The 57,671-nt window shown below is 36.5% G+C and carries 58 protein-coding genes, 1 pseudogene and 1 riboswitch (2 of these 60 running past the window's edge); of the genes and pseudogenes, 34 read left to right on the forward strand and 25 right to left on the reverse strand.

The window, feature by feature from the left end; genetic code table 11:
* The 3 genes from F7984_RS03905 to F7984_RS03915 all read right to left on the reverse strand — a co-directional run.
* Nucleotides 1-293, reverse strand: the 5' end (the start) of a protein-coding gene (locus F7984_RS03905) for a tetratricopeptide repeat protein (RefSeq protein WP_140461125.1). 310 nt of this gene lie to the left of the window's left edge; only the first 293 of its 603 coding nucleotides appear in the window; the start codon lies at nucleotides 291-293; its stop codon lies off the left edge, out of view.
* Nucleotides 294-841: 548 nt separating this feature from the next.
* Nucleotides 842-1,630, reverse strand: coding sequence for a TIGR00266 family protein (locus F7984_RS03910; protein ID WP_066101999.1), 789 nt, complete (start codon nucleotides 1,628-1,630; stop codon nucleotides 842-844).
* 80 nt (nucleotides 1,631-1,710) lie between these two features.
* Nucleotides 1,711-3,858 (reverse strand): MMPL family transporter, encoded by a 2,148-nt coding sequence (locus F7984_RS03915; RefSeq protein WP_066101996.1) that lies wholly within the window; start codon nucleotides 3,856-3,858, stop codon nucleotides 1,711-1,713.
* A 232-nt stretch (nucleotides 3,859-4,090) separates the two neighbouring features.
* On the opposite strand from F7984_RS03915, the gene F7984_RS03920 reads away from it, so the two are divergent.
* From F7984_RS03920 to F7984_RS03930, 4 genes are all read left to right on the forward strand, one after another.
* Nucleotides 4,091-4,615, forward strand: a complete 525-nt coding sequence (locus F7984_RS03920; protein ID WP_066101994.1) for a YusW family protein — start codon at nucleotides 4,091-4,093, stop codon at nucleotides 4,613-4,615.
* Between the two features lie 294 nt (nucleotides 4,616-4,909).
* Nucleotides 4,910-5,032 carry a hypothetical protein gene (locus F7984_RS19475; RefSeq protein ID WP_258187980.1) on the forward strand — a complete coding sequence of 41 codons (123 nt, stop codon included), beginning with the start codon at nucleotides 4,910-4,912 and terminating at the stop codon, nucleotides 5,030-5,032.
* 18 nt (nucleotides 5,033-5,050) lie between these two features.
* A complete protein-coding gene (locus F7984_RS03925; RefSeq protein ID WP_066101990.1) occupies nucleotides 5,051-5,989 on the forward strand; it encodes a magnesium transporter CorA family protein in 939 nt (312 codons plus the stop codon).
* 200 nt (nucleotides 5,990-6,189) lie between these two features.
* Entirely contained in the window at nucleotides 6,190-7,083 is an 894-nt protein-coding gene (locus F7984_RS03930; RefSeq protein ID WP_225983708.1) for a cation diffusion facilitator family transporter, read from the forward strand.
* 138 nt (nucleotides 7,084-7,221) lie between these two features.
* On the opposite strand, the gene F7984_RS03935 is transcribed toward F7984_RS03930, so the two are convergent.
* On the reverse strand, nucleotides 7,222-8,511 hold the full coding sequence (locus F7984_RS03935) for an NCS2 family permease (protein ID WP_066101987.1): 1,290 nt from the start codon (nucleotides 8,509-8,511) through the stop codon (nucleotides 7,222-7,224).
* A gap of 122 nt (nucleotides 8,512-8,633) precedes the next feature.
* On the opposite strand from F7984_RS03935, the gene F7984_RS03940 reads away from it, so the two are divergent.
* Together F7984_RS03940 and F7984_RS03945 are read left to right on the forward strand one after the other, a co-directional pair.
* Nucleotides 8,634-9,551, forward strand: coding sequence for a LysR family transcriptional regulator (locus F7984_RS03940; RefSeq protein ID WP_066101984.1), 918 nt, complete (start codon nucleotides 8,634-8,636; stop codon nucleotides 9,549-9,551).
* Between the two features lie 118 nt (nucleotides 9,552-9,669).
* On the forward strand, nucleotides 9,670-10,893 hold the full coding sequence (locus F7984_RS03945) for an aminopeptidase (RefSeq protein WP_066101980.1): 1,224 nt from the start codon (nucleotides 9,670-9,672) through the stop codon (nucleotides 10,891-10,893).
* A gap of 162 nt (nucleotides 10,894-11,055) precedes the next feature.
* Here the strand turns inward: F7984_RS03945 and F7984_RS03950 are convergent, their stop codons facing one another.
* The 3 genes and pseudogenes from F7984_RS03950 to F7984_RS03955 all read right to left on the reverse strand — a co-directional run bounded on the left by F7984_RS03950 (nucleotide 11,056) and on the right by F7984_RS03955 (nucleotide 11,845).
* Nucleotides 11,056-11,295 (reverse strand): hypothetical protein, encoded by a 240-nt coding sequence (locus F7984_RS03950; RefSeq protein ID WP_066101977.1) that lies wholly within the window; start codon nucleotides 11,293-11,295, stop codon nucleotides 11,056-11,058.
* A gap of 80 nt (nucleotides 11,296-11,375) precedes the next feature.
* A pseudogene (locus F7984_RS19270) lies at nucleotides 11,376-11,591 on the reverse strand (hypothetical protein); the annotation flags it as partial.
* A gap of 47 nt (nucleotides 11,592-11,638) precedes the next feature.
* Nucleotides 11,639-11,845 carry a hypothetical protein gene (locus F7984_RS03955; protein WP_066101973.1) on the reverse strand — a complete coding sequence of 69 codons (207 nt, stop codon included), beginning with the start codon at nucleotides 11,843-11,845 and terminating at the stop codon, nucleotides 11,639-11,641.
* A gap of 167 nt (nucleotides 11,846-12,012) precedes the next feature.
* On the opposite strand from F7984_RS03955, the gene F7984_RS03960 reads away from it, so the two are divergent.
* Nucleotides 12,013-13,110, forward strand: coding sequence for an AI-2E family transporter (locus tag F7984_RS03960; protein WP_066101969.1), 1,098 nt, complete (start codon nucleotides 12,013-12,015; stop codon nucleotides 13,108-13,110).
* 186 nt (nucleotides 13,111-13,296) lie between these two features.
* Here F7984_RS03960 and F7984_RS03965 read toward each other — a convergent pair whose 3' ends face one another.
* The gene (locus F7984_RS03965; RefSeq protein ID WP_077247972.1) at nucleotides 13,297-14,658 is read right to left on the reverse strand and encodes a hemolysin family protein; all 1,362 of its coding nucleotides are present in this window, start codon (nucleotides 14,656-14,658) and stop codon (nucleotides 13,297-13,299) included.
* A gap of 474 nt (nucleotides 14,659-15,132) precedes the next feature.
* On the opposite strand from F7984_RS03965, the gene F7984_RS18890 reads away from it, so the two are divergent.
* From F7984_RS18890 to F7984_RS03980, 4 genes are all read left to right on the forward strand, one after another.
* The gene (locus tag F7984_RS18890) at nucleotides 15,133-15,303 is read left to right on the forward strand and encodes a hypothetical protein (protein ID WP_175354230.1); all 171 of its coding nucleotides are present in this window, start codon (nucleotides 15,133-15,135) and stop codon (nucleotides 15,301-15,303) included.
* A gap of 349 nt (nucleotides 15,304-15,652) precedes the next feature.
* Nucleotides 15,653-16,912: a dicarboxylate/amino acid:cation symporter gene (locus F7984_RS03970; protein WP_066101967.1), complete on the forward strand. Its 1,260-nt coding sequence runs from the start codon at nucleotides 15,653-15,655 to the stop codon at nucleotides 16,910-16,912.
* A gap of 64 nt (nucleotides 16,913-16,976) precedes the next feature.
* A riboswitch (TPP riboswitch) is annotated at nucleotides 16,977-17,077 on the forward strand.
* Between the two features lie 113 nt (nucleotides 17,078-17,190).
* A complete protein-coding gene (thiT, locus tag F7984_RS03975) occupies nucleotides 17,191-17,781 on the forward strand; it encodes an energy-coupled thiamine transporter ThiT (protein WP_066101964.1) in 591 nt (196 codons plus the stop codon).
* Between the two features lie 301 nt (nucleotides 17,782-18,082).
* Entirely contained in the window at nucleotides 18,083-18,544 is a 462-nt protein-coding gene (locus F7984_RS03980; RefSeq protein ID WP_066101963.1) for a helix-turn-helix domain-containing protein, read from the forward strand.
* A 152-nt stretch (nucleotides 18,545-18,696) separates the two neighbouring features.
* Here F7984_RS03980 and F7984_RS03985 read toward each other — a convergent pair whose 3' ends face one another.
* On the reverse strand, nucleotides 18,697-19,215 hold the full coding sequence (locus tag F7984_RS03985) for a universal stress protein (protein ID WP_077247971.1): 519 nt from the start codon (nucleotides 19,213-19,215) through the stop codon (nucleotides 18,697-18,699).
* Nucleotides 19,216-19,497: 282 nt separating this feature from the next.
* On the opposite strand from F7984_RS03985, the gene F7984_RS18895 reads away from it, so the two are divergent.
* The gene (locus F7984_RS18895) at nucleotides 19,498-19,662 is read left to right on the forward strand and encodes a hypothetical protein (RefSeq protein ID WP_175354229.1); all 165 of its coding nucleotides are present in this window, start codon (nucleotides 19,498-19,500) and stop codon (nucleotides 19,660-19,662) included.
* 111 nt (nucleotides 19,663-19,773) lie between these two features.
* Nucleotides 19,774-21,771 carry a transglycosylase domain-containing protein gene (locus tag F7984_RS03990; RefSeq protein WP_066101956.1) on the forward strand — a complete coding sequence of 666 codons (1,998 nt, stop codon included), beginning with the start codon at nucleotides 19,774-19,776 and terminating at the stop codon, nucleotides 21,769-21,771.
* 100 nt (nucleotides 21,772-21,871) lie between these two features.
* Here F7984_RS03990 and F7984_RS03995 read toward each other — a convergent pair whose 3' ends face one another.
* Entirely contained in the window at nucleotides 21,872-22,168 is a 297-nt protein-coding gene (locus F7984_RS03995) for an HPr family phosphocarrier protein (RefSeq protein ID WP_066101953.1), read from the reverse strand.
* A 427-nt stretch (nucleotides 22,169-22,595) separates the two neighbouring features.
* On the opposite strand from F7984_RS03995, the gene fumC reads away from it, so the two are divergent.
* Entirely contained in the window at nucleotides 22,596-23,984 is a 1,389-nt protein-coding gene (gene fumC, locus F7984_RS04000; RefSeq protein ID WP_066101949.1) for a class II fumarate hydratase, read from the forward strand.
* A 67-nt stretch (nucleotides 23,985-24,051) separates the two neighbouring features.
* On the opposite strand, the gene F7984_RS04005 is transcribed toward fumC, so the two are convergent.
* The 4 genes from F7984_RS04005 to F7984_RS04025 all read right to left on the reverse strand — a co-directional run bounded on the left by F7984_RS04005 (nucleotide 24,052) and on the right by F7984_RS04025 (nucleotide 27,301).
* Nucleotides 24,052-24,267 carry an alpha/beta-type small acid-soluble spore protein gene (locus F7984_RS04005; protein ID WP_066101945.1) on the reverse strand — a complete coding sequence of 72 codons (216 nt, stop codon included), beginning with the start codon at nucleotides 24,265-24,267 and terminating at the stop codon, nucleotides 24,052-24,054.
* A 651-nt stretch (nucleotides 24,268-24,918) separates the two neighbouring features.
* Nucleotides 24,919-26,019, reverse strand: coding sequence for an ABC transporter ATP-binding protein (locus tag F7984_RS04015; RefSeq protein WP_066101941.1), 1,101 nt, complete (start codon nucleotides 26,017-26,019; stop codon nucleotides 24,919-24,921).
* 135 nt (nucleotides 26,020-26,154) lie between these two features.
* Entirely contained in the window at nucleotides 26,155-27,054 is a 900-nt protein-coding gene (locus tag F7984_RS04020) for a PucR family transcriptional regulator (RefSeq protein ID WP_066101938.1), read from the reverse strand.
* 31 nt (nucleotides 27,055-27,085) lie between these two features.
* Nucleotides 27,086-27,301, reverse strand: a complete 216-nt coding sequence (locus tag F7984_RS04025; protein ID WP_066101936.1) for a YheE family protein — start codon at nucleotides 27,299-27,301, stop codon at nucleotides 27,086-27,088.
* A 199-nt stretch (nucleotides 27,302-27,500) separates the two neighbouring features.
* On the opposite strand from F7984_RS04025, the gene F7984_RS04030 reads away from it, so the two are divergent.
* The 5 genes from F7984_RS04030 to F7984_RS04050 all read left to right on the forward strand — a co-directional run bounded on the left by F7984_RS04030 (nucleotide 27,501) and on the right by F7984_RS04050 (nucleotide 33,230).
* Nucleotides 27,501-28,637, forward strand: a complete 1,137-nt coding sequence (locus F7984_RS04030) for a DUF445 domain-containing protein (RefSeq protein WP_066101932.1) — start codon at nucleotides 27,501-27,503, stop codon at nucleotides 28,635-28,637.
* A gap of 93 nt (nucleotides 28,638-28,730) precedes the next feature.
* A complete protein-coding gene (locus F7984_RS04035; protein ID WP_066101929.1) occupies nucleotides 28,731-29,081 on the forward strand; it encodes a YlbF/YmcA family competence regulator in 351 nt (116 codons plus the stop codon).
* A gap of 141 nt (nucleotides 29,082-29,222) precedes the next feature.
* Nucleotides 29,223-30,122: an HAD hydrolase family protein gene (locus F7984_RS04040; protein ID WP_192796830.1), complete on the forward strand. Its 900-nt coding sequence runs from the start codon at nucleotides 29,223-29,225 to the stop codon at nucleotides 30,120-30,122.
* A 662-nt stretch (nucleotides 30,123-30,784) separates the two neighbouring features.
* Nucleotides 30,785-32,287 carry a coproporphyrinogen III oxidase gene (locus F7984_RS04045; protein ID WP_066101923.1) on the forward strand — a complete coding sequence of 501 codons (1,503 nt, stop codon included), beginning with the start codon at nucleotides 30,785-30,787 and terminating at the stop codon, nucleotides 32,285-32,287.
* 151 nt (nucleotides 32,288-32,438) lie between these two features.
* The gene (locus tag F7984_RS04050) at nucleotides 32,439-33,230 is read left to right on the forward strand and encodes an enoyl-CoA hydratase (RefSeq protein ID WP_066101920.1); all 792 of its coding nucleotides are present in this window, start codon (nucleotides 32,439-32,441) and stop codon (nucleotides 33,228-33,230) included.
* A gap of 46 nt (nucleotides 33,231-33,276) precedes the next feature.
* Here the strand turns inward: F7984_RS04050 and F7984_RS04055 are convergent, their stop codons facing one another.
* Complete coding sequence (locus F7984_RS04055; RefSeq protein WP_066101916.1) at nucleotides 33,277-33,462, reverse strand: YhzD family protein; 186 nt, start codon at nucleotides 33,460-33,462, stop codon at nucleotides 33,277-33,279.
* Nucleotides 33,463-33,615: 153 nt separating this feature from the next.
* On the opposite strand from F7984_RS04055, the gene F7984_RS04060 reads away from it, so the two are divergent.
* The 6 genes from F7984_RS04060 (at nucleotide 33,616) to F7984_RS04085 (ending at nucleotide 41,467) form a co-directional block, all read left to right on the forward strand.
* On the forward strand, nucleotides 33,616-34,515 hold the full coding sequence (locus F7984_RS04060; protein WP_066101915.1) for an ABC transporter ATP-binding protein: 900 nt from the start codon (nucleotides 33,616-33,618) through the stop codon (nucleotides 34,513-34,515).
* Nucleotides 34,508-35,746, forward strand: coding sequence for an ABC transporter permease (locus F7984_RS04065; protein WP_066101908.1), 1,239 nt, complete (start codon nucleotides 34,508-34,510; stop codon nucleotides 35,744-35,746). The genes F7984_RS04060 and F7984_RS04065 overlap by 8 nt, the downstream gene beginning before the upstream one ends.
* Nucleotides 35,747-35,938: 192 nt before the next feature.
* Entirely contained in the window at nucleotides 35,939-37,186 is a 1,248-nt protein-coding gene (locus F7984_RS04070; protein ID WP_140461126.1) for a metallophosphoesterase family protein, read from the forward strand.
* A gap of 18 nt (nucleotides 37,187-37,204) precedes the next feature.
* Nucleotides 37,205-40,183 (forward strand): ATP-binding protein, encoded by a 2,979-nt coding sequence (locus F7984_RS04075; protein ID WP_140461127.1) that lies wholly within the window; start codon nucleotides 37,205-37,207, stop codon nucleotides 40,181-40,183.
* A 65-nt stretch (nucleotides 40,184-40,248) separates the two neighbouring features.
* On the forward strand, nucleotides 40,249-41,187 hold the full coding sequence (gene yhaM / locus F7984_RS04080; RefSeq protein WP_066101894.1) for a 3'-5' exoribonuclease YhaM: 939 nt from the start codon (nucleotides 40,249-40,251) through the stop codon (nucleotides 41,185-41,187).
* Between the two features lie 109 nt (nucleotides 41,188-41,296).
* Nucleotides 41,297-41,467 carry a sporulation YhaL family protein gene (locus F7984_RS04085; protein WP_066101891.1) on the forward strand — a complete coding sequence of 57 codons (171 nt, stop codon included), beginning with the start codon at nucleotides 41,297-41,299 and terminating at the stop codon, nucleotides 41,465-41,467.
* Between the two features lie 38 nt (nucleotides 41,468-41,505).
* Here F7984_RS04085 and F7984_RS04090 read toward each other — a convergent pair whose 3' ends face one another.
* A complete protein-coding gene (locus tag F7984_RS04090; RefSeq protein ID WP_066101888.1) occupies nucleotides 41,506-42,354 on the reverse strand; it encodes a peptidylprolyl isomerase in 849 nt (282 codons plus the stop codon).
* A 282-nt stretch (nucleotides 42,355-42,636) separates the two neighbouring features.
* Here F7984_RS04090 and F7984_RS04095 point away from each other — a divergent pair, with 282 nt between their 5' ends.
* Together F7984_RS04095 and F7984_RS04100 are read left to right on the forward strand one after the other, a co-directional pair.
* The gene (locus tag F7984_RS04095) at nucleotides 42,637-42,723 is read left to right on the forward strand and encodes a YjcZ family sporulation protein (RefSeq protein ID WP_066101885.1); all 87 of its coding nucleotides are present in this window, start codon (nucleotides 42,637-42,639) and stop codon (nucleotides 42,721-42,723) included.
* Between the two features lie 34 nt (nucleotides 42,724-42,757).
* Nucleotides 42,758-42,844 (forward strand): YjcZ family sporulation protein, encoded by an 87-nt coding sequence (locus F7984_RS04100; RefSeq protein WP_066101882.1) that lies wholly within the window; start codon nucleotides 42,758-42,760, stop codon nucleotides 42,842-42,844.
* A gap of 81 nt (nucleotides 42,845-42,925) precedes the next feature.
* Here F7984_RS04100 and F7984_RS04105 read toward each other — a convergent pair whose 3' ends face one another.
* The 5 genes from F7984_RS04105 to serC form a co-directional block, all read right to left on the reverse strand.
* A complete protein-coding gene (locus F7984_RS04105; protein ID WP_066101879.1) occupies nucleotides 42,926-43,114 on the reverse strand; it encodes a hypothetical protein in 189 nt (62 codons plus the stop codon).
* A gap of 209 nt (nucleotides 43,115-43,323) precedes the next feature.
* Nucleotides 43,324-43,899, reverse strand: coding sequence for an HTH-type transcriptional regulator Hpr (locus tag F7984_RS04110; protein ID WP_066101876.1), 576 nt, complete (start codon nucleotides 43,897-43,899; stop codon nucleotides 43,324-43,326).
* 123 nt (nucleotides 43,900-44,022) lie between these two features.
* Nucleotides 44,023-44,388 (reverse strand): YtxH domain-containing protein, encoded by a 366-nt coding sequence (locus F7984_RS04115; protein WP_139891499.1) that lies wholly within the window; start codon nucleotides 44,386-44,388, stop codon nucleotides 44,023-44,025.
* A gap of 504 nt (nucleotides 44,389-44,892) precedes the next feature.
* Nucleotides 44,893-45,408, reverse strand: coding sequence for a tryptophan transporter (locus F7984_RS04120; protein ID WP_066101867.1), 516 nt, complete (start codon nucleotides 45,406-45,408; stop codon nucleotides 44,893-44,895).
* Between the two features lie 114 nt (nucleotides 45,409-45,522).
* Nucleotides 45,523-46,602 (reverse strand): 3-phosphoserine/phosphohydroxythreonine transaminase, encoded by a 1,080-nt coding sequence (gene serC / locus F7984_RS04125; RefSeq protein WP_066101865.1) that lies wholly within the window; start codon nucleotides 46,600-46,602, stop codon nucleotides 45,523-45,525.
* Between the two features lie 349 nt (nucleotides 46,603-46,951).
* Here serC and F7984_RS04130 point away from each other — a divergent pair, with 349 nt between their 5' ends.
* Nucleotides 46,952-47,938 (forward strand): alpha/beta fold hydrolase, encoded by a 987-nt coding sequence (locus tag F7984_RS04130; protein ID WP_225983654.1) that lies wholly within the window; start codon nucleotides 46,952-46,954, stop codon nucleotides 47,936-47,938.
* 279 nt (nucleotides 47,939-48,217) lie between these two features.
* Here F7984_RS04130 and F7984_RS04135 read toward each other — a convergent pair whose 3' ends face one another.
* Nucleotides 48,218-49,084 (reverse strand): glycosyltransferase family 8 protein, encoded by an 867-nt coding sequence (locus F7984_RS04135; protein WP_139891498.1) that lies wholly within the window; start codon nucleotides 49,082-49,084, stop codon nucleotides 48,218-48,220.
* 327 nt (nucleotides 49,085-49,411) lie between these two features.
* Entirely contained in the window at nucleotides 49,412-49,834 is a 423-nt protein-coding gene (locus tag F7984_RS04140; RefSeq protein ID WP_066101859.1) for an HIT family protein, read from the reverse strand.
* Between the two features lie 520 nt (nucleotides 49,835-50,354).
* Here F7984_RS04140 and F7984_RS04145 point away from each other — a divergent pair.
* The 3 genes from F7984_RS04145 to F7984_RS04155 are packed head-to-tail and all read left to right on the forward strand — an operon-like array spanning nucleotide 50,355 to nucleotide 53,032.
* Nucleotides 50,355-51,095, forward strand: a complete 741-nt coding sequence (locus F7984_RS04145; RefSeq protein ID WP_066101856.1) for an ABC transporter ATP-binding protein — start codon at nucleotides 50,355-50,357, stop codon at nucleotides 51,093-51,095.
* Nucleotides 51,088-52,287, forward strand: coding sequence for an ABC transporter permease (locus F7984_RS04150; protein ID WP_066101853.1), 1,200 nt, complete (start codon nucleotides 51,088-51,090; stop codon nucleotides 52,285-52,287). The genes F7984_RS04145 and F7984_RS04150 overlap by 8 nt, the downstream gene beginning before the upstream one ends.
* A gap of 19 nt (nucleotides 52,288-52,306) precedes the next feature.
* The gene (locus F7984_RS04155; protein ID WP_066101850.1) at nucleotides 52,307-53,032 is read left to right on the forward strand and encodes an EcsC family protein; all 726 of its coding nucleotides are present in this window, start codon (nucleotides 52,307-52,309) and stop codon (nucleotides 53,030-53,032) included.
* A gap of 109 nt (nucleotides 53,033-53,141) precedes the next feature.
* Here the strand turns inward: F7984_RS04155 and F7984_RS04160 are convergent, their stop codons facing one another.
* Together F7984_RS04160 and F7984_RS04165 are read right to left on the reverse strand one after the other, a co-directional pair.
* Nucleotides 53,142-54,326, reverse strand: a complete 1,185-nt coding sequence (locus F7984_RS04160) for a M20 metallopeptidase family protein (protein ID WP_139891496.1) — start codon at nucleotides 54,324-54,326, stop codon at nucleotides 53,142-53,144.
* Nucleotides 54,327-54,531: 205 nt separating this feature from the next.
* Complete coding sequence (locus F7984_RS04165; protein WP_066101844.1) at nucleotides 54,532-55,026, reverse strand: hypothetical protein; 495 nt, start codon at nucleotides 55,024-55,026, stop codon at nucleotides 54,532-54,534.
* Between the two features lie 287 nt (nucleotides 55,027-55,313).
* Between F7984_RS04165 and hemE the strand changes: the two genes are divergently transcribed.
* The 3 genes in view from hemE to hemY are tightly spaced (at most 29 nt apart) and all read left to right on the forward strand, a layout consistent with a single transcriptional unit that may run on beyond the window.
* Nucleotides 55,314-56,375, forward strand: a complete 1,062-nt coding sequence (hemE, locus tag F7984_RS04170; protein WP_066101841.1) for a uroporphyrinogen decarboxylase — start codon at nucleotides 55,314-55,316, stop codon at nucleotides 56,373-56,375.
* Nucleotides 56,375-57,313: a ferrochelatase gene (hemH, locus tag F7984_RS04175; protein ID WP_140461128.1), complete on the forward strand. Its 939-nt coding sequence runs from the start codon at nucleotides 56,375-56,377 to the stop codon at nucleotides 57,311-57,313. Before hemE ends, hemH begins: the two co-directional genes overlap by 1 nt.
* A gap of 29 nt (nucleotides 57,314-57,342) precedes the next feature.
* On the forward strand, nucleotides 57,343-57,671 hold the beginning of the coding sequence (hemY, locus tag F7984_RS04180; RefSeq protein WP_140461129.1) for a protoporphyrinogen oxidase. Its footprint extends 1,105 nt past the window's final position; 329 of the gene's 1,434 nt are visible here — the first part of the coding sequence; it begins with the start codon at nucleotides 57,343-57,345; the stop codon falls past the right edge of the window.

Raw genomic sequence — 57,671 nt, forward strand, 5'->3', positions numbered from 1 at the left:
GATTCATGAACACGCATTTTATCCATGTCTGTTTTACCCAGTGATAAGGCTGCTTCATATGTATCTCTAGCTTTTTGCAGGTTATTCACTTTTACATATTGATCAGCCAAAAGGATTGTAGCAGGAAACACCATTTTACTGACCCTCTTTGGCATTTTACCCGAGATGGATTGCAGGGCGGTTTCTAAAAGCTTAATAATTGTATCCGTTTCTGTGTTTTCATCAGCATTAAGTGCTTTATATAAAAGTTCTTCAGTTGGGTTGGTATGGTGAAACTTATTCAAGATACTCATATAGCATCACCTTTCAGAAAATTTATTATATTAATATAATTATAACATGTTATTCCTGTTTTCATCTTTCCTAATTTAATTAAAAATGCGAACTTCATTGTGCTGGAATGTAAGAAACACGATTTTAAAATAGCTATACTTAGAGCCATATGAATCGTTTCACAGCCAAACCGACAAGCAGGATAAGTTAGACACGATTCAATCTATTAACAAGGATACTGAAAAAAGAAAGGATACTGATAAAGAGTAAGGAATTAATGGAGATTACTCTACCCATTGCTATAGAACGGGTTTGCTCAAGAATTATGACAGGTAAAATTACAGAAGTTATAACACCTCCTATGTGGGAGAGGAGTTGTCCCGAAAATAAGGACTTAAAAACGTGATTGTAAAGGGATTGAAGTGCGTATTTTTTGGAAGCAATTTATGGATTAGAGACTATGAAAATATTCCCTTTACTTTAAATTACCATATAATTCAAATGAATAGGGGATAAAACAAAAAAAGCCCAATAGACTTTTCTATTGGGCTACTAATTTGCTATTCTTCTATTTTCCACCAAACATATCGAAAAGACCTTTGGCTACACTGCCTTCATCGCTTGACCCGCCTCTAGACGGCATAGCGGAAAACACTCTGCTTGCAAGGCGGCTGAAGGGGAGTGATTGAACCCAGACTGTTCCAGGACCCTGCAATGTAGCAAAAAACAGACCCTCTCCGCCAAATAACGCGGTTTTAATACCTTTGGCAAATTCAATATCGTAATCGACATTTCTGGTCATTGCAACGATACAGCCGGTATCTACTCGTATTTTTTCTCCTGGAGCTAATACTTTTTGATGTAATGTCCCTCCGGCATGCACGAAAGCCATCCCATCACCCTCGAGTTTTTGCATGATAAATCCCTCACCGCCAAAAAAGCCAGCCCCAATTTTTTTCTGGAATTCTATACCTACTGATACACCCTTCGCAGCTGCTAAAAAGGAGTCCTTCTGGCAGATTACCTTTCCATCCAATTCACTTAAATCCAAAGGAACGATCTTTCCCGGATATGGAGAAGCAAAAGATACATGCTTTTTTTGAGTTCCTTCATTTGTAAAGGTGGTCATAAATAAACTTTCTCCAGTCAGGACTCTTTTTCCGGCACTGAATAATTTGCCCATCATTCCAGATTGGGAAGAAGAACCGTCACCGAAAATGGTTTCCATTTGAATCTGCTCATCCATCATCATTAAGCTTCCGGCCTCGGCCACGACTGTTTCTTTCGGATCTAATTCCACTTCTACAAATTGCATATCGTCTCCGTATATCTTGTAATCAATTTCATGGTTGTTCATTGCCAAACACCTCCAAATTGATAAATCTCTTCAGTTAAAGTGTAATCCAAAACAATTGAGGATGCGAGTTTGGTATACAATCAATTATTGCTTTTTTTCGCCCTTTTTTGTCCAGGGAACCACCAATTCCATTTGCCCAGCAATTTCATTAGAGAAGGAACAAGGACCATACGGACAAGGGTGGCATCTATAAAAATAGCTAAGGCCACACCAACCCCGATTTGCTTTACCGGTACAATATCTGTAAAAGCAAAGGCACCTGTAACAGCAATCATTATGGCGGCTGCCGAGGTGATAATTTTGCTTGTTGTAGTTAAGCCTTCAAGGGTAGCTTTATCGTTATCTCCAGTTTCGAGATAAATCTCTTGGATACGGGAGATTAAGAAAACTTCATAATCCATACTTAATCCAAAAACAATTGCAAAGGTTAAGATAGGTATCATTAGTGCAATTGGGTTAGGATCAACTCCTAAATTCCCGTGCTGGAAAATCCATACAATGATACCAAAGGCAGCTCCAAGGGAAAGGATATTCATCAGAATAGCTTTCACCGGAATGAGTACAGACCGGAATGCAACTAATAAAATCAAATAAGTAGCCCCGATAATCAGTAATAAACCTTTTGGGACCTGCTCCAGGATTTCATCAAAAATTTCTTGTGTGAATTTTGCCTGACCGCCAATAGTGTGAGTCAGCTCTGGATGTATGTCTTGATTCTCAGCCTCTCGAACCCAATCTTTTGCTTTCGCGGTTTTGTATGCTGCATCGAGTTTAACCGTTATGTGGGTTGTATCTTCGTTCACTAGCTTTTCGAGGACAGGAGCCATTTTTTCTCTAGCCGCATCAGATTGTAAGGTTTGATATAACTCTTCAGCGGAGTTTGTGTTTGTATACGTAAATATTGAATCAACTTGATCGACAAGCTCATCTTCCTTAAGCTCATTTATAAATGCTTCTATGTTCTCAAGGGATTCCTTTGATAATATGTCCTCTTGATTTTTTGTTTCTAAAACAATCGGTACGTTTGACTGATTGCTTGGAAGGAAAGAGTCTTCAAATTTTTCATATGCAATTCTTGTTTGACTGTCAGCCGGCAAAGAATCAGCATTAGGTATTTCTAAATCAATATTGCGAATAGGGGTGGCTGCAATCATTAAAATGAGTAAAGCGGCTAAGGCCATAATTATAGGGCGTTTCATTACGAAGTTTGCGAAACTTCTCCATTTACTGTCCGAGTTTTCTTTAGTTTTTAGAATCATAGCTTTGTTAATGTTTTTACCGATAATGCCTAATAAGGCCGGCAGGAAGGTAAGGGCAGAAATGACAGAAATGAAAACAGCGACTATACCGCCGACAGCTATACTTCGGAATATATCAATATTAATGAAAAACATCCCTGCAAGACCAAGAACAACACAGGTTCCAGAAAAAGCAATTGCTTTCCCGGCAGTTTTGTTTGTAATGCTCACGGCTTTACTGACTTCATGATGCTGCAGTTCTTCTCTGAATCGATGGATGTAGAGAAGGGCAAAATCAATGCTGACTGCTAACCCAATCATGGGAACAACATTTAAAACAAACACGGAAAGATTAATACTCTGACCAATAAAATAAATAATCCCCATCGAGGATACAACGGCTACAATCCCGGTCATCAGGGGAATGGAAGCAGCAACCAATCCTCCAAAAGCTAATAACAATACAATCATGGCGATTGGAATCCCAATCATTTCGGCATTTTTTAAATCAGTTTGAGATGCTTTGCTCATATCTTCTTCAATGACATGGCTACCAGTCAGAGAAGCGGATATATCCTGGCCAGCAATCTCTTGGTTTAAAGCTTTAATATAATCTGCAGGTTCTTGTGTGTCTTCGTCAAAAGAGATAGAGGCATAGGCAATCTCCTTTTTATATTGTGAATCATTTTCTAAGGGGGATTCTACTGAGCTAAACCCGTCGATTTTTTTCACATCATTCAATACTGAGTTTATCTTTTGTTTAAAATCCTTTTCCTCTAAATTATCCTTATTTTCAAATAAAATGATATAAGGTGAGGCTGATTGGCCGAACCGATCCTCTAATAGCTCATTTGTTTTATCATAGGAGGACTCTTCCATCTCAAAGCCGCTGCCTTGCAGAATACCAGGCATTTTTAGAGCGAAGAATCCCATTACCAATGTGAAAATAATCCAAATCACTAAGATTATTTTACGATATGTATACATCATTCAATAAACCTCCTCTTTTAGCTCTATGTGCCACAATTCTCTATACCCATGTATACAAGATATATCCTCCCGCTATATAACATTTTAAACTTTAAAAGCAGTTTATCATAGGTTTTACCCGGTAAGTATAATGAAATAATTATCACTATAAATATGAAAAGATAGTGTATTTAGAAGCTAAGTGGGGAAATACTAAAACAACAGTTACATAACAAACTTAGGAGGAGACATTATGAAGAAATTATCATTAATCATGTGTATGTGCGTTTTAACAGTATTTGCAGCAGGGTGCAATAATAATGATGATGCACAAAAAGATAATCAAGCAAATGACAATCAAACAACAGAAAATAACAATGCGAATGATACAGCGACAGACAATAACAACGCAAACAATCAAGCAACAGACAATAATACGGGTACTAATACAAATGATTCAGCTTATTCTTTTAGAGATTTTGATCTTGAAGTGAAATACGAAAATAATAAGGATTATGAGGTTAGCTACGAAAATGATAACGATGGAGTAGAAGCTTCGATTGAAGATGATCGAAATAATGAGCGAGTAAATGGTAATGATGCAGTTGACCGCTTAAATCCTATATTTAAAAAATTAGATATTGATTCTAATACATCACAGGATGATGTTATATCCAAAGTTATTTCAGCATTTGAATTAGATGATAATTATCAGGCGATTGATATAGATATTTCATTTAATGACGGAACAGAAAAAGAATATAGAAATAATAAGTAATTGATATACGCAATCAGAGCATCCCTTAAGATTAAAAGGGGATGCTTTGTTTTTATGTAGATTTTATTTTTTATTATTTAGGGTGTAAGAAATGCTTTTTCCAATCAGTTGGGATAAGTAAGGGGGTTAATTGTCTTTTTAGAGAACGAAAGAGCAAAGGCTATTATAAAAAAAGGGAGTATGACAGTCAGACTAAGGTAATCTTTTTATGAATAGTTAATTTCCCATTGCACAGCTTTGAATGTTAGGTATAAGATGTAAGAGGCAAAACTATCTTCAAAGGAGTTGAAATTATTGAGTAACTACGATTCGAGTGACCCAGACACGAGCTTGCCTGAGGAAACCAACAGTGCTTTTTATAAAAGGTGGGGAAAGATAATTGTCATTCCATTAAAAAGAGTTGTTGCTTCCTCATAATGAGAGGAGGTTAAATCAATGTTAGAATATTATATCTCAGATACAGATAGTAAATTACAGAAAATTGATGAACTGAAAAAAGGGTGCTGGGTCAATATGGTTGCGCCAAGTGAAGCTGAAATCAAGTTAATTTCGGATCGTTTGGATATACCGGAAGATTTCATTAAAGACCCATTGGATGATGAAGAAAGGTCTCGGCTTGAAAGAGAAGATAATCATATATTAATCATTGTAGACTTTCCATACATTACGTATGATGATGGGGGATTCCCGCTTTATGAAACTCTCCCAATTGGTCTGATTGTAACGGACGAATGCTTTATTACAATCTCACTCATTGAAAATCCCATTATTACTGATTTTGTGAGTAAGAAAATGAAGGGATTTTTTACGTATAAAAAGACAAGATTTGCTCTTCAAATACTGTTTAATATCTCTAGCTATTACTTAAGATATTTAAAACAAATCAATCGTAAAACAGATGACATCGAAAAAGAATTACACCAATCTATGAAAAATGAAGAGCTCTATGCATTCCTTTCATTAGAAAAGAGTTTGGTGTATTTTACGACATCGCTAAAATCCAATAAAATCGTATTGCAAAAACTTTTGCGGTTGAATCATTTGAAAATGTATGAAGAGGATAAGGATCTTTTAGAAGATGTCATTATTGAAAACACCCAGGCGATTGAGATGGCTGAGACGTATCATTCCATTTTAACGAGTATGATGAACACATTTGCTTCAGTTATTTCTAATAACCTGAATATCGTAATGAAATTTTTAACTTCCATTACAATTATTTTATCATTCCCGACCATTGTAGCAAGTATATATGGGATGAACGTTAATTTACCATTTCAAAATAACCCGTATGCGTTTATAGGTGTTATTTGTGTTGCCCTATTGTTATCATCCATTACAACTATAATATTTTGGAAAAAGAGATACTTTTGAAGATAGCAAAAGCTATCTCTTTTTTTGGGGTAAGCTAAATATGTTGAGTCTCTTTCGTGAAAAAGATAAAATATTGTTTTGTGTTCATAATTGATTTGTTTGGTAACATGTTCTGTACAGTTCGATAAAAAAGTGATATAACATTTTTCTGCACTAATGTATGGACTATTTCATAAAGGTGTAAAAGTATGGGGTGAATTATTTTGGAACTTAGAGAGTCAATGGCAAAAAGGGTAGCCTGGATTAGTATTTGGAGCAATATAATTCTTACGGTTGGAAAAATCGTAATCGGAATAATCGCAAGCAGTGATGCCTTATTCGCGGATGGGATACACTCAGCAGCAGATGTTTTTGCAGCGGTTATCGTATTATTGGTACTTAAAGTTTCAAATAAACCTGCGGATCTTGAGCATCCATACGGACATGGCAAAGCTGAAGTAATTGTTTCCGGGGTAATTGGAATCTTGTTATTATTAGTATCCCTTTATATTGTGTATGAAGGTGTAGCGGGATTTTTCCATCCTATTGAAACCCCAAGTATGATTGCCTTCTGGATTGCTTTATTTTCTTATGTAGCGAAAGAATGCTTATTCCGTTATTCCATGAATGTCGGTAAACGGGTAAACAGTAAAGCGATTGAAGCGGTAGCATATGATCATCAGGCGGATATAGTGGCATCATTGGCTGCAGCAATAGGTATACTTTTATCTTATCTTGGGGATCAATTAGGAATCACCTTTCTCTTGTATGGGGATAAAGTGGCAAGTATATTTGTAGCCTATTTGATTTTCAAAATTGCAAGGGAAATGCTGACAGAAGCCTTCCATATTCTAATCGAACGCAATGTACAGCCGGAAATGATGGAGCAATTTGAGGCTGTTATCCTTAGTTTTGATGAAGTCAGACGTATTGACCGAATAAGGGCAAGAGAACACGGTCACTACATAATAATGGATATTCGTATCTCAATTGATCAAGATAAAACAATTAAAGAAGGTCATGACCTATCAAGAGAGATTAAGAACTCTCTAAAGGAGAAATTTGACCATATTGAAGAAGTGCTCATTCATTTAAATCCATACTTTCCGGAATAAACGAAGGCCAATTTACATGTTAATTGTAAATTGGCCTTTTTTCGTTCTGTCCCACCGCATATTTTAGTTATCCAACGTTCAAAATTTAATTAACATTAAAAAACCGGACAGCCATCTCACACCTGTCCGGTTTTTTTGTTATATCGAAGTATATTGAAAGACAAAATTGAGCGTAAATAAAAGAGCGATAATATAAAGTGGTACTGAAACATCGCGCTTTTTCCCTATAAATAGCTTAATTAATGGATAAGCTATGAAACCAATAGCCATTCCGTTGGCAATGCTGAATGTCAATGGTATTAAAACAATTACCAATAAAGCAGGGAAGCTTTCAGTTAAGTCATTTAAATCGATTTCTGCGATATTTTGAATCATTAATGCCCCAATTAAAATCAAAATAGGGGATATAGCTGCATTTGGAATGATTTTAATTATAGGTAATAAAAACAATGAAGCTAAAAAAAACAAACCTGTAGTCACTGCAGTTAAACCGGTACGTCCGCCTGCTGTAATTCCAGCAGCTGTTTCGACAGTGGCAACAGTTGGGCTAGATCCAAATATACCGCATGTCAGGACAGATATAGCATTCGCTTTAAGTGCTTTATTATTTTTTTCTGGTTGCTTAATTGATGCGGTATGCGCATGAATTAAACCAATATTTTCAAAGGTTACAACCATGGCCATTGAAAAAGAAGTTAACAGAAAACCGATTGAGAAGATATTGGTAAATGACATGGCTCCAAAAACTTCTCCATACGAGTTAAATGATGGTTGAGTCCATTCAAACCCATCAAGGTTTACCACTCCAAGAAAGATGGCCAGGATGGTGATGATAGCGACACTGATTAGGAGATTTCCAGGAATATTACGAGTAAATAGAATAAAGGTAATTATAAGACCAAGAATGGTTAACAAGGTTTCCGCATTTGTTAAGTCACCAAGAGCAACAATAGTTTCAGGTGAGGAAACGATAATTCCGCTTTGCTCAAACCCTATAAACATTAATAAAATTCCAATCCCAACTGTAATTCCTGCTTTTAAGGAATGCGGGATTGCTTCAGTAATTTTTTTAGCTAACGGTGTGAACGCAATAAGCATGAAAAGCACACCTGAAAGAAAAACAATTCCAAGTGCTTCCTGCCAGCTATAGTTACCATTGATAACGATTGTATATGTGAACATTGCGTTAATTCCCATGCCCGGGACGACGATGATGGGAGTATTACTCCAAAGTCCCATAATCATGCAACCGAATACACAGGTAAGTATAGTTCCAATCATAGCTGCGTCATATGGTATTCCGGCTTCTGATAGGATTTTGGAATTGACAATTACGATATAAACAATGGTGATAAAAGAAATAAAGCCAGCGAGGATTTCACGTTTTATGGTAGTACCGTGCGCATCCAATTTAAATAATTTTTCCATGATGTGTCGTTCTCCTTTTTAAAAAGCTACCTTCCCATGCTATCATTGTGTGTAATATATGAAAAATATTTATTTTGTATGATAAGTATATCTTTTTGATATAACGGAAATGAGGACAGGATATGGATATAAAACAGTTACGCTATTTTGTAGCCATTGCAGAAGAAAAACAAATTACTAGAGCGGCAAAACGATTGCATATGGCTCAGCCGCCGCTCAGTCAACAATTAAAGAGAATGGAAGATGAATTAGAAGTTGTCCTTTTTAATAGGAAAGGAAACACTCTTGAATTAACTCAGGCAGGAGCCTCTCTCTATCAAAAAGCAGTGGATATCATTAGAGTATTTGAAGAAATGATAACTGAAACGAAAGAAATGGTGGAAGGATTAAGTGGTAATCTCCGCATTGGAGTAAATACATTTTCTGATTATCAATTAGCAGGTTATCTAAATGACTTTCATCAAAAATATCCTAATGTTTATTACACCGTTTATCAAGGGAATTCAGTGGAATTGACGAAAATGATTAAGGAGGGGCTGCTTGACATTGGATATGTCATCTTTCCAATTGAGTCTCATGAGGTGAATATACTGCCCATTAAAACAGAGCCATTTGTTTATTTAACAAATGAAAAAATAGAGAGCTCTGAAACAATCGTTTCTTTAAAAAGCATTAGTAAAAAACCATTAATTCTACCAAGCAATGAAGGATTAGGAATCTACAAAATGATTGTCAGTGAATTCTCAAGGCTGCACATAAAACCGTTAGTGAAAAGCGAATGCTCAGACATCAAGCTATTACTTCAATTGGTAAAGCAGGGATTTGGGGTCACTGTTGTACCGGAATCAGTTGTAAAGACATATGATACACACCAATTATACAGTTATCAGCTTCAAGAAAAAGATTTAACATCTACGGTGGGTGTTATTTGGTCCAAAGAAAGATATCTGGCAAAGACAGTGGAAAATTTCCTGAGTATGATTAAACAAAGAACAGCGGGAAGTCCAGTTACTGAATCAAGTGATAATAACCAGTATTGATAAAGGTATTCTCTTTTTTTTATAATTTTCAAAAAAACCAATTCGTTCAACTGTGTATTCCAACAAGGAGTGGTAAAATAGTAACGAATGGGAATGATGTTTTAAAGGAGCTGAAAGAATGAATTTTGAACAAAAATTAAACAAATATGCAGAATTGGTTGTTAAAGTGGGAGTCAATATTCAAGAAGGGCAAATTTTGGTAATCTCATCCTCAATTGAATCAGCATCGTTTACACGCCAAGTTGTTAAAAAAGCTTATGAAGCCGGTGCAAAGCATGTATACGTGGATTGGGCTGATGAAGAGGTTAGCAGAATCAAATATGAATTGGCTCCAGATGAAGCCTTTAATGAATTTCCGCAATGGATAGTGGCTCAACGAGAGGAGTTGGTAGAAAAAGGTGGTGCTTTCCTATCAATTGTTTCTCAGAGTCCTGACCTATTAAAAGGAATCGATCCGAATCGAATTGCTAGCTTTCAAAAAGCGGCAGGCACTGCATTAAATAAATTTAGACAAGCTACACAATCTGATAAAGTGAGCTGGTGTGTAACAGCTGCTGCAGGGAAGGCCTGGGCTGACAAGATTTTCCCTGATTCCGAAAACAGTGTGGAATTACTTTGGGATGCGATTTTTAAAGCAGTCCGAGTAGATAGTGAGGATCCAGTTGCTGCTTGGAAGGAACACGATGAAACCCTGCGTACAAAAGCAGACTATTTAAATTCAAAAAAATATAAAGTTCTTCATTATAAAGCGCCAGGAACAGATTTATCCATTGAGCTGTCTGATAAACATATATGGTGCGGAGCCGGTAGTGTGAATTCAAAAGGTATATCGTTTATGGCTAATATGCCAACAGAGGAAGTCTTTACGGTTCCTTATAAAGAAGGCGTGAATGGAACTGTTACAAGCACGAAGCCTTTAAGCTATGGCGGAAATGTCATTAACAATTTCACGTTAACATTTGAAAAAGGAAAAGTTGTAGATGTAAAGGCAGAAACAGGTGAGAATGTTCTTAAGAATCTTCTTGACTCTGATGAAGGATCTCGCTATCTTGGTGAAGTTGCCCTAGTACCTCATCAGTCACCAATCTCTGATACAAATATTTTATTCTATAATACTCTCTTTGATGAAAATGCATCCAATCACTTGGCTATTGGCTCAGGCTATGCTTTTTGTCTTGAAGGAGGCAAAGAGATGAATGAAGATCAATTAGCGAATGATGGTGTCAATATAAGTATTAATCATGTTGATTTTATGATTGGTTCTGCTGAAATGGACATTGATGGAGAATTGGCGGATGGAACAAAAGAACCTATTTTCCGAAAAGGGAATTGGGCGTTCTAAACAAAGCTGGAGATAGAGCCGGAACATAAAAGTTCCGGTTTATTTGTATTAGTTCTTTTCTAATAGTATATTGCTGATATCTCAATAAAAAAAGACAGCTTTTGTGCTGTCATTACTTTGTTTGAAGCCCCTAGCTAGCATACTAAAAAAATATATTAAATTTTATTTAAGATTTTTTTCAATTCGGTCAAGACGTTGTTTAGTCTCCTGTATATCTGTTTCTATCAGCTTTAGTTTTTGCTCAACTATTTTACTGTTAGTTAGATAACGCTTAAAAATCTTAACAATATATATAATAGCGATAATAATTAAAATCATTACCGCCAATAGAAAAAAAGGTAAAACATTCGTAAAGATATCTACAAAATTCGATGTTTCCACCTCTGGCTTTACTGTTTCCACTATAGTGTCACTCCTTTACATAGTATTTTTCTATAAGTCCATTAATTCTACATTAAACATTGTTATGGATTAACCTCACTTCAACCTGAGTTACTCTTTCTATGATCCCAAAGGGTTAAAATTTCTTTCTCAATTTCCTGCGTAATATCATATGCACCTTTAGATTTGTTAGAACATATTACGGCTGTGATTGACATCTTAGGATAAAATGCCGAATGGAAACTAACTCCCGGGTCATAACTCATAATATGATATTTGAAAATCTCATCATTATGTTTCTCTATCCATACTCCGTAATAGCTGGTGAATTGTTATACCCTTTTCAAAGTTCGGGAATTGAATATTAAGACAATCTTCTAATTTCATCTCCCATTTCTGTGTTTTGGTTCTTATGGTTGTTTATGCTTAGTGAAAAAGCTGAACAAAGCAAAAATATGAATGCTAACCCAACTCCAACTAACATTGAATATCCGAAAATGTTTTTTAGCGCCATACCACCTGCGATACTTGCAACAAATAGCAACAGAAACATCACTGTGTAGTTCTTCAATTTAAACACCGCCTTACCAATATTATACAACAATCAGTAGGAAAACAGATTTTTATAAAAAGTATGACATCTAATGTATTAAAACATTATATTAATGGGAATGTTTTTTCTAACGAATAAATACGATATAATGGGGAATAACCGAATATGAGGAGAGGAGGATACAATTGAAATCAAAATTACATTTTTGGACATTGGAAATCTTGTTACTGTTATTGATTATATTCGTAAGTACAAAAATTTCCTTCTTATTTAATCCGATTGGGATCTTCATATCTACGCTTTTTTTCCCAATTTTGATTTCAGGATTTCTGTTTTATTTATTAAATCCACTTTTAAAATTTATGATAAAGCGGAAAGTACCAAAAATCATTGGAATCTTGATCGTATACATAGCCCTGATTGGTTTATTTATATTTGGTGGAGCAACAGTTGGGCCAATCGTTTCGAATCAAATAACAGATATAGTCGAGAATACGCCTAAAATCATTGATGATATTGGAAGAATCATTGAGGATGCATCTGATTCCCCTTTGGTTAATTATGTAATTCAACAGGATATAGTTAAAATAGACGAACTGAAGGACAGATTGCTTGAATTCACAACCACTGTGACAAAGAATATAACGACTGGAGTCTCGGCCGTCTTCTCCTTTATCACAAATCTGACATTAATTATCATAACAGTTCCGTTCATCTTGTTTTATATGTTGAAGGATGGGAATAAACTTCCCAATGCAATCATGAGATTTTTACCATCTTCTTTTAGGAAAGAAGGAATGGTTATTATTCAGGAAACCTCTGAGACATTGGCAAGCTATATACAGGGACAAATTATTGTCTGTATTTTTGTCGGTACGTGTTGTTTTATCGGTTTCTTAATACTGGATTTACCATATGCACTGACGCTGGGATTAGTAATTGCAATTACAAACATTATTCCTTATGTAGGCCCGTTTATTGGGGCTGCACCGGCAGTGGTAGTCGGTCTATTCCAATCGCCGCTAACAGCTATTTTGGTCATCTTAGTGATTGTAATAGTTCAACAAATTGATGGTAATCTGATTTCTCCGTTGATTATTGGGAAATCACTTAATATTCATCCATTGACCATTATCTTGATATTATTGGTTGCAGGAAGTTTAGCTGGTATAATGGGGATGATATTAGCCGTGCCGACCTATGCTGTTGTAAAAACGATCACCAAAAATATTGTAAGGCTCTATAGATTGTATAAGACGAAAACGACTGTTATAACCGAGTAATGATTGAGCAGGACCTGTTAAGGTTCTGCTTAATTTTGTTTTCCTGAAGTAAATAAGCTAGCTCGAAAGGATCTTGTAGCTAATCAGGAAAAGAGGCATACATTATAAAAACCGCTTCTCTAAGGAAATTAAATTCCAATTTGGAGAAGCGGTTTGTTGGTTGGTGTTCTATAAATAATTTAAATATTAAGAGAAGAGGACATTATCTTCTTCAGCGACGTTTTTTTGTGGTATACCGATTATCTGATATTCTTTAACCTTTTGCTTAATTTCAACATAATGGATATGATGGTCTTCCATATCGATGATGGTTACTTCATATCCTTCGAGGTCAATCGTATCCCCCAACTTGGCATCATAATTTTCGGTTAGAACCCATCCGCCGATTGTATCAATATCTGAGTCATCCAAATTAGTTCCAAGCAAGTCATTAATTTCACTGATAAGTACTTTTGAATCAACGATATAGGAGCCGTCTGGATTTTTACGAATCTCAGGTATCTCGTCAGCATCGAATTCGTCGCGGATTTCTCCAACAATTTCTTCAACTATATCTTCAATAGTGACTAAACCTGAAGTTCCGCCATACTCATCCATCAGAACAGCCATGTGAATGCGTTCAGTTTGCATCTTGACTAATAAGTCATGAATCGGCATGGTATCTAAGACACGGATTATCGGCCTAATGTAGGGATCAAGAGTGACAGTTGTCACCTGTTTATGCTGGACGATATCTGTCAGTATTTCTTTTACATTTACTAATCCAATGATGTGATCCTTATCTCCATCAATAATAGGATAACGAGTGAATTTCTCAGCATGAAATACATCAATAAATTCCTTTACGAGGTCATCTTTTGATAAGGAAATCATTTCTGTTCGTGGTACCATAATTTCTTTTGCAATTCGGTTATCAAATTCAAATATATTGTTCACATATTTAAACTCAGATTGATTAATTTCGCCGCTCTTCAAACTCTCAGACAAAATAATTTGCAGTTCTTCTTCTGTATGTGCAATCTCATATTTTGATGCGGGTTCAACTCCGACTGATTTGGCAATCAGCCTTGCTGACCCGTTAAGAGCCCATATAAAAGGATACATGATTTTATAGAAAGTCATAAGTGGCTTTGAAGTAAGAAGAGCAATTGATTCCGCTTTTTGAATGGCAACAGTCTTTGGTGCCAATTCACCAATGACTACGTGAATAAATGTAATTAACATAAAAGAGAGAATGATGGTCAGTGTTTTGGCAACAGCATCCGGTAATGTCAAGAATGATATTACTGGAGATATGATAGTGGCAAAGGTTTCTTCTCCGATCCAGCCAAGTGCCAGTGCTGTCATCGTTATGCCAAGCTGACAGGCAGACAAGTATTCATCCAGATTTGTGATGATTTTTTTTGTACTTATTGCCTTTTTATTTCCTTCTTCAAGTAATTGATCTATCCGTGAAGAACGAATTTTAACAATTGCGAACTCCGATGCAACAAAAAATGCGGTTAATGCAATCAAAATGGCTATAAAAACCAAATTCCATATGTCCAATAAATTTCCTTTAACCGTTTATGACGGTCAAGGAGTCACCTCCTGTAGTAATAAGCTGCTATCAGCTAAATGGTTTAAATATAAAAGATCGACTATATGAATGTTTTTGGTCATCAACTTCCCATGTGAATCACCCCTTGGATTATAAAAGAGAAGTATTTGAAAAAGAGTTATTACTATCCATTATATTAAATTTATAAATGAATAGCATTTGTTTTTATTCCTAATTTAATAATTTGACTATATTTTCAATAAATATGAAATTTGGGACTATCTTTTTTTCAGCAATTTAGTAAAATTTAAGTTGTGGAATTATTTACATAAGTAACATAATTATAGTGTTATTTACATAAAATCAGTTAGTAAATAAAACAGATATAAATGTCAAATAAAATGCTTGTATTTTGGTTTGAGGGATTAATATAAGGGTATATTTGTATGGATTAGTATAAATTAGAGGTGGAGATAGTGTGTATGGATATCGTATCTAAATTTAAGGTGCAGGGAGTTATCATTGAAAAGACAAAATCACGTAATGAAATATTTTCAAATGTATTTATTTCAGGGTTCTCTGATTTGGGTCATGAATTAATGGCTGAGGAAGCATCTGAGTCCAAGAAGGAAGTAGAACTAAAAAGTCATTAATCAATCTCATACATACATATTAGTTAAAAATACGATCATTTCACAGAAGACGCATGTATGCGTCTTTTTTTGCTGTTGTATGAGGATATGCAGAAAAGACGGAAATATAAAAATTTATATTTATGTGATCAAGGGACAAAACGAGGAAAAACAGGCCCTCACTCAAGCTAAGAGTAAGATTGTACACACCTCCCTGTAATTCTTTCCATTGTCATCTTAGGAATAATCTACTATTATTATATAGAAATAAGAAAAACCATTCTAATTTGTGGGGTGTTTTTTCGTTAAATTCTCCTTTTATGTGGAGTATAGTAGATTTTTTCTAATAGATAATTGAAGGAGGGCATCTATGAACCTTACAGTTAAAATTATATTAGGATTGTTTTTTGGTGCGATTGTTGGATTGATGCTTAACATTTTTTCACCTCAATCATTTGAAATCTTAAATGCTTTAGTATTTTCACCAATCGGCAGTCTGTTCATTAACGCTATTACCATGCTGGTTGTTCCTATTGTACTTATCTCAATTACTCTAGGTACGGCGGGTTTAGGGGATCCTAAAAAACTCGGCAGAATTGGTGGTAAAACCATTCTTTATTTTCTTTCAACGACTGCATTTGCTATCACAATTGGTATATTCCTGGCCTTAGTCATTAAACCAGGGAACGGAGGTAATTTTGATATTGCCTCAGCTGAATATACAGCCACTACAGCCCCTTCTATAACTGAAACTCTCATTAATATCATTCCAAAGAATCCAATTCAGGCAATGGCGGATGGAAATATGCTTCAGGTAATTGTAATGTCTATTTTCTTTGGGATCGCAATTACGGCTCTTGGAGAAAAAACAAAAGGTATTATCAACCTTTTGGAGCAAGGTAATGAAGTACTGATGTATTTAGTTAACCTAATTATGAAGGCAGCACCTTATGCAACATTTGCCTTAATAGCAACTGCTGTCGGAAGCCAAGGTCTTCCGGCTATTAAAAATATGGGTCTTTATATGATCGTAGTTCTTTTGGCATTATTGGCTCATACAATTGTCATATACGGGGGAGCGATTGCAATATTCGCGAAACGTAATCCAATAGAGTTTTTCAAAAAGTTTTTCCCAGCTATGACAGTCGGGTTTAGTACTTCGTCGAGCAGTGCAACTTTGCCGGTAGCTATGGAGCTTACACAAAAAGAGCTGAATGTACCAAAAAGTATCAGCAGCTTTGTGCAGCCGCTTGGCGCTACCATTAATATGGATGGAACTGCTATTATGCAAGGGGTTGCTACTGTATTTATTGCCCAGGCATATAGTGTGGACCTTACAATGACGCAATTAATTACTGTCATCCTGACAGCTGTTCTTGCAAGTATTGGAACAGCAGGTGTGCCGGGTGTAGGATTAATCATGTTGACTATGGTTCTTGGCCAGGTTGGCCTTCCAGTTGAGGGTGTAGGCTTGATCCTCGGTATTGATCGCTTACTTGATATGACGAGAACAGCAGTTAATATTACTGGAGATGCATCTTGTGCTGTAATTATTGCCGAATCTGAAAAGAAACGTGAAGAAAAAGAAGATAAAGCAGATACAATAAAAATAGAAGAAATGACTGCTTAGTTAGATTTGGATTAATAATACTTGCTAATGTATGGAAAAATTAGTACGATGTAAGAAATGAATAGTATTCCACAAGGGGAGCCTATGGCTGAGAGTGAACGATCGAGTTCTGACCCTTCGAACCTGTTAGTTAGCACTAGCGTAGGAATGTGGCTGAATGAATGTAATGTAAGCAATGCGAGCCATTTTTGTGCGAGCATTGCTTTTTTGCATTTTTGGATGCCCGATCAAGATGGAGGTTACGATTCAGGAGCTCTTGATTAGAAAGGGGAAGTAAGATGAGAAACAAACGATTATTATTTATGGTGGAGATTGCTGTTTTTTCTGCTTTGGCATTTATTTTTGATTTGTTGGCCACTGTTGTATCTTTTAGTTTATGGCCGCAGGGTGGCAGCGTGTCAATCGCTATGGTACCTGTTTTTTTAATGGCTTATCGATGGGGTGTTAAAGGTGGCGTAACCACAGGATTACTGTTGGGTTTGCTACAAATTCTATCAGGAACTGCTTATATCATGCATCCTGTACAAGGTTTTCTCGATTATATTGTCGCTTATACGGTTGTTGGCTTAGCTGGGATTGTATTTAAATATGCAGATAGAGAACGAATTGGCAAAAAGGATATTAAAACATCAGGTATTATTGTTTTAGGAATACTACTGGGAAGTACGATGCGTTTTTTTGCACACTTTATTGCTGGAATGGTTTTCTTTGGAACTGGCGCAGCAGATGGCCAATCAGTCGCAGTTTTCTCATTGTTTTATAATTTATCCTATATGCTGCCAAGTGTTATTGTAAGCGGAATGGTAATGATGCTATTATTTGCAGCAGCACCACGGGTTATCTTGCGGAAATCTGTACATCATTCCTAAAAAGATTAATAATTTGAATTTAGGGCTCTCGACATAGTCGAAAGTCTTTTTGAGTTTTTCTAATTCCATGTACTTGAACCCGACCCATCTTGGCTTCGCTCCTGAAAGAGTTATAGTTCTATCGTCCTTTTTAATTAATAGAAAGCAGTTTATTGTAAAAAGAAGAAGAGAATATAAAAAAATTAGTAAATTTATACATAATAATACCTATCTTCCATTTATTTCTATTATAATGATAGTAGTGAACATTAAATTTGGAGTATAAATATTATATTTTATATTGATGGGAAGTGGGATGATTATGAGTAAGGATGAAATTATTCGTCTAATATCTGAACGTATGCGATTAATCCGTGTGGAAGTTGATTATACACAAGACAAGATGGCCGAAATAATCGGTATTTCTAAAAAAACATTGGTACAAATTGAAAAAGAGCGTAATGAAGCAAGTTGGACTACTGTCGTGGCTGTCGTTTCATTATTTCGTGAAACATTAACAGTGCAGACTTTATTTGGCGGGGACCCTCTCGAGGTCATTGAAACGGTTTCAAGAGAAAGAATTGATTACAGGAAAGAAAAAATGCTTGGCGGTAAGGTATGGTGGAAAGATATTCTTAATGATGGCGGGTATGTTCTGCAGCAAAATATGATTAGTGAGCACTATCGTATTTTAGATGGGGATCAGTATCGAATCTATAGTTCATTAAACGAGAATGATGCACATAATAAATATAAAGAATTGGTTAATAAAGTGTTGCAATAATACTCTGATATTGAGAGATTCCTGTTGAACGTACGTGTGTATGAAGTTGCCTGGAATGTCTCTTTTTTTAGATTTGGATTTTCTAGCAAAATAAATGGCCTCCTTTTGCTCTCTATGAGGCAGGAGGCCTTATATAGTTAAGGAACAATTAATTATTTTGCCACTAACACAGGACATGAGGCATTTTTAATGATTTTTTCAGAGATATTGCCGAGAAACAATTTACGAAGACCGGTAGTGCTGCTATTGCCGACAATAATTAAATCGACTCCCTCTTTTTCAGCATATTGAAGAATCATATCATCAATTGTCCCTTCAAGTACTACAAAATGTGAATGGATAAGATTATTACCTTCCAAGCTGTTTACATAGCGTTCAATTTCCTCAAGTCGATTGTTATTCGCAGAGTTATTGTTTATTAAAGAATTAGTTTCTGGAACGATTGCCTGCCCCTGGCTGGAGTCTGCGTAAAATGTGCTATTGGTTGAGGCTACAAATGTATTCTCAGGAATTAATCCTTCATTATTTTCTTCATAAACATAAACTACTGATAATAAGGAGTTCTCTTTACTCTTACAAAAATTTAATCCCATTGATAAACCCAATTTAGCCGAATCTGAGCCGTCGAACGCCACCAATATATGGTTAAACATATAACTCAGTCCCTTCATTTTATTTGCACTCGTTATTATTTATCCTTTATTTGGCTTTTGGAAACATCAGGCAAGGGAACCTGTCAATCCAATATCCTATATAGTGACCTTATGCCTTAAAAGAGTAGGTATGTTATTTTTGGGATAATTTGGAAAATTAGTCTTAATTTGTTGTGAAATAGGGTCAAATCAAGATTACCTATTTAGAAGTTCGAAAAATAGATAAATATGCCAAAAGACCAATGGTCATACCAGCAAATATCTTGTATTCTTGTATTATAGAAAAAAGAGGTGATGAGGATGTTAGATGAAAAACAACCCCAGGATATTCACCCAATTATTAAAAAATGCTTAACTCACTTGGATGTTTTGGGAGCAGATGTAAAATTAAAGCAAATTGTTTATATGTATATGGAAACATTGCATAAAGAAATTGGAAACTCGAATAATGAGATTAACAAGTGAAAGATATAGGTAAACCTAAAACAACTGTCTATCAGTTGTTTTTTATTTTTTGTGTATAATATGTAACAATGGATAGAAATTTAGTTGATTTTTAGAGAGGATGAGAATTGGATGGGTTATAAGTTTTTAAAAATATTTGACCATTCTCGTTTAGTACACATTCTTCTGCTTGGTCTATCGTTCATAGCCCTTATCATAAGTTCATTCCTTTATCTGCTCTTAAATCAGGAAGTTGATTTGTCTCATCTGAAAACTGAGCTTATGCAGCCAACCATCATTTATGATATGGATGGAGAAGAGGCTAGTAAAATTTCAGCAAATAAGACAGAAGGGGTTTCAATTAATCAGATTCCAGAGCATGTGATTGATGCTGTTATATCAATAGAAGACCGACGTTTTTATGAACATAGTGGGATTGATTATATAGGGATTATTCGAGCAGCATATGAGAATTTCACTGCAGGAACTGTTGTTCAGGGTGGAAGTACTATCACGCAGCAACTAGCAAAAATAACACTTTTAACGCCTGAACAAACCTTGAAGAGAAAGCTGAAGGAGGTTTCGATAGCCAGCCAGATTGAACGTGAATACTCAAAAGATGAAATCATGGAGATGTATTTAAATCAAATTTATTTTGGGCATGGCGCTTGGGGAATTCAAAATGCCAGCAAAGTATATTTTGGAAAAGAAATCGAAAAGGTCAATCTATCTGAGGCAGCTTTGTTAGCTGGTTTAATACATGCTCCCTCTGTTCTGGATCCTTATAAAAACTTTGAGGCGGCAAAAAAAAGGCAAGAAGTAGTGTTGGTTCAGATGGAAAATAGTGGGTTTATTACGAGTGAAGAGAGGGAATCAGCAGCTGAAGAAGAAATAAGTTTCACAGAGTTAAGCGATCCCTTAAAAGGAATGTTTCCCTACTATGTTGACCAGGTGATTATGGAAGCTGACAAAACATATGGAATAAAGCAGGACGAGTTGTTAACAGGTGGATATAAAATATACACAGAACTAGATCAAGGTATGCAGGAAGATATGGAAGAAGTATATAAACAAGATGATTTGTTTGCAAAAGGTTCAAATGCAGATGAATTAGTACAAAGCAGTGCCGTTTTGCTTGATCCAAAGACTGGCGGTGTCAGAGCCCTTATTGGGGGAAGGGGAGAGCATGTTTTTCTTGGATATAACAGAGCGACACAATTAAAAGCCCAGCCAGGTTCAGTGATGAAGCCCCTCGCAGTTTATACACCTGCCCTTGAAAAAGGATATAAACCTACAGATTTGATTAAAGATACGGAGATGGAATTTGCAGGAGGTTATTCACCGAAGAATTATAATGATCAGTATGAAGGAGAAGTTCCGATGTTCGAGGCTGTGTATAAATCGAAAAATATCCCTGCAGTCTGGCTTTTGAATGAAATAGGCATACAAGCTGGAATGGATTATGCAGAGAAATTTGGCATTAAACTTGGAAAGAATGACCGAACACTGGGTCTTGCTTTAGGTGGGCTAAACGAGGGAGTATCTCCACTGCAGATGGCTTCAGCCTATTCTGTATTTGCAAATGGAGGTGTACGTCAGGAAGCACACCTTATCCGGAAGATTGTAGATGCGAGCGGCAAAGAAGTTGCTGTCTTTAAAGGGAAAAAAATTAAAGTAACGACCAAGGAAGTAGCAAAAAATATGACTGCCATGCTAAAGGGTGTGGTTGATTATGAAGGTGGAACTGGAACAAATGCAAAGGTTGAAAATAGAGATATCGCTGGAAAAACAGGTTCAACTCAGGTAGATAATGTGTCTAGACAGGACGCGGTAAAGGACCAATGGTTTGTCGGTTATTCTCCCAACCTCGTTGGTGCCGTGTGGATGGGCTATGATAAAACAACAGCCAATCAGTATCTTTACAAAGATAAAATAAGCGGTGCAAATATTGTTTTTCAGGAAATTATGACAAAAGCCTTACAAAATGTCGAAAATCAAACATTTGATGTTCCAACAATAGATGATATGGAAAAGGAAGTAGAAAAGAACCGTTTTAAAAACTATTGGATTGAGCAAAAGGAAAAGATTCAGAAAAACTTTGATGAATGGATCAATCGCTGGAAAAATTAATTAAAAAATAAGTTGCCTTCCATATTCAATAGGAATGAAAAAAGCCCATTTGAAATCGTAAATTTTACGGTCTCAAATGGGCTTTTCTACTATGCTGTAATTAAGACATAGAGGGTGTTAACTCAGTATTTTCTGTCAGACATATTGTTTCGATTTGCTCAATTGCCCCTTGAGCATTTTCGCCTTTAACAAGGACTTTAACATGTGCATCCGTACCTAATGTTAGGAAAAAAGCTGTTAAAGAAGAAATATCCTTTACGTTAATTTCTTGTGTATTCCTTACCAATTTGATTGTTCCATTAAAGTTTTTCGCATATTGTGCTATACACATTAATTGTGGAAGTGTTATTTGTTTTTGAATGGAAAGTTCAGAAGAACCGATTTCATATTTTTGCATTTTGTCTCACCTTTTCCTCTGTTATTGAGCTAATTTATATACTATTTACCCTGTGTTAAATTAATTAAACAAAATATAGATAACGTGGGAAATTAATGATGGATTGGAATCAACATGAGTGATAGTCATAGAATTGTAAAATATTTTCATTTTTTAACCGGTCAGCCCAGAGTTAAATGTGCTATTTTTATCATTATAAGGATATGAGGAGGTAGGGAAAATGATTGATTATACTGTAACGCTTGCTATAGCTAGTATCATGACTTTAGGCTTTTTTATCGGGCACATGCTTTGGGATGCGTAAACCTAATATCTCCTAAAAGCTAACAGTCAAGGGGATTAGATTTAAGCGCTATCATTTGACCATCTGCTATAATAGAGAGTATGTTCTTAATAGTAAGATAATACTTTATAGGGGATGATGAAGGTGGAATATCGGATTGAAAAAGATACGATGGGAGAAGTGCGTGTTCCAGCTGATAGCTATTGGGGGGCTCAAACAGAGCGTAGCCGCAACAATTTTAAAATTGGACAAGAATTAATGCCAATTGAGATTGTATATGCCTTTGCCCACCTAAAAAAAGCCGCTGCTTATTCCAATTTTGATTTAGGTAATTTATCGGAAGAAAAAAAGAATGCGATATCATACGTATGTGATGAGATTATCGCAGGAAATTTAAATAGTCAATTTCCTCTAAAAGTTTGGCAAACTGGAAGTGGAACCCAAAGCAATATGAATGTGAATGAAGTAGTAGCACGTAAAGGGAATGAATGGCTGGAGAATAATGGGTTTGAAGCAACGCTGCACCCTAATGATGATGTAAACATGTCTCAAAGCTCCAATGATACATACCCAACGGCTTTACATATTGCAGCTTATGAAACTATACATAAAAATGTTTTGCCTGAAATTATTGCTTTTAGGAAAGTACTTCAAGAAAAAGAGCAGGAGTTTATGGGAATTGTTAAAATTGGACGTACTCACCTGCAGGATGCTACACCATTAACACTTGGCCAGGAAATAAGCGGATGGAGATTCAGTTTTGAACGTTCAGAACAGATGATTAGGGAAAGTGCCGAGAAGCTGCTTAGCCTTGCGATAGGAGGTACTGCTGTTGGTACAGGCATTAATGCCCATCTCGAATTTGGGGATAAAACAGCGGGATATATATCTGAACAAACCGGTTATAACTTCATTTCTTCACCAAACAAATTTCATGCATTGACCAGCCATGATGAGATTGTTTATGCGCATGGTGCATTAAAAGCTTTGGCTATGGATGCGATGAAGGTGGCCAATGATATACGCTGGTTGGCAAGCGGCCCTCGCAGTGGTATTGGGGAGATTACCATTCCTGCAAATGAACCTGGGAGTTCGATTATGCCTGGTAAAGTAAATCCGACGCAAAGTGAAGCTTTAACAATGGTAGCTGTTCAAGTATTGGGAAATGATACATCCATTGGATTTGCTGCAAGCCAGGGGAATTTCGAATTAAATGTATTTAAACCCGTGATTGCTTATAATTTCCTGCAATCTGCCAGATTATTGTCAGATTCGCTTAAATCCTTCAGGGTTAATTGCCTGGTTGGACTTGAGGCTAATATTGAAAGCATTCAAAAAAATGTAGAGTCCTCCCTTATGCTCGTAACGGCACTAAACCCGCATATAGGCTATGAGAAAGCAGCTGAAATTGCTAAGCTTGCCTTTAAAGATAACAGTACGTTAAAAGAAACAGCCTTGAAATTGGGTTATTTAACTGAGGAAGAATTTGATCAATGGGTAAATCCAAAAGATATGGTCAAACAAAAATCCTAAAAACATTCGTAACCCCCTTCCGAATTGTTCGGAAGGGGGTTTTAGCCATTTTATATGAAATTTTTAATTAAGATTGAGATCTGCCGCTGATTTGTTGTTCACCCATACGAACAAGTCTTTTTGTGATTTCCCCTCCAACAGATCCGTTTGCGCGAGCTGTTGTTTCAGCACCAAGTTGTACTCCAAACTCAGTAGATATTTCGTATTTCATTTGATTGATTGCTTCTGCTGCACCTGGAGCAACCAATTGATTAGAGTTATTGTTTGAGCTGTTTTGAGCCATGATGTTAATCTCCTTTAAAAAAATGATTTATTTGGCTGGGTCAGTCGGATTTGAACCGACATACAGGAGATTATCGTATGAAATCTCCTAAGCCCTAAACGGCTTGACCCATTGATGTGAGTGCGTCTTTCTACTAGCTAGTATGGAAGGTCACACTTTAATTTATACATAGATATAAAAAGGTAAAAGCTGGAGTTGATAAGATTCGTAAGGGTGTACAAGCAGGAAAATATTATCTGGATTCCATGAACATAAAAAATCTCATGGGTGAAACGCTAAGGAAAAGAAAAGGTTTGGAGAGGATAATATGGAATGTCCTTTATGTAATGGTCTAACTTCTATAGAATACTTATGTAAAAATTGTGATATAAATATGGAGGACTTTGGGAAGGTAATGGATTACTATGACGACTATAGTGCATACCTGGAAACCAATATACAAAAACAAACGGACGGAGATCCTCAATCGGTAAGACAAAATATATGCAAACATCTTTTATCCTGCAGTCAATGTGGAAACGACGAGGTAGTATCTATTCACGAAATGTATATTTGAGAATAATTATAATTCCTGAAAACTGAATTAAAGCCATATCAGGAAACAAAAAAGCCAAAATCCCGAGAGATTTGGCTTTGAGTTTTTATAATTAATTATGGGCGAATTCTTAACTCAGTGTCTTTATCAAAGAAGTGTGCTTTGTTGATATCTAATCCTAATTTAATGGTATCCATTGGACTGATATCAGAACGTGAATCGATACGTGCTACGATGGATTGACCTTCAATTTGAGTATAGAGCATCGTTTCAGCACCCATTAATTCTGCCACTTCAATTATGCAGCTGACTGTAGTTTCTGGGGATGCATCCATGAATATAGGTTCATCATGGATATCCTCAGGACGAATGCCAAGGACAACGTCTTTACCTATATAGTCTTGTTTACGCAAATAGCTTAATTTACCTTCAGGTACGGCGATGCGAGTGCTGCCGGTTACAAAATATCCATCTTCTAATTTTCCATTAATAAAGTTCATGGCAGGAGATCCGATAAATCCACCTACAAAGATGTTTTCTGGATTTTCATAAACGTCTTTCGGTGCACCGACTTGTTGGATGAAGCCGTCTTTCATAACTACCAGACGAGTAGCCATTGTCATTGCTTCTGTTTGGTCATGTGTTACATAAATTGTAGTTGTATTTAATCTTTGATGAAGCTTAGCGATTTCAGCACGCATTTGTACGCGCAATTTAGCATCCAGGTTAGACAAAGGCTCATCCATAAGGAAAACTTTTGCGTCACGAACGATAGCACGGCCCAATGCAACACGCTGACGTTGACCGCCGGAAAGAGCTTTTGGTTTACGATTTAAATATTCCTCGAGACCAAGAATACGTGCTGCATCTTTAACGCGGCGATCGATTTCAGCTTTATCAAATTTACGAAGCTTTAGTCCAAAAGCCATATTATCATATACACTCATATGAGGATATAATGCATAGTTTTGGAAAACCATTGCAATATCACGGTCTTTTGGAGGTACATCATTCACGCGTTTATCATCAATATAGAAGTCACCTTTAGAGATTTCTTCTAATCCGGCGATCATACGTAAGGTTGTGGATTTACCACATCCAGATGGACCTACGAAAACGATAAACTCTTTATCTTTTATGTGTAAATTAAAATCGGTTACTGCAGTTACCTTATTATCATAAACTTTATAAATATTTTCTAATTTTAACTGAGCCATCTTTAAATGTCCTCCTTGATAACTATGTAATAATGAAACCCTTTTCACAAATAATTTTACTAGTCTAATAGTTAAAAATATATGTTCAATTTGCACAAATAAAATGATTATGAAATGGGCTGGTTGCACTTATAGTTAATTTGTATTCTCCAGTAACCGGATGGCTAAATAGGCACATAAGCTGTCTTCGAATTTTCGAACATCGAGATTGGTAATTTCATAAAATTTATCAAGACGATATTTTAGACTGTTACGGTGAAGAAAAAGCTGTTTTGCAGCAACAGTAGCATTGGCATTAGCTTTAATGTAAATCATAATAGTTTGGAGTAGATCTTTTTCATTTTCTAAAGTGCCGAGTAGATTTTTAGCTAGAGTTATACATAAAGTTTGATTTTTACCTAGTAATAAAAGATCCAAAAAAGCTGAAGAAAAAGTAATGACTTTATCTTTTGAGTTATACAGACGTATGGTTTTAAAGCAAGTATCTTCTGAAGAAAAATACGTTATGATTTCATTCGAAAGCGGATAATTATTTCCTATAAATAAACGGAAATGTGCGTATAAATCGCTTTCAAGGGTATGAATGACAGCATTAAAATCTTGATTTGTGAGCAAAGTGGATTTGGTGTTTTCTATAATGACTCCGCTAGATGGGTCCTTCCAGCAAATGACCGGGTCATGAAAAAAGCCATTTATAGCATCGGAGAAGTCTGTAATATTAATATCATTGTTTGGAAGATTATAATGAATAAAGCGGTATGACCCATCTTCAATTTTCGGCAATGGTGCAGAATCCTGTTGGTATAATAATTTGTGCCAATGCATTTGCTGGGCAGATCTATTAAGTTCTTCAGTATGAAGCAAAAAGGGTTCTAAAAAAATATTTAATAGAGCCAATTGATCAGATGATACAGACCTTTTTGGAATACCGATATATTGATTCGCATTTTCTATGTACCAATAATAGGATTGATCCTCCAACGGATATGAAACACGGATTGCGTTGGGAAAGAGTATAAGTAAGTCAGTGTTCATGAGTAATCCTCCAAATATTTTGTATCATAGTCTATTGATTATCATATACATGATAAAGCATCAATTCGTGTACTCTAGATTCTAATTCTGCTTTAGCATAGTCAGATGGTTGTGTTTCAATCCAGGTAATAGAACCATCTTTATGGTAAACTCCTTTATACCGTTTTTTTTCAAAGTAGAAGGAAAACTTCCAACCAGGTATTTTTTCTGTTTCATATAATGATTTCCATTCAAAATGATTAATCAATAGATTGCACCTCAAATCTAAATTTAATAGCAATAATCATAATTATACACTTTAAATAAGCATTTATATCCAATTACAACCTCGTATAAGGAAAGCTAGCATCAAAATCTTTGAAAAATGGACACCGATGGTTGCAATTTAATAGTAGAAAAGACTAAACTATTTCTTACAAACAGGAAGTTTTAAAAAGGAGCTACTTATGGGTACATTTATAACGATTATCACAGTGGTTGTAGTAGGGGCCTTAATAGGCGGTATTACAAACGCCTTGGCCATAAAAATGCTATTCCACCCCTACGAGGCTATTTATATCTTTGGTAAACGCTTGCCATTTACGCCTGGGTTAATACCGAAAAGACGAGACGAATTGGCTGAGCAGATGGGGAAGATGGTTGTAGAACACTTAATCACTCCAGAGAGTATTAAAAATAAACTGCTTACTGGTACTGTCAAAGTGGAAGCTAAGAGAATTGGAGAAAATATATTAGATAAAACAATTTTTTCTGAGATCTCTATAGAAAAGGCGCTTGAAAAAGCTGGGTTGGCTGACATTCCGGATTTAATCGTAAGAAAAATTGAATCGCATTCAACAAATTGGTTAGAGGATTGGTATTTGCAGCATAAAAATAAACCTATAGCAACCTTTATACCAGCAAGTGTTGAGGAGAAAATAGAGAACAAAATACCGGATGTATCTCATTATATCTTGGATAAGGGAATCGCTTTTTTTGCCAGCAATCAAGGTAAGGAAAGACTTCAAAAAATGGCAGATGATTTCATGAGGGAACGGGGAAAACTCGGTGGAATTATGCAGATGCTATTAGGAAATGTAAATCTTGGCGAGAAACTTCAGCCGGAGATTATTAAATTTCTCTCAAATCCTGGGACTAGGGATACGCTGACACAACTCCTGCATAGTGAGTGGCATAAAATAAAACATAAGCAGATTTCAGACGTGGAGGAATTCTATTCATTGGATGAAATGAGAAGTTTACTCTATAAAGGAATTATAACCGGCTATAAAAAAGTGGATTTATCGAATCTGACACTTAATCAGATAACTGGTGAATGGAATGAGACCATCAAGGGAAGATTGCTGCCAAATGTTATTGAAGAGGTTGCAGCGATTTTAATTGAAAAAGTACCAAGCATAATGGAAAAATTGAAACTAAAGGAAATTGTCCGTGATCAGGTTGCTTCTTTTCCGGTGGCTCGTCTGGAAGAAATGGTACTGTCTATCACAAAAAGTGAATTGAAAATGATTACGTATTTAGGAGCCCTATTAGGAGGCTTGATTGGAGTTTTCCAGGGAATCTTTATGATTTTGATGAATTAAAACCATTCCAGTAAACATACAATGGATGTATAATGCTTTCGATAATGGTATAGTAAGAGAGACTTCAGTGTAATAGAAAACAGGAGGTATATGATGTCAGTTAATTTATATGATTTAGCGTATACAGTAGAAAAAGGAATACGTGAAAGTGCAGAATACCAAGAACTAAAGAATCAATACAATGCGATAATGGCTGATGAGCAAGCAAGAACGATGTTTAACAATTTCAGAGATATTCAGCTAAATCTTCAGCAAAAACAAATGATGGGTCAGGAAATTACTGAAGAAGAAGTAATGCAGGCTCAAAAAACTGTTGCGCTTGTGCAACAACATGAAGCGATTTCTAAATTAATGGATGCTGAACAAAAAATGAGCGTCATCCTTACAGATCTCAATCGTATTATCACAAAACCATTGGAAGACTTGTACGGAACACAATCCTAAGCATATATGGAACCGATTAGTGTCGAATCTTCTCTGCCAGTTAGATTTATTTAATTGGTGAAGGGAAGTTCAGGGCGCTAAATCGGTTCTTTTTTCTTTATAACTGTTCTATTTCTGCCAAAATCCTCATACAGAATGTATATGGGCATCATGAAAGGTGGATTGGACATCATGGTATATAAACTGTTAATGATTAATATGGATGGTGCACTATTATCTTCAAAAGGAAAACTCCACACTCATACAAGAGAATCAATTGAATACGTTGCTAAAAAGGGAGTAGAAGTAGCTCTGATGACCTCTGAAAATTATGACTATACACAAAGAACCGGAAAAGCTCTTAGATGTAATCCGCATATTATTGCGCATCAGGGTGGCTTTATTTTGGAGAATCTTCATAATCCGATTTTTGTTAAGCGAATACCTGAGAACACTACCCTCGATATCATTCGTTTTTTAGAAAAATTAAGCGGGCACATCCGTTTAATTCATGAGGATATGACAATCGGAAATAGAATGGATCTTCCAACACCGCTCTTTGCAAGAATCAAATGGACGCCGGGAGAGACCAATATATATGCCCAGCAATTTGTAGATTCTCTAGATGAGTATTTACGCACCCATCCGATGTCTCCATTGCAAATTGATATATATATAGATAAGAAACAGGACAGAATAGATGCAAAGTCTGGTCTTGAAGCGATGTTTGAAAACGTAATGATCCAGGAGAGTCATCCGAATAAACTTGTGATTTTACCAGAACAAGTCACAAAAGAGAAGGCTTTTAACTACTTATTAAAAAACAGGGGTATAGCAGCAAATGAAGTGGTCTTAATTGGCAGTGATCAAGATGAATCGGAGCTGGTAAGAAATGTGGGACTTGGTGTAGCTGTGGCAAATGCTGATGCAGCGGTAAAGCGCTCAGCCAAATGGATTACCCGCAGTAATGATGAACTGGGTGTGGCCTATCTCATTAAAGAGGTATTCAGAAGACAGCATCCAATTGGCTTCTTAAAAAAGATGAATATCAAAACTGACTAAATAGGTGTTGAAGGTGTTTTTTACCACCTACCAAAAGGATGGCTCCTCTGGGGTTATCCTTTTTTATTGGGCTTCGGTAATAAATATTGTCGGTTTAGGGTTTCGTTATGATGATAAAGGTGCTATGTAGGGCTGAAACAGTTTTCTTGGCAATTAAATTATTAATTCTTGGCAAGAGATGTAGGATATTCAGCCCAACGAGGATGAATCCAGCCGAATTGAGCATAGATTCAGCTTAACTTCGTAATAATCCGGCCGATTCAGCTGAAAATCCAGCCAAACTCCGTAATAATCCAGCCGATTCAAACAATAATCGAGCCAAACGCCTAAATGGGGCCATTCCTTTACTCTTTTGATGGAATCCAGCTTCGGCTTCTAGGAACTCAAGTCATCAGTAAATACTCAGCGGAGGCCTGCAGGATTTAGTTCACAATGATCTTTCTACGCGATGTGGTGCTTCTTAGTCTTTGCTCAATAGGACCCTTCCTCTCAGTACTCTTCTTATGCTTGTCGCTCCTAGGCAGTCTCCTAAGCTTTTTTATTGGCTGAATAGCTTCATTCCCAAATAGTCATGATAAGGAAGAGATGGTTTATTTGTGATTGACCGCTGTCTTGATGTTCAGTAAACTGATATGGATTGAATTTTTGAAAAGGGGATAGGCATGCGTATTTTAATAAATGGCATTGAGGATGAAAGGCTGTATCGGCCCTTATCTTTAATTGCGGACTTATTTTTTGAAGAGGCAACACTGCTTAATAGCGATGAATCACCATCGGATTTATCAATTACATTAAAACAAGAAATGATTAATCATACATTATATACAAAAGCGATACTAGAGGATTCTACATCTAATAAAGTACATGAATCCACATTTGAAAGAGATGTCTTGAATCAGACGGATGAAAAGGCTCTTTTTAAGCAAAAAAAGCATTCCTATTCTTATGTTTTTTTAAAGGTTTTGGAACAACATACAGGAATGATTCAGAAGTGGGGATTGTTGACAGGTGTTCGTCCCACAAAATTGTGGCATCAATATGTGAAAAAGAATATAGATGCATCTGTTGCCAAGAGAGAGCTGAGCGCCTCCTACTCCATTACAGACGAGAAATTAAATTTACTGGAGGAAATTGCTGACCGTCAATTAGAAGTCATTCCAGATTTATATGATTTGAAAAGGGAAGTGAGCATTTATATAGGAATTCCTTTCTGCCCTACTAAATGCGCCTATTGTACATTCCCCGCTTATGCAATTAATGGACGTCAGGGAAATGTAACATCATTTCTGGGTGGACTGCATTATGAAATGCGAGAAATCGGTAAATGGCTGAAGGACAATCATATAAAAATTACTACTATTTACTTTGGCGGCGGTACACCTACGAGTATATCAGCTGAAGAAATGGACATTCTTTACGAGGAACTATATGAATCATTCCCTGATATTAAAAATGTACGGGAAATTACGGTGGAAGCAGGTCGGCCGGATACGATTACACCGGAAAAATTGAAGGTCTTAAAAAAATGGAATATTGATCGAATCAGTATTAATCCACAGTCCTATACACAGGAAACATTGAAGGCGATTGGGCGACATCACACGGTAGAGGAAACAATTGAAAAATATAAACTGGCTAAAGAGGCCGGTATGAATAATGTGAATATGGATTTAATTATAGGGCTTCCGGGTGAAGGTGTCCCTGAATTAAAGAATAGTTTACACGAAACAGAAAAATTGATGCCGGAATCATTGACTGTTCATACGTTATCCTTTAAACGGGCTTCTGAGATGACGAGAAATAAAATGCGCTATAAGGTTGCGGATCGTACGGAAGTAGAACAAATGATGAATGAAGCTGAAAAGTGGACTGCAGCCCATGGATACCATCCATACTATTTATACAGACAAAAGAATATACTGGGTAACCTGGAGAATGTCGGATATTCATTACCTGGAATGGAGAGCTTGTATAATATCCTGATTATGGAGGAGCAGCAAACGATCATAGGACTTGGATGTGGGGCAGCAAGTAAATTCATTGATCCTGATACTGGAAAAATCACGCACTTTGCCAACCCAAAAGATCCAAAATCCTATAATGATAGTTATGAGCATTATACAACTAAAAAAATTGATTACTTAAAAGAATTATTTTTGCGCTGAAATTAACAAACCGAGTTGTTTGGATGAAGAACTCGGTTATTTTTTCTTCTAATATACAAATAATTCTAATAAATTACACCTTTTTTGTGTTAAAACGCTTACATAAACCTTTATAATAAATATATATCAAATTTGAAAGGGGATTTTGCCAGTGAAACCTGCCTCTATTATCAAGAGCGTGCTTGTGGAAAAGGAAGGCACTGTAGCTACCGTGTCATTAAACCGTCCTGAAGTATTAAATGCTCTTAATAAAGAGATGCTTGTTGAATTAAACAAGGAATTAAAAGCATTGAGTCTTGATGAGGAAATTACAATTATTATTCTTAAAGGAAATGGCAACGGATTTTGCTCAGGCGGCGATATAAAATCGATGTTTAATTTAGGCAGTGAAAAAGATTTTTATGGAATAATGGATTGTATTAACGAACTAGCCATGGCCATGTATACGATGCCAAAATTAACAATTGCAGCAGTTCACGGGGCAGCAGCGGGACTTGGATTCAGCCTTGCCTTGGCCACTGACTGCATTATTGCAGAGCAGGAGAGTAAATTAGCCATGAATTTCATTGGGATCGGCTTGATTCCTGATGGCGGAGGGCACTTCTTTCTAGAACGAAGACTGGGAGAATTGAAAGCTCAGGAAGTAATCTGGGAAGGTAAAGTGATGAGCGCTGAGCAGGCATCAGAAATTGGATTGGTTGATCTGGTAACAACGAACAGCCTTGAGGATGAGGTTCAGAAAAAGATAAAAGAATGGCAGGCAAAACCAATTTTGTCTATGATCCGGACGAAGAAAATTCTTGCTGAAACAAATCGTCCTAAGCTATTGAAGATGCTTGAATTGGAGAAATACTCGCAGTATGTGATGAGACAAACAGAGGATCATGAAGAAGGTATCAAGGCGTTTGTTGAGAAAAGGAAGCCTAATTTCAAAGGAAAATAAAAAGGTTTGTATGATCCCGTTATAAAAGGATCATACAAACCTTTTCTTATCTATGGAATAATAGTAGCTTGCCAAGCGGTGAGGTGAACCGATGTGTCTTTTCTTCGTATTCTTTTTCAGCTACAAGCTTTTGTCCCAGTTCTTTTGCGCTTTCATCATTCTCTGCCTGAATCGATTCTTCTAAAATCTTTTCACCATCTGCTTCAAATACGGTTAATTTATAGATTTTCATCTTTATTCCTCCTAAATTTAGCTGATCAGCAGTTGATATTATTTTCGCATAAAGAGTTAAAATTTGTAAAGTTTAGAATTACCTTTCAATTTATCAGGTGGATATATTAGAATATATATAGACATAAAAATTGATAAAAGGGGGAAATGCTTTTTGACTTTATTGGTAAATAACGTAGTGAAGCAATTTGGTGAATTCACAGCTGTAAATCATCTTTCTCTTGATGTGGAAGAGGGAACGATGTTTGGTATGCTTGGGGCAAACGGGGCTGGTAAAACTACAACTTTTCGAATGATTCTTGGTTTATTGGATCCTACAGAAGGGAGCATCAGTTGGAAGGGGAAGAAAATTGACTATTCCACAAGCTCGACGATCGGTTATCTTCCTGAAGAGCGAGGGTTGTATCCAAAGATTAAAACGGGTGAACAATTAATTTATCTGGCTCGGTTGCGGGGAATGAACCGATCCGATGCCATGCATGAAGCAAAAGTCTGGTTGGACCGCTTTAACGTTCCGGAATATTTCGATAAAAAAGTTGGTGATCTTTCCAAAGGTAATCAACAAAAAATACAATTTATTGCGTCAGTTATACATAAACCTGAATTGTTAATTTTGGATGAACCATTTAGCGGTTTGGACCCTGTAAATGTTGAATTATTAAAAAAGGCAGTCCATGATTTAAGGAAGAATGGGACGACTATCGTCTTTTCCAGCCACCGTATGGAACACGTAGAGGAATTATGTGAACAGCTCTGCATACTTAAGCAAGGAGAGGCAGTCGTTAATGGTTCACTAAAGGATATCAAACGATCGTATGGCAAAAAGAATGTAGTGGTACATGCTGATTTTGATCTTAAATTCCTGACTGATTATCCTGGTGTGACAAAAGCAGTAGAAGTCACGGAAGGAATTCATTTGCAAATTGCAGATGAGAAGAATGCCGAATTAATCTTACAGGATACAGTTAAGCGTGGTTTCATACGTAAATTCGAATTGGAAGAACCATCCTTGAAGGATATCTTTATTGAAAAGGTTGGTGCTCAATATGAATAAGTTTTGGATTATGACATTTCAGACGTATATGTCAAAGGTTAAAAGTAAGTCATTTGTCATTTCGACTGCAGTTATTTTATTAATGGTTCTCGCCTTTACAAACCTGGATCGAATAGTCGGTTGGTTTGATAAAGGTGATACAACAATTGGGATAGTGGAAAAGTCAGGTGATTTTTACTCTGCACTAGAAAAGCAGCTTGACAGCAGTGGAAGCGAATTAAGCCTGAAAACATATAAATCGGAAAGTGAAGCAAAGAAAGCTGAAGAAGAGGGAGATTTGGAAGGATATTTATTGCTTGAAGAGCAAGACGGTATTCCAATAGGTGTCTATAAGGCCCAATCCATCGCCAATTCAAATGAGAGTACAGAAATTCAAAATGCTCTGCAGCAAATACAAACAAGTATTTTAACAAAGCAGGTTAATATAACGGATGAACAGTTGGCAGCTATCTACAAGCCTGTCTCCTTTGAGGTTGTTCCATTAAATAATCGGGCGAAATCAGAGGAAGAGCTTAATCAGGCTCGCGGCCTAGTCTATGTGATGATCTTTGTAATTTATTTCTCTGTTGTTGTGTATGCCGGTATGATTGCTAACGAAGTGGCCATTGAAAAATCATCTCGTGTGATGGAGATTTTAATTTCAAGTGTGTCACCAATTCAGCAAATGTTCGCGAAAATCACTGGAATTGCTCTGCTGACATTGACACAGCTTGCCATATTTGTGCTGGTTGGATATTTATCATTTAAAAGCAGCAGTGGGATGGGAGAAATTTTCGAGGCTTTTGGCTTTGACAATATGAAAGCGAAGACGATTGTTTATGCGGTTATATTTACCTTCTTAGGTTATTTATTATATGCCACAATGGCAGCGTTCCTTGGTTCTTTAGTAAGTAAGATTGAAGATTTGCAACAAATGATCATGCCAATGACCATGCTGGTTGTCCTGGCTTTCATGCTTGCCATGACTGGGCTTGGCAATCCGGAAGCAACATTTATAAAGGTCTCTTCCTATATTCCGTTCTTCACACCTATGCTTATGTTTATGCGTATAGGAATGCTTGAAATATCCAATATCGAAATTGCGATAAGCATTGGTATTCTGCTTGTGACGATTGGATTATTAGCCTATTTTGGAGCTAAAGTCTATAAAGGCGGAGTTTTAATGTATGGAAATTCAAGCTCATTTAAAGATATTAAAAAAGCACTTGATTTAACAAACAGCAATAAGTAAACAAGGACTCACTTCCAAATGGGAAGTGAGTTTTTTATGGTTCTTAGTAGGATATTTGATTTGCTTAAATAAAGGCATCCTTTGCAATCACCTGGCTGATTACGGGGAGGTAACAATTATCTAATAATATTTGTATATGAGATAATTAAATTTACGTTTTTTTTGATTAAAAGAACAATCGTTTGTAGTAAAATGGCATGGAAGGAGTGTGGTACAGTGCGAGGCGTAAAATTTATACATGCAGCTGATTTGCATTTGGGCAGCGTTTTTTCAGGATTTCAGCATATGCATAGTGCCATTTATGAAAAAATAAAAAACAGCGGATATTCAGCATTAACAAGGCTCGTGGACACGGCAATTCAGGAAAGAATTGATTTTGTTATTTTTGCTGGAGATATTTATGATAATGAAGAACGAAACTTGAAAGCACAATTGAAATTTAAGGCTGAAATGGAAAGATTGGAAACCTATTCGATTCCTGTCTATTTAATTCATGGAAATCATGATTACATGAATGGGAATTACTTTGATATAAGCTTACCAGCGAATGTTCATCTGTTTGGACGCGAAGTAGAAGTTAAACAATTTATTAAAGAAAATGATGCAACTACCGTAAATCTTTATGGATTCAGTTATGATAAGCGCCATATACATGATCGGGTTATTCAGGAGTATAAAAAGGCAGACGATGCTGATTATCATATTGGTATATTACACGGTAATTTAGATGGAGAGAGTGCTCATGGAAACTATGCTCCTTTTACCAGAAGTGAGCTGCTTAGTAAGCAATTTGATTACTGGGCTCTCGGGCATATCCATAAACGAATGGAAATTCTGCAGGAACCACCAGCCATTTATCCAGGCTGCTTGCAGGGGAGAAATAAAAAAGAGACAGGTGAAAAAGGCTTCTATCTAGTCTCCATGTCAGGGTCAGATACTTCTTTAGAATTTGTACCTGTATCGACAGTTGAATGGAAAACGGAAACCATTCAGGCAGATCATATTTCATCTGTAAACGAACTTATTGCTGAACTGGATAAAATAAAAGAGGGTGCGTATGAGCCGGATAAGTCTATTCTGCTGAATATCATGATCGATGCATCTGATTGCAAAATGAATCCTGAATGGCTGTTTGTGGATATGGATCATTTACTTGAAGGTCTACAGGATGAGGAGATGGATGAGATTTCTGTATGGATTCATTCCTGTACACTGATTCCACCCCGCTATGCAAGCGGAGGCGGAGAGCTGTCTGATACATTTATAGATGAACTTTTGAGGACAACTGTCAATATGAATTCTGAACAGTATCTGAAATACGGGGAAGCTCTCTTTACTCATTCTGCGGCAAGGAAATATATAGAGCCATGGGAGGAAAACGAGTGGCAGCAAATCTTGGACGAGGCAACGCTTGAATTAGTAAAGCGCCTGAATCGTTAAAAATGAGGAGAAAATGCTTTGATTATAAAGAAAATACATATATATGGATTTGGTAAATTTGTAGACTACAAACAAGAATTAACATCAGATATAAATGTATTCTACGGAGAAAATGAGGCTGGTAAATCAACGATTTTTTCCTTTATCCATGCCATGTTATTTGGATTCCCTGCTAAGAACCAAACAACAGCCTCCTACGAACCGTCGGGGAGCGGCCGGTATGGTGGAAAACTGGTCATTGAGCTCCCTGAAATAGGTGAAATAACGATTGAAAGAGTTAAAGGGCACCAGGGTACAGAATGTGGAGTTTATAACAGGTTTGGGAGAATAGGGGGGGAGGAGAAAATAAAAGAATGGTTGAAGGGAGTCGACCGAAACTTCTATGAATCTATATACTCCTTTAATCTAGACGGCTTGCAGGATATCTATCGTCTGGAAGAAGATCAATTGGGCAAATATCTCTTTTTTGCTGGCATGAGTGGCAGTGAAAGGCTTTGGGAGATGGAAGCAGGCTTGCAAAAGCAAATGGACAGTCTATTTAAGCCAGGTGGAAAGAAGCCTATTCTGAATCAAAAGCTGGCTGAATTAAAGCAAAGCTCCCAGGCAATTCAAAAAGCAAGGGAGAAAGAGAAAAGCTATAATACCTTTTTGAGCGAAGAAAGGGAACTAAGTAAAGAAATTTCGCTCACTCAAGAACAAATAGAGCGAATAAAAACGAACTTAATTCATTTAAAGGACTGGAAGAGACTGTTGCCATCCATTCAGGAGCTTGCTTCCATTGAAGTGCGCCTGTCAGAATTAGAAGAATCTCCTTTTCCGGTAAATGGGATGGGGCGCATGGGAAAGATAGAGGCTGAAAGGTCGGCAAAGGAAACATTTCTGCAAACTCAGTTAAATAAATTGAAAGTACTCCAAAATGAAAAGGATTCCCTCCAAGTCAATGAACAGTGGCTGGCAAGTGGGGAGAGGGTATGTCAAGCCGAGCTTTATAGTGATAAATTGATCATCCTACTCGAAGAAATTAGGACTCAATCGATCGAATTAAAGCATATAGAGGATAAAATCATTAAGCTTCAGGGAGAATTACATACACAATTTGATCCTGTTATGGTTGAAAGTTTTGATACAAGTATCTTTCGGAAAGAAGAAATTAAACAGATAGAATTAGAGAAGCATACACTTGCCAAGAAGAAGATGGAGCTTGATGCTCAGCTTGAAAAAGAACGAGTCAAATTGGAACAAATCGAGCAAATCACTGAAATTTATGAGAGAAAATTGCTGCCTGAAAATGAAAGAGAAAGGCTTAAAAGAATAGTAGAGCAGTATGAACATGCTGACAAGGCAGCACAGGAAGAGAAGTCAGCCAAGGAAGTCATCCAGCGATTAAAGCAACGAAGGAATCAAGCGTTGGAATCAGAGAAAAAGGGTAAGAAAAAACAGAAAGTTATTCTGGGCTCGGTCTTACTGGCTTCCATTTTGGCGGTTCTTTTATTAATCTTAGGCGGACAGCTTGGCGTTGCATTGATTGTGGCGGTTGTTGGTATCGTACTCGTTATATATATAAATTCGATGAATGGCAATCAATTGCAATCTGAGGAATTAGCGAAAGAAATTAACTACTATGAGGAAATTGTAAAAAAATCATCTTCGATTTCAATTGATGAACAAAGCTACAGAATGCAAAAAAGTATGCTTGAAGAGGATACGGCAAATCGAGAAAAATACAAGCTGGAATCACTGCGCAAAGAACAACAGGAAGCAATATTTGACAGTTTAATTGATTCCTTTGAAGAATGGGAAAAAGAGTTGGCGCTTTGTAAACATAAATTGATTACGCTCGGAAATGAATGGTCATTGCCTAATGAGGTGTCATGTACGATGCTTTCAGATGCTTTTGAGCGAATTGAACAAATTAAAAACCTTATGTTGGAGAAGAGCAAACTCATTTCATTGCTTGCTTATACAGAGGAGAAAAAGGATGAGTATATCCGCTATATAGGGAAGCTTTCAGAGGAATTTGGTGTTACGGGCACTCAAAGTATCGAGCAAATAAACTACTCTATTGTTCAGAAGTACAAAGAGAATGAATTGGTCAATAGGCAAAAAAATAATATGCTCGAAAAAATACAGGAGCTCGAGGAAGAAATTATACCTTTAAAGGACTTGTGCAGACAGCTAAATCAAGAAAAGCAGCAATTGCTTCAGGAAGCAGATTGTCATGAAGTGGAAGGGTTCTATCAGCGCGGTAGAGATGCCGAAGAAAGAAGTCAGCTCAGCATAGCAAAGAGACAATTGATTGGGCAGCTGGGACGTTATGCAAATCTCGATCAGTACCATTCTGTTACAGACTTGGTTTTAAAGGATAGAATTGAGGAACAAGAGGCTGAGCAGTCTTCCTATGAATCAACATTAAATCGGTTACGAAAAAGACTTGCAGAGGTAAAGTACGAGATAAATAGGCTTGAGGAGGATGGAACAGTAGAGGCGTTGCTTCATAACCATCAGCTTTTAAAACAGGAATTTCAAGTGTTGGCTAAGAAGTGGACAACGCTCAGCCTCATGAAGGGGACTCTGGCTGAGTCTATAACGACGTATAAAGAAGAAAAACTGCCTGCAATTATTGAACAAGCTAATGGGTATCTACGTAACCTTACGAATGGAAGATATGAAAAAATCCTATTCTCAGAAAATGGTGAGGGACTCTCTTTATTGGACCATAGGGGATTAGAGGTTCATTCGAAAAATTTGAGCAGAGGGACGGCAGAACTTACTTATGTATCTATAAGGCTTGCTTTAGCGGGTACGATTGATGGAAGAAAAGAATGGCCGCTGATCATGGATGATACGTTTGTCAATTTTGATGATAAGCGAACGGAAAGAATGATTTCTCTATTAAAGCATATTAGTAAAGAGGGGAATCAGGTTCTCTTTTTTACCTGCCATGATCATATTGCTGCGATGTTTAATGGGCAGAATATCATCCAATTAACAAGATGATTTTTAATATTAATTTGCCTTCGCATGATATAATAAATATTGGAATGGACCGGGGAGGGATATACATGAAGGGAATTGCCCATCATGAAGTTGGAGATACGATAGATCTTCATCTATTCATAAAGAATGCTATAAAAGGAACAGCAAGTAATGGAAAACCTTTTTTATCTTTAATTTTCCAGGATAAAAGCGGAGAAATAGAAGCAAAGCTTTGGGATGTAAAACCTGAGGATGAACAGCTGTATATGCCGGAAGCAATCGTACGGGTAACAGGAGATATACAAAATTATAAAGGTAAGCTTCAGCTTCGGATTCGATCAATTCGCCTAAAGTACGATAATGAGACGGTTAATATTGCTGATTTATTGCCGACTGCTCCTCTTGGAAAAAATGAAATGTCTGAAACGATTACAAAATATATATTCGAGATGACGAATCCTAATATACAGCGGATTACTAGACATTTGGTTAAAAAATATTTTAATGAGTTTTTGGAATATCCTGCTGCCACGAAAAATCACCATGAATTTTTCTCTGGTCTGGCATATCATGTTGTATCGATGTTAAACTTAGCAAAATCAATTGCTGAGCTATACCCATCATTAAATAAAGATTTATTATATGCGGGAGTCATCCTTCATGATCTCGGAAAAGTGAAGGAACTATCAGGACCAATTGCGACTACTTACACAGTGGAGGGCAACTTGCTTGGCCATATTTCCATTATGGTGAATGAAATCGGTAAAGCTGCTGATGAATTAAATATTCAGGGGGAAGAAGTTCTTATTCTTCAGCATATCGTTTTAAGCCATCATGGAAAAGCGGAATGGGGAAGTCCGAAACCGCCATTGGTTAAAGAGGCAGAGGTTCTGCATTATATTGATAATTTGGATGCGAAAATGAATATGATGGATCGTGCGCTTGATCGGGTAAAACCGGGAGAATTTACAGAGCGAATCTTCCCTCTCGATAATCGCAGCCTTTATAAACCGAATATCAAATAGATTATCGATTTTAAAAATATGCTTTCCTTTAAGTGGAAAGCATATTTTTTTTTTTTAAGCATATAGTTTTAAAAAGGATGCTTAATCCTTAAGGAGGGGGAGGACAAGCTTGTCAATTTTTATTGGAGTAATCATAGCTGGTATCTTCTTTAGTGCCTTTATGACCATAAAATCAATCAGGGAAGAGCAAAAAGTTGATGAATCGTGGATTGAACAGGAGGGGAATGTTTATATAGAAAGAATGGAAGAAGAAAAAAGAAAAAGAGCAATGGCACAATAAAAACTCGACCAAACCGGTCGAGTTTTCTGTTTCACCTATTAGAATGCATCTTTTAAATCTTTATCTTTTACTTCAACATCAGCATCATCAATCACTTTTTGAATAGCTTCTTGAGCTTTTGCGGAATCTAGCTTGGTCATTTTAACGTTTCTAGTTACTTCATCTTTGGATTCTTCAAAAGAAGGATTGTCATTTTCTTTCTTCTCTGTTACTTGAATGATATGGAATCCATGCTCAGTTTGTACAGGATCAGAAATTTTGTTGACTTCAAGGCCGTATGCAGCATCTTCAAATGCAGTTACCATTTGTCCAACCCCAAACCAACCAAGGTCTCCACCTTTATCTTTATTGGCTGTATCTGTTGAATATTCTTTTGCCAAATCCTCGAATTTTTCACCTTTATCAAGCTTAGCCTTTACTTCTTTCGCTGTTTCCTCATCTGCTACAAGAATATGGCGAGCTTTTAAGTCGATTTTATATTTGTTATTATAGTAATCCTTAAGTTCTTTATCTGTTACTTTGATTGTATCAAGAGCGGCTTTTTCCTGTAAAAGATTGAATTTCACAGATTCTTTAAAAGCTTCTTCATCTTTAAAGCCAGACTGTGCCAAAGCTGCTTCAAAATTTTCGCCAAGATTTTCTTTGGCTTCTTCAACCTGTTTATTCACTTCTTTATCTGTTACTTTATATTTATCAGAGAGAACTTTTTTATATACGAGTTCTTTTACTGCTTGATCCCCGTATTGATCTTTTAGTTGTTGATAAAGCTCCTCTTTAGTAACATTTCCTGCTTTCGTTTCTACCACTGCTTCATCAGATTCATTATTGCAGGCTGCAAGACTGACAAGTAAAGCTGCTGATGCCAACGTAATTAACCATTTCTTCATCCATTACACTCCTTTTAGCGTGTTGCCAAGTAAAAGTATTTCATAACAAGCCTAACTATAACACAAAAATTCTGTTAAAAAAAGGATAAGCACAAATGTTATTTGATAATTATAATAATTGGAACAATCTTACTTAAATTCTAATCAGCGTTTTCATGGAATCTCATGTGTTTTTAAGTCTGTTTAGGGTCTTCATTAAAAATCATTTATTTAAGCAAAAGGCCCATTCCTTTTTGTGGAAATTGAATATGATACGGTAGCAGCTCAAAAGGAGGTGTGATCATGAGTCAAGGATTTGGTGGAGGATTTGCTTTCATCGTAGTTCTGTTTATTCTACTCGTGATTGTTGGTGCGTCATATGTGTACTAACTAAGTAAGTATGTAACTGAAGGGAGGATACAACATGTCTGGTGGATACGGCGGAGGTTTCGCTTTATTAGTAGTTTTATTTATCTTGTTGGTTATCATTGGAGCATCTTGGATTAACTAATTCAAGATTTGCAAAATCCTCATAAAGGTCACCTATGATCTATAGGTTGAACGAAAGACGAGTGTGAGTAACACTCGTCTTTTATATGGTGTAGAATATTTCAATATAAGTAGAGATTAACAGGATGGTAATAAGGATATTGATTGTTCGAAAAAATTTGGCCTGTTTAGCTTCTGGCAATTCCTTTTTAGTACAGAAGCTGTCTGATAATTTATTGATATAATACAAAATAAAAAGTGCAAATAATGAAAACCAAATGAGAGGTATCATCCTGTTATCCTCCTTGACGCTAGTATCTCTCTAACATTATCAAAAAAGTATCAATTCTGTAAAGAATATGAATCGTTAGAACATTAATTACTCAGGAAATTAAGAGGGGGAAGAAAACGAGGGATATATAAAACATTGTGATTAAATACACAAGCCCATTCAAGATAAAAGCGGAGGTATGATAGATTAGTGTCCGCTTTTATCTATTATTATTGAATGGGCTCTTTTTGATTTTCAATTTTTTCGAGAATTCCATTTTCGTCTGTGAATTCATTCTCAAGATTTGCAAATGATTTTTCGAATATATTCATAAAGTCGTCACCATAGATATTTTTAACAATCGCCATCATTTCCATCATATCAGGGAATTTTCCGTATAAGTCTTTTAAGGGTTGAGCACCTAAATAGACGGAGTTCTTGGATGAATCGAATACGCTTACGATTTCAAGCAATAGTTCGTTCCCTTCATCTGTAAGCTCAATATAGGTGTTACGTTTGTCATTTTCCTTTTTTGAAAATCTGAGAAGACCACGTTCTTCCAGCTTTTTTGAAAAGTTAAAGGCTGTAGATACATGCATAACACCGAACTTGGCCACATCAGATATGGATGCTCCCTTAAGATGATAAGCAATCCATAGAATATGATGTTCATTGATATTTAAATTATAGGGTTTAATCCACTGCTGCCAGTCTTTTTCAATTGCTTTCCAGAGAGCTTTGCTAAGCTGAGCAACCCGCTGGGTAAATAGCATGGCTTCTTTGATGGAATTTAAATTTTCAGTCATAATACGCTCACCTACTTTTCTCAATTTATCTTACTGATTTATTATCCTTATAAAATATTAAATAACAAAAATGGTAATTTGCCAAATTTTTAGTTTTTTTACCGAGATTTTCTTGGCGCTGAGTTATTTTGTAGTGAGCGGAGATATAGCTGTTTCAAGCTCCTGGATGGCTGTTTCAACATCATTAATTTGGACTTGAATAGCACTTGTGTGTGCCTGGCTGTCTTGTTTCCATTCTTCCAATGCTTCTTTTACACCTTTTACGAACACTTGAATCTGTGTCTTGCTGACCGCGGTTGCAGATACGGATTCGTTCTTTAACTGGACGATACTTCTTTTTACATCCTGAAGAAGGTCCATAGTCTCATCTTTCGATTGTTTAAGCTTCAATCTGAGCTCTTGTCCGGATGAAGGAGTGCTTAACAATACTGAGACTCCAGCTACTGTAAACCCGGAAATAAAACCAATTAATAATGATTTTCCTTTCATTGCTATTCACCTCAATTTTATCTTTCCATAACAGATTTCTACATAAAGTTAAAATACCCTTTAAAATTATTCCTTATATTTAACAATTCCTTTTTTTATATTATTTTAAACGTAAAAAGCTATTTTCGGAAACTATTTTTGGAAAAAAATTCATTTGTTTTTAGGTTATACCTTATTTTTCATCCAGTATTATGTTATTTCATATAAATATTGAATGTGCATACAATTAGATATGTAGATGAAAAGGAGGAGGAGGAAGTGTCATTATTTTTACTCATATTAATTCTCTTCAGTGGGTTTATAAGTATATTGTTTTACTCAATCATTTCTCTGGGAAAAGGAGGCGTATATCCAGCTAGACGTGTACTAAAGAAGAGGATTCATATGAGTGGAATATGGGCTTCAGTTCTTCTTTTGGTATTAATCTTAATATGGAAGTTGTAGATAGTAGAGGAACGTAAAAAGAGGATGTTAACCTTTTATGGTTTGCATCCTCTTGTTCTATTAGTTAACTGCTATATTCGAGCGTTTTAAAATGCCGCTGGCAATGGGGTGTATAAGGGCCATTACGACAGTATTAACAACTGTTGCAGGTAAGACTACGCCAGCTGCCAAAGCTAGAAATGGTCCAGGTAATCCAACGATCAGATAGGCCGATCCAAGAAATAGCATGCCGGATACCAGTGTACCTATAAAAGTCAGTACAAGTGAAAAGGCAAAGGTTTTGCCTAACTTTTGAACGATACTAAAAATAGCATATATAAGTAAAGCAGTGAAAAATTTATCAATCAGATTTGGAATTAATCCTCCAGGGAAAGTAGTGGTCAATCCGGATATGACCCCGGTTACGCTGCCTAACAGTACCGTGCTTTTCAAATCAGGGAATAAAAATATCCCTAGGAACATCATAATCAGCATAAGGTCTGGCTTCATCCCAAACACAATTCCCGGCATGACAGTGTGCAATACAGTACCAATTCCAACTAGCAGTGATAAAGTCACCAAATTCTTCGTATTCACTTCTCATCTCTCCTATTCTAAGCTTATCTCATTTTCTTCTCCGATTGTGCACTCGTTGCCAACCGCGAAAAGGTTATATAGAGTATATCACCCATTAGCAATATTTAACACATGTTAATGCTTATTTTTAAAATTATTCATGAAGTCGGCCAGCTTTTGGCAGTGCTCAATCGGAACTGCATTATAGATAGATGCCCTGCATCCTCCAATGGAACGGTGGCCCGCCAAACCGACGAAGCCAGCATTCTTGGACTCTTGAATGAATAGGTCGGATAATTCTTTAGTAGGAAGAGTAAAGGTGATGTTCATGGTTGAGCGGCTATCTTTCTCGGCATGGCCACTGTAAAATCCGTTACTCTCGTCTATTGTCTGATAAATGATCTGGGCTTTTTGTGAATTTATTTTTTCTATTTCGTCAACACCGCCTTTATCTTTTGTCCACTCAAGGACTAAGGCCAATAAATAGATGGCCAAAGTCGGCGGTGTGTTATATAAAGACTTTGAAGCCGCATAAGTATCATAAGAGAGCATGGTTGGTAATTGCTGATGTTCTTTAATTAAGTCATCCCGGATAATCACGACTGTGACGCCAGATGGACCTAGGTTTTTTTGAGCACCTGCATAAATCAGTCCAAAATCAGTTATGTTAATTCGCCTGCTTAAAATGTCGCTGGACATATCTGCAATCAGAGGAACTGTATTTGTTTTGGGGAATTCCTGCCACTGAGTGCCGTAAATGGTATTATTACTGGTGATATGCAGATAGGCAGCATCAGGTTTCAAAGAAATATTGTTATGTTCAGGAATACGCTTATAATTTATATCCTTAGTGGAAGCGGCAATTTCTGTGTGTCCAATTTTACGAGCCTCTTTTAAAGCTTTTTCAGACCAGGATCCAGTCAAAATATAGCTTGCGCATTTATCGGGTGAAAGAAGATTCATAGGTACCATAGAAAATTGAAGACTAGCTCCGCCTTGTAAAAATAGTACTTCATAATTATCAGGAATATCTAATAGCTCTTTCAATAAATGGGTAGCTTTTGAATGCACTTTGTCATATTCTTTGCTGCGATGGCTCAATTCCATAACAGACATATGGCTGCCTTCAAAGTTCATCCACTCCTGTTTAGCCTTCAATAATACTTCTTCCGGTAATGCAGCAGGACCGGCATTAAAATTGTAAGCACGTGTCATGATTATTCCCCTTCCGATATCGCGATTCTTTACTTAATTCCCTATAATACTTTTCAGTACTAAAGTGAGTGAATTCCACCATATTCTACAACAAAAGGAGATAAAAATAAATAAATAATCAGACTATTAGGTTAATTGCAGGGGGCGTGGAGATAACTTGTTAGGATCAACACAGGTTAATGGAATAAATTAAAACTCTAATATGGGAGATTCTATCTTGAGGGTTTTATGAAATTAGATGTAGAGTTTTATAAGGCTTAAGACTTATCTTAAAATACTTCTGAGGCTCATTTCTATTATCTTGTTGCTAACTTATGATAGATAAAAAGAAAGTGGGTCATAAAAAGTAATGAAGAAAACTAAAAAAAGATATCGAATTTGGATAGTTTTAAGAAATATTTTATTCTCCATTCTAGCAGCGTTTGTTATTTGGATTACCTTTAGTAATATTATGACAGTATATGAACAAACAAAATACCAACCCATAGGGGAAGTAGTTGAAGTGGATGGTGAAAATATACACATTTATACAAAGGGTGAGGGCGCTGACACAATCGTTTTATTAAGCGGGCTCGGAACAGCAGCACCAGCATTGGATTTTGACCCTTTAATAAATGAAATCTCAAAAAATAATAAAGTAGTAGTGGTAGAGCCGTTTGGATACGGATGGAGTGATATAACCAAAAAAGAACGGACAGTTGAAAACATTGTAGAGGAAATAAGAGTAGCCTTAAAAAAATCAAACATACAAGGCCCGTATATTCTGATGCCTCATTCAGTTTCAGGAATTTACAGTATGTATTTTGCTAATACATACCCAGGGGAAGTTAAAGGTATCATAGGAATCGACCCGACATTACCACATGCTTTAGAATATTTTAGTGAGGATGCACCTAAAATGCCTAAGTTTTTAAAATATCTGGCACCAACCGGAATCGCTAGATTAGCATTGTATATTAATTCTCAAGTTTTTTTACCTATTGCAGATGACGGCACCTATTCCGAAAAAAAATTAAAAATGACCAAGGCACTTTCCGCATGGAAGGGTTACAACAAAAACGTTGTTGCTGAAGCCAATGAAATAAAAGAAAATATTGATAAAACCGTTGATATGAAGTTACCATCTACTATTCCAGTCTTATTCTTTACAACGAAAGAAGAAAAGGGATTAGAGGATGGCAAGAATAACGTGTCTTTTTATCAGACACAATTAACTAATCATCCTGCTAGTAAAGTTGTAGTCTTACAGGGTCATCACTATCTTCATTGGACACGTTCTAAGGAAATGAACAAAGAAATTAATGAATTCACAAGTTCATTTTCTGTTGAGCAATAACAACATGCGAAGGCCATTGAAGGGGCTTTAACTGAATAAGGAATACAGTCGTTCTATATAGGGGTGGCTGTTTTTATACCTCGCGTAGGAAATTGATAGTAATGTTTGAATTTAGACAAGCAATGAGGAGCATTTGATTTCTTGTCCTTAAACTATCTGGGCATTTTAGTTCAATAACAAGTACAGCCACTTCCTGTATGGAGGTGGCTGTTTTCACACTCAGAAAAAATATTAAACAATAGCAACAATTCTTACGAAACAGCCTTTTAAATAACAGCCTTATATTGGCTTACTCCTTAGAGAAGGCTGCATGATTTCTTGACCAATAGCGTATGCTCCACGAAATGCCATTTTATCATAGTGTTTATATAAAGCATGGAATCTACCGTTGTAGTTTTGTTTCCATGGCTTTTTCTTTCCGCAAAAGTGGAGAAACACGGTGTGATGGATTACATAATCCATATCCATCTTATGATTGGACATTAATTTATAATAATTGTAGTATCTGGCGTCATAGTTATAAATCGTTTCTTCTAAATTTTTAATATATTTGGAGTAAAGTGCGTTTAATATATCCTGATCAGGCAAAATTAATTTTTTCTTATTTTCTTCTACAAATTTAAAAATCTCATCCTCGTTTATTACTTTTCGCTGTTCTTTTAAATTCATTAACAATACACCTGAATTGTAATAAGCATCTATTTCATAAGGGGATAAACGGATTTGATTAATTCCTTTTACTGATATTTTATTATGACAGGCAGCAGCAAATAAATTATTGCCTAGGTCCATCTCATAAAGGTCATCAACAGAGTTTAGAACAAGAATATCCGGATCCAGGTACAGGATTCGGTCCAAATTTTTCGGTAGGAACTTGAAGGCCAATAATCGATAGTACATTTCTTTTGTATAATGCATTAAAACCGGTGCATCTTGAAAATGTCCATCATCCACCTGAACACTTATAAGCTCACTTCCATTTCTATGGACAAATTGTTCTAAGGAATGAATCTCTTCTGTTTTAATATCCGTATGCATAATAAAAATTTTAAAGGTTTTATGTGAGTTATTTAGGAACAAGGACTGAAGCATTACTTTAAGTGGTTTTAAATAAGTGGAATTTAGCGTTACCAGTATATTAATCACTGTAAATCATCCTTCCAATTGCATTTATATAGGCTTGTAAGAAATACACCTTTTTTATCTGAACGATTATGTAACATCTACATCTAATAATAAATAAATAATATAAAAATAGTATAGTATATTTTTAAAATATTTCTCAAATCATTATTTCGACTTACTATACCGTTTTATTGTAATTCTAACAATTGAGTTAACAGTTATTTTCAAAAAACACCTGTATCTTAAAATGAACATTGGTTGTTTGAATGTATACTAATAAGACAGACAGCCTTCTTAGCTGTAAAATTAAAAAATGGCTCCCCTATTGAAAGGAAGCCATTTTTCTTATTATTGTATATGCTGATTGATTGATGCAGCAATATTAGCGAGGTCTTCGCCCGTATATTCACTTGTATGTGTTTTCCAAACAGCGCCAAACCCATCGTTTTGTCCATAGCGTGGAATCAAGTGGATGTGGAAGTGGAATACGGATTGTCCAGCATGTTCACCATTATTATTTAGAACATTCATTCCGATCGGTTGATATTCCTGCTTCAAGGCACGAGTTATTTTTGGAACTACCTGGAACACATGGCTTGCTATTTCAGGAGTTAATTCATAAACATTTTCTTTATGTACTTTTGGGATGACGAGAGTATGTCCCTTAGTGACCTGGCTTATATCTAAAAATGCCATCACATGCTCATCTTCGTATACTTTTGCAGAGGGGATATCACCTTTAATAATTTTACAAAATATACAATCTTCCATGGTTAACATCCTTTCTATTTATTGATTCATTATGTATTAGTGTAGCACAGACAAAAACGGGAAAAAAGGAAAGGGACGCAACATATAATGTTACGCCCCTAAGTCCTCGAGGGGAAGCTTAATTCCTGGATATTCTTACAGAATCTTCTCTGACAATTACTCCAATCGTTTAGATGAAGCAATTTTGTCGTTTTCCCATGTTATGTCCAATGCAACCATCCCCTTAACACTTGGAATTATTGATCCCAATTTCAGGTTCTAGGCCTTTAGCGAACACCCCATTTTCGAAAGAAGTACACTGATCAAACCCTAGGTTAAAGCCTTACGTTATCGCGAACCAACACCCCATTTATCAATGAAGTAAAGTGAATGTTGTTCCCCTCTGATTATAGATTGCCCATGTTTTTTCCTAATATACATATTAAATGTCCAAAAAAGTTCCACATTTACTTTTAGCGTTTTCCGTTTTAGGAACCGTTTGTTACAATGATAGGGAGAAAAAGAAAAGGAGACTGTCTCTATGTCATTGCTTGAAATTAATCATATAACAGGCGGTTACACAAAAACACCTGTATTAAAAGACGTGAGTTTTGAAGTGAAACCCAATGAACTTGTCGCATTGATTGGATTAAATGGGGCAGGGAAATCAACGATCATCAAACATATTATTGGTTTAATGACACCGAAAAATGGCGAAATCAAGATAAATGGAAGCCAGTTTAAGGATGATAAAGACAACTATCGCAAACAATTTTCATTTGTGCCTGAAACCCCTATCTTATATGAAGAACTGACTTTGGAAGAGCATTTAAAATTGACTGCTATGGCCTATGGTATAGAAGAGTCTGTTTATCAAGAAAGAGTCGAAAAGCTATTAAAGGAATATCGAATGGAAAAAAGGCTGAAATGGTTTCCAGCTCACTTTTCCAAAGGGATGAAGCAAAAAGTAATGATCATGTGTGCATTTCTTGCTGAGCCTTCTTTATATATTGTTGACGAACCATTTGTTGGGCTTGATCCGATTGCCATCCAATCCTTATTGGATATGATGAAGGATATGAAAAATCAGGGGGCAGGAATCTTAATGTCTACCCACATCTTGGCTACGGCTGAAAAATATTGTGACTCCTTTATCATTCTTCATGAAGGTGAGGTACGGGCTAAAGGAAATATTGAAGATTTACGCAATCAATTTAACATGCCTGGAGCTTCCCTGGATGATATTTATCTGCAATTGACAAAGGAAGATCGCCATGAATAGGGAAACATTGTGGAAGGACCGTTTTAATAATTATCTGAAGGAGACAACTAAATACTTGCGGTTCATATTTAATGGACATCTGGTCTTTGTAATGATTATTCTGCTGGGAGGAGCGGGGTTCTATTACAGTGAATGGCTTAAAACATTAAGTCCTGATTTTCCAACCGTATGGATTATGGCGATTCTCTTAGGATTAGTTACAACAATTAGCCCGGTTTCAACGTTTTTCCGCGATCCGGACATAGTGTTCTTACTGCCAATCGAGTCAAAATTATCATCCTATATAAAAAAATCGATCATATTTAGCTTAGTCATGCAGGGCTATATTCTTATCATGGTTCTGGCTGTATTAATGCCAATGTATATGCAAACAATGCAAGAACAAACGGTATCCTTCTTGTGGATGCTCCTATCTTTGTTGATTGTAAAGGGGATTAATCTTTGTTCGCGCTGGTTCGTTTTGTACTATAGGGAAAAAAGTGCATCTTTCGTTGATGGATTAGTCCGTTTCGTCCTAAATGCGGCTTTTGTGTATTTTCTTGTTAAGAATGAGTCTTTTCTTTTTATGGGAATTGTCCTCCTTCTTTTAGGAGGGCTTTGCTTCTATTATTGGAAAAGCACAAGAGAGGAAAGTTTACATTGGGAAAAGCTGATTGAGCTAGAGAATGGAAGAATGGCTGCTTTTTATCGAGTAGCAAATTTGTTTACGGATGTTCCAAAATTACGTGAAAAAATCTCAGAGAGAAGATGGCTTGGTGGTGTTATGACTCTTCTTTCGGGTAAGTCTAACAATCCATTCAGCTATTTATATGCCAGAACATTTGTAAGAGCGAATGACTATCTAGGTTTATTTGTGAGGTTAACTTTCATTGCGGCTGTTTTATTCCTGTTTACAGATCTGGGATGGGGAACATTATTTATTGCGATTCTCTTTTTATATATAACAGGTTTACAGCTCCTGCCAATCTGGCATCATCATGATCAAAAAATGGTGATGGATCTTTATCCATTGCATACAGATTATAGAAGGAAGGCTGTTCTTAGACTGCTCATTACCGTTCTAGTTATTCAAAATTTAATTTTCTTTATGACGGTTCTGATTGGTGCAGGAGTTAAATTGGCAATTGTAACATTAGTGAGTGGTTTTGCGTTCATTTTCATTTTCAGACCGTATGCAATGAAAAAAATGTGAGTGGCATTGGAGGTTTTGTATGTCATCTGAACGGTACGAGGAAAGAGCCAAGCAGGATTTGATGTTATGGAAGAAGAAAATCAGCGCTAAGCCAAGTATGGCAATGCGTATCTCCAAACAGGCCCAAACGGCAATTAATCAAAAGATACCTCAAAAAGTACATGATATAATTAGCTCTTCTATTAAAACAATGGTGGACGGCGTATTATACGGTTCAACCTATTTTAAGAAAGTAGACCATGTTGGGAATACGCTCGAGGAAAAGGAAGAGCTGGCTCAATCTATGCTGAATATATATAGAAGAACAGCAGTCATTGAAGGAGCGGGAACAGGGGCAGGAGGAATATTGCTTGGTCTATCGGACTTTCCACTGCTTCTATCTATAAAAATAAAGTATCTATTTAGTATCTCTCAGCTTTATGGTTTTGACCCAAGAAAATGGGAGGAAAGAGTATTTATCCTGTTAGTATTCCAGCTTGCTTTTTCTTCTTTAGAAAAAAGGAAAGAGCTTCTCCCAGTGATTGAAGACTGGGAAAACAAAAAAGGATTGTACCAGGAAATTGATTGGCAAAGCTTTCAGCAGGAGTACCGGGATTCGATTGACTTTATAAAAATGATGCAGTTGGTGCCGGGAATCGGCGCAATTGTAGGAGCCTGGGCCAATCATCAGCTGCTTGAACAATTGGGTGAAACGGCAAAACACGCTTATCAAATGAGATGGTTTACTGAAGAGGAAATGGGCTGAAAATAAAATTATTAGGCTTAAAAACTGGCATCGATTAAAGATATGCCAGTTTTTTCTGTTTTTCATATTAAAATGTCGAAGATAAAATTTGCTGGTGGAAGTAAGGGGATTAGAAATAGCGCCATTCCTGAAAACCGATGGCTGCACTGCCCAAGGTCTTTGCGGCAATTAACATGGCTTTCTCATTAAAATCGAATAAAGGATGGTGGTGTGGATAAGGGTGATCTGTGTTCTCGGGAGCAGCGCCTGTAAAAAACATAGATCCTCTGACCTGTTGAAGATAGTACGAGAAATCCTCTCCTACCAACAGGGGTGTAAGTTTTTTTATGTTTTCGCATCCGACGATTTCGGTTGCCTTATATTCAATATAGTCAGTCTCTGATGGATGATTAATGGTTGGAGGATATCCTCTGAAGTATCTCAGTTCATATTGGCAGTTATTTGCCAGGCAGACACCTTGAACAATTCGTTCAATTTCCTCAATAATTTGTTCTTGAACTTCTGATTCAAAGGTTCGGACAGTACCTTCTAAAAAGGCTTTATCAGGTATGATATTAAATGCTTCCCCAGCTTTAAATTTCCCGATTGTTAAAACGGCTGCTTCCATTGGATCAATTCTTCTGCTCGTTATAGTTTGCAGGAGAGATACGATTTCTGACGCAATGACCAATGAGTCTTTTGAAGTATGAGGCTCTGCCCCATGACCACCCTGACCGTATATGGTCACTTTAAACCGATCGGCAGTGGCGGTTATTGGGCCAGGGCTTATATAAATAGATCCAGTAGGGAATGGAGACCAAAGATGTGTTCCAAAAATGGCATCTACACCATCAAGGCAGCCATCTTCAATCATAAATTTTGCCCCACCGGGAGCAAGTTCTTCTGCATGCTGATGTATAAAGACATATGTTCCTTCCAACAGATGCTGCATTTCTTTAATCGCTTTGGCCAATATTAGCAATAAAGCTGTGTGTCCGTCATGGCCACAGGCATGCATGACTCCAGGGACTGTTGAGCGGTAAGAGACATTTTTTCCATCCTGGATGGGGAGGGCATCAAAATCTGCACGCAGGGCAACTGTTCTGCCAGGGGATTTACCATGTATGGTCGCCACAATCCCGCCACCTCCAACATTGCTTCGGATAGGGACATTTAATTCTTTATAAAAATTTTTTATGAATTGTACTGTTTTCTTTTCATGAAAGGAAAGCTCAGGGTGCTTATGCAAATAACGGCGAATGGCCACCATTTCTTTGAAATCATCTTCTAATCTTTGAAATAGCTCCTTTTCCATATAATCCCCCTAATTAAATGACATGGTTTCCTAGTATCCTTATTTACATAATTAACCATTATTAAACTAAATTTAGTAAAACTTCTATAAGTTTAGTAGATTGACATTTTAAAAAAAGGATAAACAATGATTAAGGAGCCAAATAGATGATATGTCAGTATGGTTATCATTGTAGACGGTTTTCAAATATGATAATTGCCTTCCCCTACTTGTTTTCTTCTTTGTAAGCATGAAAGGTGACAGTGTAAGGACTGCCTGTAAACAATACCTGTGTGTTAAAAAGGCTGGACTTATTTGGGACTAGTGCACTTGTATCCCCTTTTGCATAGGCCTGTTCGTTCTTCCAGTTTGTCAAAACAACATAGGTATCAGATTTGATAGGGCTAAGTATACGCATCGCATGGATCCCAGTTTCATTTTTGATAGACACTAATTTATTTTTAAGGTCAAATTCAAATGCAGGCCGATCTTCAATAGAAACAGGTATATTATGTAGAGCATAAAATCCTTCTTGTTTAAGTGGACCGAATCCATCCAAAACTTCGAACTTTCTTGCTGAAGAAAAGATTGTTTTCTGATCCGTTTCATGAATCAGAGCGGCAGTTTTAGGATTGTTCAATAAAATAAGAGGTAAATTTGCTCGTTTATCTTGTATCCTTTTTAAAAAGCTGAAGGTTCCTGTCGTTATATAGAAGTTCATTATTTGCCCCCTGATTAGATATTTTAGTATAATGGAGTCGTTAGTTAATAGTAATTATTCTAATTTGTAACATTTTATTTACCCATTATTAGTTAAGTCATAACCTACATTGCTGTTAGGTAAGGAGCATTTAACTATAATGGTTTAAATTAAGTCTATTTTTTGACAATTTTTTCACGATTATATACAAGGAAAGGCTGAAAGGATATAGTTGTTATTGATGCCTAAACGATGTAATTCAGGAAAAAAATATAAAATATATAGTAAAAAAGAGGGGCGGAGCGGCTTTGAGACAAAAATTCAATGATACCTTCCTAAAAGCAATTAATAAAGAGAAGGTAAATCACACTCCAGTATGGTATATGAGACAGGCGGGAAGATCTCAGCCTGAATACCGAAAAATTAAAGAAAAATATTCCTTATTTGAAATTACTCATCAACCTGAATTAGCAGCCTATGTAACTCGACTACCGGTTGAACAATACGATGTAGATGCAGCTATTCTATATAAAGATATTATGTCTCCGCTGCCTGGAATTGGTGTACAGGTTGACATTAAATCAGGAATTGGTCCGGTTATCGACAATCCAATTCAATCATTAGCCGATGTCGAAAAGCTTGGTGAATTAAATCCAGAAGAAGATGTTCCTTATATTCTCGATACGATTAAACTGTTGACTGAAGAACAATTATCCGTCCCGTTAATCGGATTTTCAGGAGCTCCTTTCACAATCGCAAGTTACATGATTGAAGGCGGTCCTTCTAAGAATTATACAAAAACAAAAGCATTTATGTATACCGAACCAAAGGCATGGTTTGCATTAATGGATAAGCTGGCAGATACCATTATTATCTATGTGAAAGCTCAAGTAAAAGCAGGCGCAAAAGCAATCCAAATATTTGATTCATGGGTCGGTGCCTTAAATGTTCAAGACTACCAATACTATATTAAACCAATTATGAATCGGATATTCACAGAACTTAGGGAAGTGCGAGTTCCTTTGATTATGTTCGGTGTGGGAGCAAGCCATTTGGCTAAGGAATGGAATAGCCTTCCACTTGATGTTGTCGGTCTTGACTGGAGGCTGTCCATTACTGAAGCAAGAAATATCGGAATAAACAAAACAGTAATGGGAAATCTTGATCCGGCATTGCTTACCTCATCCTGGGATGCCATTGAGAAGAAAGCAAAAGAGATTATTGAACAGGGATTACAGGAACCGGGTCATGTATTTAACCTTGGACATGGGGTCTTCCCAGAGGTGAATCCTGAAGTTCTAAAACGCCTGACTGCATTTATACATGAGTATTCTGCAACTATCATCACATCAAAAGGAGAGGCTGAATAATGGCACATACAAAGAAAAAAATCGGTTTATTAGTAATGGCATACGGTACACCTTATAAGGAAGAAGATATTGAGCGTTATTATACACATATTCGTCACGGAAGAAAGCCGTCTGAAGAAATGCTTGAAGACTTGACTTCAAGATATCGTGCGATTGGCGGGATTTCACCGCTTGGAAAGACAACGGAAGATCAGGCAGCTCATTTGGAAGCAGCGCTAAATAAAGTACAGGATCAATATGAATTTGTAGCTTATCTAGGTTTGAAACATATTGAGCCATTTATTGAAGATACTGTTGAAAAAATGCATGCTGACGGAATCACGGAGGCAGTTAGCATTGTGCTTGCACCTCATTATTCCACTTTCAGCATTAAATCATACAATGGACGTGCAAAAGATGTTGCTGATAAATATGGCATGAAAATTACTTCAGTTGAAAGCTGGTACAAAGAACCAAACTTCATTAAATATTGGGTTGACCATGTAAAAGAAGCATTTAATCAAATGACTCCGGAGGAAAGATCAGCAGCGGTATTAATCGTATCTGCACATAGCTTACCTGAAAAAATTAAACAGCTAGGCGATCCATATGAACAGCAATTAGAAGAAACAGCAAAACTGGTTGCTGAAGGAGCAGGCGTTGAAAACTATGCGGTTGGTTGGCAAAGTGCCGGAAATACACCTGATCCATGGCTTGGACCGGATGTTCAGGATTTGACAAGAGATCTTTATGAACAACATGGATATAAAGCGTTTGTCTATACACCGGTTGGCTTTGTGGCTGAGCATTTGGAAGTTCTTTATGACAATGATTATGAATGTAAGGTGGTTACGGATGAGATAGGCGCAACATACTATCGCCCTGCCATGCCGAATACGCATCCTGATTTCATCAATGCCATGGTTGATGCAGTTATGAAAAAAATGGAGCTTAACTGATAACCAACAATGAAAAGAAGGCGATAAAATTGGATTCAACGAAACAAAATATTGCAATCATTGGTGGTGGAATCGCGGGTCTGACGGCAGCCTATTACCTTGATAAAAAAGTAAAGGAAGACAATCTTCCATATAATGTAATTCTAATAGAGTCTACAACTAGGCTTGGCGGTAAAATGCAAACGGTAGAACGTGACGGTTTTGTCATTGAAAGAGGCCCAGATTCATTCTTGGCTCGAAAGAAGAGCATGACAGAATTGGCGAAAGAAGTGGGTCTTGAAAGCACGATTGTTCCAAATTCAACAGGGAAATCTTATATTCTCGTAAAGGATAACCTTCATCCAATTCCGGGTGGATC

The organism is Pradoshia sp. D12 (assembly GCF_008935075.1).
Classification (GTDB): domain Bacteria; phylum Bacillota; class Bacilli; order Bacillales; family Pradoshiaceae; genus Pradoshia.

Coding starts and splice junctions, on each gene's coding strand:
- F7984_RS04160 (WP_139891496.1), bottom strand. CDS start 54,326: ATGGAAAAGGAGCTATTTCAAAGATTAGAAGATGATTTCAAAGAAATG.
- F7984_RS03980 (WP_066101963.1), top strand. CDS start 18,083: ATGAGTAAGGATGAAATTATTCGTCTAATATCTGAACGTATGCGATTA.
- F7984_RS04055 (WP_066101916.1), bottom strand. CDS start 33,462: ATGAAAATCTATAAATTAACCGTATTTGAAGCAGATGGTGAAAAGATT.
- F7984_RS04165 (WP_066101844.1), bottom strand. CDS start 55,026: ATGAACTTCTATATAACGACAGGAACCTTCAGCTTTTTAAAAAGGATA.
- F7984_RS03915 (WP_066101996.1), bottom strand. CDS start 3,858: ATGATGTATACATATCGTAAAATAATCTTAGTGATTTGGATTATTTTC.
- F7984_RS03995 (WP_066101953.1), bottom strand. CDS start 22,168: ATGCAAAAATATGAAATCGGTTCTTCTGAACTTTCCATTCAAAAACAA.
- F7984_RS04095 (WP_066101885.1), top strand. CDS start 42,637: ATGAGTCAAGGATTTGGTGGAGGATTTGCTTTCATCGTAGTTCTGTTT.
- F7984_RS04070 (WP_140461126.1), top strand. CDS start 35,939: ATGGCATGGAAGGAGTGTGGTACAGTGCGAGGCGTAAAATTTATACAT.
- F7984_RS04110 (WP_066101876.1), bottom strand. CDS start 43,899: ATGACTGAAAATTTAAATTCCATCAAAGAAGCCATGCTATTTACCCAG.
- F7984_RS04140 (WP_066101859.1), bottom strand. CDS start 49,834: ATGGAAGATTGTATATTTTGTAAAATTATTAAAGGTGATATCCCCTCT.
- F7984_RS03920 (WP_066101994.1), top strand. CDS start 4,091: ATGAAGAAATTATCATTAATCATGTGTATGTGCGTTTTAACAGTATTT.
- F7984_RS04145 (WP_066101856.1), top strand. CDS start 50,355: ATGTCATTGCTTGAAATTAATCATATAACAGGCGGTTACACAAAAACA.
- F7984_RS03925 (WP_066101990.1), top strand. CDS start 5,051: ATGTTAGAATATTATATCTCAGATACAGATAGTAAATTACAGAAAATT.
- thiT (WP_066101964.1), top strand. CDS start 17,191: ATGAGAAACAAACGATTATTATTTATGGTGGAGATTGCTGTTTTTTCT.
- F7984_RS04150 (WP_066101853.1), top strand. CDS start 51,088: ATGAATAGGGAAACATTGTGGAAGGACCGTTTTAATAATTATCTGAAG.
- F7984_RS04035 (WP_066101929.1), top strand. CDS start 28,731: ATGTCAGTTAATTTATATGATTTAGCGTATACAGTAGAAAAAGGAATA.
- F7984_RS04045 (WP_066101923.1), top strand. CDS start 30,785: ATGCGTATTTTAATAAATGGCATTGAGGATGAAAGGCTGTATCGGCCC.
- F7984_RS03935 (WP_066101987.1), bottom strand. CDS start 8,511: ATGGAAAAATTATTTAAATTGGATGCGCACGGTACTACCATAAAACGT.
- F7984_RS03945 (WP_066101980.1), top strand. CDS start 9,670: ATGAATTTTGAACAAAAATTAAACAAATATGCAGAATTGGTTGTTAAA.
- serC (WP_066101865.1), bottom strand. CDS start 46,602: ATGACACGTGCTTACAATTTTAATGCCGGTCCTGCTGCATTACCGGAA.
- F7984_RS18895 (WP_175354229.1), top strand. CDS start 19,498: ATGTTAGATGAAAAACAACCCCAGGATATTCACCCAATTATTAAAAAA.
- F7984_RS03985 (WP_077247971.1), bottom strand. CDS start 19,215: ATGAAGGGACTGAGTTATATGTTTAACCATATATTGGTGGCGTTCGAC.
- F7984_RS03910 (WP_066101999.1), bottom strand. CDS start 1,630: ATGAACAACCATGAAATTGATTACAAGATATACGGAGACGATATGCAA.
- F7984_RS04155 (WP_066101850.1), top strand. CDS start 52,307: ATGTCATCTGAACGGTACGAGGAAAGAGCCAAGCAGGATTTGATGTTA.
- yhaM (WP_066101894.1), top strand. CDS start 40,249: ATGAAGGGAATTGCCCATCATGAAGTTGGAGATACGATAGATCTTCAT.
- F7984_RS04020 (WP_066101938.1), bottom strand. CDS start 27,054: ATGAACACTGACTTACTTATACTCTTTCCCAACGCAATCCGTGTTTCA.
- F7984_RS04030 (WP_066101932.1), top strand. CDS start 27,501: ATGGGTACATTTATAACGATTATCACAGTGGTTGTAGTAGGGGCCTTA.
- F7984_RS03990 (WP_066101956.1), top strand. CDS start 19,774: ATGGGTTATAAGTTTTTAAAAATATTTGACCATTCTCGTTTAGTACAC.
- F7984_RS03940 (WP_066101984.1), top strand. CDS start 8,634: ATGGATATAAAACAGTTACGCTATTTTGTAGCCATTGCAGAAGAAAAA.
- hemH (WP_140461128.1), top strand. CDS start 56,375: ATGGCACATACAAAGAAAAAAATCGGTTTATTAGTAATGGCATACGGT.
- F7984_RS04065 (WP_066101908.1), top strand. CDS start 34,508: ATGAATAAGTTTTGGATTATGACATTTCAGACGTATATGTCAAAGGTT.
- F7984_RS04015 (WP_066101941.1), bottom strand. CDS start 26,019: ATGGCTCAGTTAAAATTAGAAAATATTTATAAAGTTTATGATAATAAG.
- F7984_RS03970 (WP_066101967.1), top strand. CDS start 15,653: ATGAACCTTACAGTTAAAATTATATTAGGATTGTTTTTTGGTGCGATT.
- F7984_RS04115 (WP_139891499.1), bottom strand. CDS start 44,388: ATGAAAGGAAAATCATTATTAATTGGTTTTATTTCCGGGTTTACAGTA.
- F7984_RS04040 (WP_192796830.1), top strand. CDS start 29,223: ATGGGCATCATGAAAGGTGGATTGGACATCATGGTATATAAACTGTTA.
- F7984_RS04100 (WP_066101882.1), top strand. CDS start 42,758: ATGTCTGGTGGATACGGCGGAGGTTTCGCTTTATTAGTAGTTTTATTT.
- F7984_RS04090 (WP_066101888.1), bottom strand. CDS start 42,354: ATGAAGAAATGGTTAATTACGTTGGCATCAGCAGCTTTACTTGTCAGT.
- F7984_RS04130 (WP_225983654.1), top strand. CDS start 46,952: ATGAAGAAAACTAAAAAAAGATATCGAATTTGGATAGTTTTAAGAAAT.
- F7984_RS04105 (WP_066101879.1), bottom strand. CDS start 43,114: ATGATACCTCTCATTTGGTTTTCATTATTTGCACTTTTTATTTTGTAT.
- F7984_RS04005 (WP_066101945.1), bottom strand. CDS start 24,267: ATGGCTCAAAACAGCTCAAACAATAACTCTAATCAATTGGTTGCTCCA.
- F7984_RS18890 (WP_175354230.1), top strand. CDS start 15,133: ATGGATATCGTATCTAAATTTAAGGTGCAGGGAGTTATCATTGAAAAG.